A 57,671-nucleotide genomic window follows, 5' to 3' on the forward strand; every position below is an offset into this window, starting at 1 on the left:
CGGCTTCTCAGACTCCGCCAACGAGCTTCGGCTCGAAGAGCTCTCGCTGTAAGCGCGGAAAACGCGCTTATTGGCTCGGGCGCTCCTGAATAAGCGCGTTTTCCGCGCTTATTCAGAACGGACGCGCGGGATACTCTGGTGAGAAGTCGATTTTCGGCTTCACTCAGACTCTGGCAACGAGCTTCGGCTCGAAGAGCTATCGCTGTAAGCGCGGAAAACGCGCTTATTTGCCCATGCGCTCCTGAATAAGCGCGTTTTTCGCGCTCACCTAATGCACACCTCTAAAATCCCGTATATGTACATACAAGTTGAGCAAATGATATAATACGGTCAGAATCAATAACCTGAGGTGAATTATGAAAGAAAAGCAAATGCCGAAATACTTACAGTTGAAACAGGAAATCCTATCGTGGCTTCATACCGGGAAACTGAAACCGAATGATCAAATGCCATCAGAAAATGAAATAGCCGAGCAATTTCAGATGAGCCGTCAAACGGTTCGCCAAACGTTCGGTGAGTTAGAGCAAGAAGGTTGGCTGTATCGGATGCAAGGTAAAGGGACATTCGTATCCACGCCCCAAACGCAAAAAAGTCGAGATGTACAAACCATTGGCATTCTGACAACCTATATATCTGATTATATTTTTCCTCATATCGTAAGAGGAGCGGAGTCTGCCTTACGTGCGAGAGGATACAGACTGCTCTTGTCTTCCACAGACAATGATAAGGAGAAAGAGAAGGAAAGCCTCGACATGATGATGAGTCAGCCTTTAAGCGGACTTATTATTGAACCAACCAAAAGCGCGGAAGGCAACCCAAATTTAAGTTATTACCTATCCTTAGACTATCAACATATTCCTTATTTGATGATTAATGAGCGGTATCCGGAGATGAATTGTCCTTCTTTGGTTGTGGATGATGAAGAGGGCGGATTCAAGGCTGCTCAGCATTTAATTGAGCTTGGGCATCGCCGTATTGCTGGGTTCTTCAAGACCGATGACTTGCAAGGGGTTAATCGGCTGAAAGGGTTTATTCGTGCTCATCATCACTATCAAATCCCGTTGTTACCGGAATTCGTCATTCATTATTCGACGGAGGAGAAGAGACAAAAACCTTACGAAAGCGCAATAGCGATGCTAGGTCAGGAGGATGAGCGGCCAACGGCTTTCGTTTGCTACAATGATGAGATAGCTATTCATCTACTTGAAGCTGTACGTACAACAGGTCTTCAAGTGCCGCAGGATATCTCGCTTGTCGGTTTTGATGACTCTTCTTTAGCAACCGCAACAGAGGTCAAGCTGACGACACTTTCGCATCCAAAAACGGAAATGGGCGCTGATGCAGCTGAGATATTGATCGATATGATACAGAATAAACGAGCAAATGGAAGTAAAACGGGGAAAGTCTATAAGCCGGAATTAATCGTCAGGGAGTCAACCATCCGAGTTTCACTGTCGTAAAAATTCATCTAGCCAACTTGTACGTACAAGTGATATACTGAATGTAGAAACAGTTGAAATTTGAAGGAGGCTATCCATGTCTAAAAGATATGCGATTGGTGTTGACTATGGAACGGAATCTGGCCGTGCCGTATTGGTCGACTTGAGCGATGGAACTGAGGTTGCCGATCATGTAACGCCATACCCGCACAACGTTATTGATGAGAAGTTGCCCTTATCTGGGATCAAGCTTGCGTATGATTGGGCTTTGCAGCATCCCAAAGACTATATCGATGTATTGACCCAGTCTGTTCCAGCCGTTGTGCAGGCATCCGGAGTGGATCCAGCCGATATTATCGGACTTGGTATTGATTTCACGGCATGTACGATGCTCCCGATTGATAAAGAGGGCCAGCCGCTTTGTTTCAATCCGGCACTAACGAATAATCCACACAGCTGGGTGAAGCTATGGAAGCATCATGCGGCTCAAGACGAGGCGAATCTTATTAACGAGATCGCGGAAAGCAGAGGAGAATCGTTCCTTGCTCGTTACGGTGGCAAAATATCTTCCGAATGGATGATTGCGAAGGTTTGGCAAATCTTAAACGAAGCTCCTGATATTTATGAACAAACCGATCGATTCTTGGAAGCAACAGATTGGGTCGTCTCGCAAATGACGGGTCAATCGGACATTGTCCGTAACAGCTGTACCACAGGCTATAAGTCCATTTGGCATAAAAAAGATGGCTATCCGAGTAAAGCTTTCTTTAAGGCTCTCGATCCTCGTCTTGAAAATTTAACAGAAACCAAGCTTCGCGGTGATGTTGTTCCACTCGGCACCAAAGCTGGTGAGCTAACAGAAGCAATGGCTAAAATGATGGGTCTGAAGGCTGGAACTGCCATTGCCGTCGGTAACGTAGATGCACACGCAGCTGTTCCAGGTGTCGGTGTAGTAACGCCAGGTAAACTGGTCATGGCGATGGGGACTTCCATTTGTCATATGCTGCTGGGGACAGAAGAGAGAGAAGTTGAAGGGATGTGCGGCGTCGTAGAAGACGGCATTATTCCTGGATATTTGGGCTATGAAGCTGGCCAGTCGGCGGTTGGGGATATTTTCGCTTGGTATGTGGAGCAGGGTGTACCTGCATATGTGCAAGCTGCGGCTGAGCAAGAAGGAACGAATGTGCATGAATGGCTGGAACGTCATGCATCCGCTTACAAACCGGGAGAAACCGGTTTACTTGCCCTGGACTGGTGGAATGGAAATCGTTCCGTACTCGTGGACACCGAATTAAACGGTCTTATTTTAGGTTATTCGCTCTTAACGAAGCCAGAGGAAATTTACCGCACATTACTGGAAGCAACTGCATTCGGAACACGTAAAATTGTCGATGCATTCCACGATAATGGTGTAGAAGTGCAAGAATTATACGCTTGTGGCGGGTTACCGCAAAAAAATCGCCTACTCATGCAAATTTATGCCGATGTAACGAATCGGGAGATCAAAATCGCGGATTCCAAACAAACGCCAGCTCTAGGAGCAGCGATGTTCGGGGCTGTCGCTGCAGGTGCTGCCAATGGCGGTTATGACAATATCGTTGACGCAGCGCACAAAATGGCCCGTGTTCGTAAAGAAACGTTCAAGCCAATCGCAGAGAATGTAGCTGTCTATGAGCAGCTTTATCAGGAGTACAGCAAACTGCATGATTATTTCGGACGCGGAGAGAATGATGTGATGAAGAGACTTCGTTCTATTCGTAAGGAAGCTCGTCATTAGTTCGGATTCTTACATTCCCAACCAACCAAGGAGGCTATTAGCCATGAACCCTTTTTCAGAAAAAGTATTTTGGTTCGTTACCGGAAGTCAGCATTTGTATGGACCTGAGACACTGCTGCAAGTGGATGAGCATTCCAAGCAAATCACAGAAGGGATTGACCGTGACTTGTCAATTCCGAGTAAACTAATTTTCAAGCCTGTACTGACAACACCAGATGCCATCCGCAGACTTTGTCTGGATGCCAATGCGGATGACAATTGCGCAGGAATCATTACATGGATGCATACGTTTTCTCCAGCAAAAATGTGGATTGCCGGTCTCGCTGAGTATCGCAAACCGCTGCTTCACTTACATACCCAATTCAATCGTGATATCCCGTGGGAAACGATCGATATGGATTTCATGAACTTGAATCAAGCGGCGCATGGCGACCGCGAGTATGGCTTTATCGGTGCGCGTATGGGTATTTCCCGTAAAGTAGTTGTTGGCTATTGGGAAGATCCAGCTGTACTTAGCCGTATTGCAGGATGGATGCGTACAGCGGTTGCTTTCGTAGAAGGACGTAGTCTGAAAGTGGCTCGTTTTGGCGATAACATGCGTCAAGTGGCTGTTACAGAAGGCGATAAAGTGGAAGCGCAGATTAAATTTGGTTGGTCCATCAATGGCTACGGGGTTGGCGATCTTGTACAGCGTGTAGGAGACATCTCTGAAGCTGAGGTCGATCATTTAATGGACGAGTACAATGAAGTTTATGATATTACGGCTGAAGGCCGCTCGGCAGGTCCAGTGCGTGAAGCGATTCGTGAGCAAGCTCGCATCGAGCTTGGAATGAAAAGTTTCTTGCAAGAAGGCGGCTTCGGCGCATTCACGACAACATTCGAGGATTTGCATGGGCTGAAGCAGCTGCCAGGACTTGCCGTTCAGCGTTTGATGGGGCAAGGATACGGCTTTGGCGGTGAAGGCGATTGGAAAACGGCGGCGTTGACACGCGTGATGAAGATCATCGCTGACAACAAAGGTACGTCCTTCATGGAGGATTACACCTATCATATGGAGCCAGGTCAAGAGCTCGTGCTTGGCGCACATATGTTAGAAATTTGTCCGACAATTGCAGCTACGCGTCCCAAAATCGAGGTTCATCCGTTAGGTATCGGCGGTAAAGCGGATCCAGCGCGCCTCGTTTTCGACGGTGCTTCAGGGAGAGCTCTGAATGCATCTCTGATCGATATGGGCAACCGATTCCGTTTGCTGATTAACGAAGTTGACGCTGTTCAACCACTCAAAGCTATGCCTAAATTGCCCGTAGCACGTGTGCTTTGGAAGCCGCAACCATCGCTGCGAGATTCTGCAGAAGCTTGGATTTATGCAGGAGGCGCGCATCACACGGTATTTTCATACAACGTAAGTACGGAGCAATTAGTGGACTGGGCAGAATTAGCTGGAGTCGAAGTTGTGATTATCAATAAGAACACCTCAGTGCTGCAGTTCCGTAATGAGCTTCGCTGGAGTGAGGTTGCTTGGAAACACTAAACAGAAGTAAACAGCTATAATAAAGATATCTTATATAAAAAGTGAGGACCGTTCATCCTTTTTTAGGAGGACGGTTTTCTCATTCGTACTTTATCGAAAGTCACATTTATCATTGTTCGCGTTATTTTCATCCATTGACTTCTTTGTTTCACATGATTTAGAGTAAATTCATATAAGCCTGTCCAAATTTAAAGGCACAGCTATGTAGGAGGTTAACACGAAATGACGACGAAAGCGTTTGAAGGAACTTACCAAGGAGAGAAAGCCATTTGGTTACAAGCTGGCCGTTATGAAGCAGCTGTTTTACCGGAAGTTGGCGCTAATCTAATTGCTTTTAGAGATACTGAAAAAGAATATCGCTTTTTGCGTGAGCCTGCAATGGAAGAGATGGAAGCTTTTAAAGCACGTCCAATCGTGCACGGGATTCCGGTATTATTTCCACCCAATCGGTATGAGGACGGGAAGTTTCCTTGGAAAGGCAAAGTTTATGAATTTCCGATCAATGAAGCGAAAACAGGAAATCACCTACACGGTTTTGTGCACAATATTCCATGGGCTGTTGAGAAATTTAGTGCGGATGAATCTGAGAGTCGTGTTACCTTAGCATTACGCGTAAGAGAAGGTCATTCGGTTTATACATATTTACCGCATGAGTTCACGATTCGCTTGACTTACACATTGAATGCACATGGTTTGCATCAACATGTATCCGTGCATAATGAAGGCAAAGAAGCTATGCCTTGCTTGTTAGCGTATCACACGACGATCAATGCACCTTTTGCGCCGAACAGTCAGGCTTCTGATTATGGGTTCAAAATGACGATCGGCAACCGCTGGGAAATGAGTGAAAGAATGCTGCCAACTGGGGAGTATCAGCCATTGTCAGCTGACGAAGAGAAGATGAAAGTAGGCGGCTTGTCGCCGTTCTTTGAATCTATGGATAATCATTACACAACCTCGCCGCAAAATGGCCGTAACTATATGGAGTTGACAGATTCACGTGAAGGTATCAAACTGGTTTATGATGTAGGGACTTCCTACAAACAGTGGATGATCTGGAATAATGGCGCTTCTGAAGGGTTTTTCTGCCCTGAACCGCAAATGAATCTGGTAAATGCACCAAACGTAGATCTCCCGGCTGATCAAATTGGACTTGTTTCCTTGGAGCCAGGTGAAATTTGGGAAGAGACAGGACGTCTTTATACGATTGAATTGAACAAATAATAGGAGAGACTTTGATCTACGACCAAAGATCCCGATATTAACCCCCTTGACGAATGGAGAGAATCCAAGGTGATGATCTGCCAACGGCGAAGGGGTATTTTTATCCAGAAGAAAAGGGGCGGGATACCGTTGGAAAATAAAGAAGGCTCAGAAAAGGAACAGCTCCTAGCTCAGATCAAAAAATTGACATTAGAAAACGAGAGATTGAAACAAGAAATCGCGAAACTACGTGGAGTTAAGCGTTCATCTACGGGCTCCATGGATAGCATGTCTACGAAATTGAAAGAAGCGTTGAGAGAGTAATCATACAGCACTAAAATAAGAAGAAGTCTCTTGGTGAGGGTTTAATTCGCCAGGAGACTTTTTTTTCATGTCAAAATACCAAAGAAAGTATCCATTATCCCCTATCAGGTCCTCCATAAATATGATAATTTCTATACCAAACACACTATGAAGGGATAATTTGCTATGGCTGAGCAAGAAATTAACTTGTGTTTGGAACAGGCGGAAAAGCTGATTGCAAATGCGCAGCGGACAATTAAGGAGAATTGGGACGCATGTGTGAATGCTCCATTTGACTTGGCAAGAGAGCATGTGGGAAGGGCGGTTCACCTGCTGGCGGAAGCGCGGGTACTTCAGCTCACAGACTCAGATGCGTGTATGAGTCTCGTTAAGCAAGCGTCAGCGGAGGCGATAGACGGTTACATTCTAGCTCTGCCGAGCAGAGTAGCGGAAGCCCGAGGAGTCTGGTACCGCCCGACGGAGCAAAGCCGTGAGGAGGTGTGCCGTACCTTGGACCGTGTGCAGGCTGCTGGCTTCAATGAGTTGTATCTGGAGACTTGGTTTTGGGGGTATACGATTTATCCGAGCCGTGTAGCCGCTGCCAGGCGAGTGGAGGAGCAGCACCCTGCTTTTCGGGGATGGGATCCTCTTGAGGCTTTCGTTAAGGAGGCCGGGGAGCGGGGCATCGCCGTGCACGCTTGGCTGGACGGGTTCATGGTTGGAGTCGACCCATCAGGAGGTCCGGTGCTTCGGACACATCCAGAATGGTCCGCGCTTTCGAGACGCCAAACCGGGTCCGAAAAGCCCCTGCCTCAGCAGGTGACCGGTTACTTTTGGCTCGATATCACGAATCCGGAGGTACGGCGATATCTGCTCGACATTATGAAAGAGATGATTATGACATATGGGGTTGCCGGAATCAACCTGGATTTTATGCGGTTTCCGCATTCCGCTGATTGGAAGGAAAGCTACTGCTTCAGTGAGTATGCACGTGAGGCATTTCGGCGTGAGCATGGCGTTGATCCTCTTCGGATTGATGCAGAGCTGCAGAAGGAGCTTTGGAAAACGTGGACGGACTGGCTGGAGCAGATTGAGGATGATTTTGTAGCGGACTTATACAAGGAAATTAAAAGCATCAATCCGCAGGTCATCGTGTCAGCTGCACCAGAGCCGGGGGCGGAATCTGAGAAAATCGGGAATTGGTCGCAGCATGTCGATGTCGTTATTCCACAAGCGTATTATTCTAGTTCCATTGCGGTACGGGAGTCTGTTCAACTGCACAAAAACGAGCTGCAGCCAGGAAATCTGGTTTACAGCGGCATATACCCAATGTACATCCGGTTGGGAGCACACGACACAGTTGATCAGGTACTTGCAGCGCGGGATCTGGATATGGGAACGGTGATATTTGCATTCGGTCAAGCGAGTGATGAAACGATAAGGTCTCTGCAGATGGGCCCGTGGAGAACCAAGGCGATATCCACGGGGATGTTTCCACTGCGTGCTATACAAGGAATACTTGAAGCGGCAGTAGTAGATGTGGAGCAGGTGTACATTCCGCGCGGGGTAGTCAGTGAAGAGGCAGCGATAGAGATTGTAAACAGAGTGGAATTCGTTCTTGGCTTGCTTCGAAAGGATGGTTTAATCACATTGGAAACTGAGGTATTAGCGTTCAAGCAATGGTTAAAGGAAAAGATGGAAGCGGGGATTGTTCATCCAGCCGTCGAGCTTCAGCTGACTAAAACTTTAAAGGAAATTCAAGAGCTTCTGCTATACTCACGAATCAAGCAAGTGAGGTAAGACCAAGGCAGGAAAGTAACGTGCCATGAGCGAATGGGTTCTGAATACATCTTATCCATCAAGGAGATTCCAGCTATGAATTTATTAATTGTGGAAGATGAAGTCCGCCTCAGAAACGCACTAGCCAACAACATTCCCTGGGACAAGCACGGAATAGAAGTTGTCGGGCAAGCTGGAAACGGAATGGAAGCGCTGCGGCTGATCGATCGCAAGAAGCCTGAGATTATCTTACTGGACCTGCAGATGCCGGAGATGGACGGACTGACTTTAGCAAGACAACTTCGCCAAGCTGACCCTTTGTTGAAAATCATTGTTCTCAGCGGACATGACGATTTCGCATACGCTCAAGAGGCACTAGGGCTTGGTGTTATGAAATATTTGTTAAAACCAGCAGGGGACGAGGAGATATTGGAGACGGTGCTCGAAGCGGCAGACCGGTTGAAGTGTGAGCTTGAGCAGCGCCATAACGAGGATGAGCTAAAGCAAAAATGGAAGCTGCATCTTCCACACCTAATCAATGAATTTTTCCAAGGGTGGCTGAACGGAAAGTACGAACCTTGGGAGCTTGAACAGAAAAGCAAGGATCTTCAACTGGATTTACAAAAAGATGCCGAATATGCGGTTGCCGTAGTTGATATGGATCCGCTGTCGGAGGATGAAACCCGATTCAGCAAGAAAGATATTTCGCTGCTCCAATTTTCGCTGAGCAGTATCGTGAAGGAAACGTTGTTGGCCACTCCTTGTTGGGTATCTACCGATTATGCGGGCTGCACGGTCGTTGTGTTCCAGCTTGATGGAAATGAAGAGCCTGGAGTAGCCCTCCAGAAAATCAATGCAGTGACCGAAAAGCTACTTTTAACTGTACGAAGCTGCCTTAGGCTAAGTGCAAGTGCGGGGATTAGTGGGATAACAGGCGGCCAAGAGGATATGAACAAACTGTACGTACAGGCGGTTCGTGCGTTACAGAATCGGATCGTACTGGGCTATGATTTAGCGATCCCGTACCGTGAAGAGCAGGGGAGAGAACCGGAACTATCATTTCAACCAAACCTGGAGAAAGCGCTGGAAATCGCACTCGAAACAGGGGAAGGCGACAAAGCGATCGAAACGTTAACTGCCCTCTGGGACGGCGGCATGGCCAAAGCGGAAACGGTTGAAGACATGCATGAGCACATCCTTTATTTCACAAGCCTCTTTATTTGCATGATCCAGAAACAGGGATGGCCAGTGCGGGAAGTGGCCGGCGAGGATTACGTTTATTTCCAAAATCATTTGGAGCTAGCCGCGAAGGAACAAATTCTATTTTGGCTGCAGCGAATGATTAGGGCGTATTTAACCTATGCCAGCCAAAGGCGGAAATCGACGAGTCATGGCATGATCAAGACTATATTAAGTCTCGTCGAAAATGAAATCGATCAGGAAATGACGCTGCATGCTGTTGCCGACCGGCTGTATGTTAACTCATCCTACCTTAGCCGTCTCTTCAAACAAGAAACAGGAAAAGCCTTTTCCACCTACGTACTGGAACGTAAAATGGAGCGAGCCAAGGCGATCCTGCAAGAGGGAGCACGGGTATACGATGCCGCAGCTGGTGTAGGGTATAGGGATGTGAGCTATTTTACAAGAGTATTCCGTAAATATTGGGGCGTGACGCCCGGGGAAGTTCGTCATTGAATTCCTTGAAAGCCGTTTGGCAGCCTTCTCAGTTCATCTGGGAAGGTTTTTTTTATGTAAGACGCGAGAAGTTATGAAAGTACCAAAACAAGTAATATTCCTCTAATTCGCAAAAAAACGGTGGGTGATAAACTAAATCTAAGAAAGACAGGTAAGAAGGAGGAGACACCTTGCGAGAAACGACCACTACAACGGAAACTGTCATATTAACAAAAAAAAATAGTAAAAAGAGCTATAGACGACAATTGTGGATCGATATCAGGAAAGATTGGGATTTGTATCTCGCACTCATTCCCGGTATCGCATTTCTGCTGCTGTTTAAGTACACGCCGATGTACGGGATTATCATTGCTTTCAAGGATTTCAATATTTTCGATGGTATGGCCGCAAGTCCATGGGTCGGGTGGAAGCATTTCGATAAATTGATTTCTTCCGCTAGCTTTTTGCAGGTGTTCCAGAACACCTTGATCATTTCTGTTTACAAAATCGTATTTCTTTTTCCGCTCCCAATTGTGGTCGCCATTTTGCTTAACGAATTGAAGAACATGGCGTTCAAAAAAAGCGTACAAACCGTGGTTTATCTGCCTCACTTCCTGTCTTGGGTTATCGTCAGTGGCTTGTTCATCGATCTGCTTTCCACGAACGGCGGTATCGTCAACAAAATAATCGTTGCCATGGGCGGCGAACCGATCCGCTTTTTCCTGGACAGCCATATTTTCCGCTCGGTTCTCATCAGTACGGCAGGCTGGAAGGAGACCGGCTGGAACACTATCATTTACTTGGCGGCTTTGGCAGGTATCGATCCCGGCTTGTACGAAGCGGCTAAAATAGATGGCGCTAATAAATGGAAGCAAATCATACATATTACGCTGCCCGGTCTGGTTCCGATCATCCTGCTCATGTTCATCCTTCGTCTCGGCTATGTGCTCGAAGCGGGAACTGAACAAATTCTCGTTATGTACAACCCAAGCGTATACAACGTCGCAGACGTTATTGGCACCTTTGTGTATCGCATAGGTCTCGGTGAACAAGATTACAGCTTCTCAACTGCCGTAGGAGTATTCGAATCCGTGGTTGCGTTTATTTTGATCTTAACGGGTAACGGAATGGCCCGTAAGTTTTTCGGACGAGGTATCTGGTAAACGGCGAATAAAGCTTATGCTTACGATGTTAGTTTTGCTAAAGCAAAACTTTTAGGAGGATCAGCTATGCATACAAAAGGCACCTTACAATCACCTGCCGTTAGAAGGAATGGAGCCATCCGAACACCCCGTGGCGAGAAAATCTTCGCAGTGGTCAATCATATTTTCTTTATTCTGATGGGACTTTCCACCATCTTTCCGTTCATCAATCTCGTCGCCAAATCGCTTAGCAGCGAGGCGGCGGTCGTTTCGGGAATGGTTACCTTATACCCGATCGATTTTCAAATAGGGACTTACAAGTATGTGGCGAGTAATTCCTTATTCCTGAATGCGTTTATGGTTTCCATTACGGTGACGCTGGTTGGTTCGCTGCTCGCGTTATTCATGACGACGTTAGCCGCTTATCCGCTTTCCAAGCCGAGGCTGCGGGGACGCAAGTTTTTTATCATCATGTACCTGTTTACTATGCTGTTCAGCGGTGGATTGATCCCGACTTACCTGCTAATGCACAAGCTTAATCTTATCGATAAACTGCCGGTGCTCTTCCTGCCATTAATGATTAACGTGTACAACATGCTCATTGTCAAAAGCTATTTTGAAAGCCTGCCTGACAGTCTCGAAGAATCGGCGAAAATGGATGGGGCCAGCAATATGACGATCCTTGTGCGTATCATCTTGCCACTATCGATGCCTGTGTTGGCAACCATCGCATTGTTCTACGCGGTTACTTTCTGGAACGATTACTTTACGTCTCTTATCTATATCAACTCAGTAGAAATGAAGCCGCTGCAGCTTTATTTAAAGGAATTGTTCGTCTCTTCGACGGATGCCTTCATGCGGACCAATGTTGACGCATCGCTGAACGTTTCACCGCAGTCGATCCAAGCGGCTTCCATCATTCTGGCGACGCTGCCGATCATATTCGTGTATCCGTTCCTGCAAAAATATTTCGTTAAGGGTGTTCTAGTCGGCTCCGTAAAAGGCTGAATCTCACAAACAAAACTTGAAGGGTGGTGGTGGGCAGGCTCAAAGATGGTTCCATGAAATTTGGTTTTACGCACTTCTCCATACTCAAAGAATGAAAAAGGGAGGCTCTTTCATGGTAAAAAAATTTTTAGCTCTGATGTCCATCACGACTTTGGCAGCGTCTATCACCGCTTGTGGCGGAAACGGCCAAACGGCAGGGACTACCACAGCACCGTCTGTATCAACAGCTCCAATCGCAACTGTAGATACCAATAAGCCGAAGCCAGAATTCAAGGCGCTACTGCAATATGCGCGTTTTGATCCCAATGCTGAAGTCGTGGCGAAGTTCCTGAACGAAAAAACCGGTTACAAAGTTACCTACGACATGCTGCCGGTCGAGAACCCAGACGACAAGCTTAACCTGCTCATGGCCAACAAGGAAAAATATGGATTCATGCTGCTCAGTGGCCCTCAGTATTCCAGACTCTCAACATCTGGCGCCCTGGAGCCGATCGATGAGTTGGTAAACAAATATGGCACGAACATGAAAAACGTTATTTCCCAAAACTCCTGGAACGGGGCCAAGCTGAACGGAAAAATTTACGGTATTCCACAGACTGGTTCGGGTACGATCGTCAACACAGCGCTTATCGTGCGCCAGGATTGGATGGATGAACTCGGACTTAAAGCCCCGACAACACGCGACGAGCTATACAACGTTATGAAGACGATTAAAGAGAAGAAAAATGTCATGGCGTTGTCCGGCGGTAAAACCCCGCTCGTTCCTGAAATCATGCCGACGTTTGGCCTCACGCTGGTTCAGTCGACCGCAACGACCGGTTGGCAGGATGTTAACGGCAAACTGGTCAATGTGGTAGAAAACCCGAACATGAAAAAATACTTAGAGTTCATGAAGAAGCTTTATACGGAGAAATTGATTGATCAAGAATGGTCTCTCAATCAGGCGAACAAAGTCATCGAGAACTTCACGAGCGGCAAAGCGGCTATGATCTCAAACGGCTATTTCAACGCGCCTACCGTACAAAATGCACTTCTGAAAAACACACCAAACGCCAAAATCGCAAGCCTACCTTACCTGAAAGGCGATGATGGCAAAGTACAAGTTATGGGTTCAGCAGGCATCAGCTATTACGTGGGTATACCGAAATGGGCTGAAAACAAGGAAGAGATTATCAAATACCTGGATTTGAAGCTCGATAAAGATATTCACAAGGAAGCGACAATCGGTAAAGAAGGCGTTCACCACAAGGTGGAAAACGGCAACTACTTCCCGATTCTGCCGATTTTCAACGACCAGTATAACAACGCTTCTTCGTTTCTCACAGGAGTGGATGAGAAAAACTACCCGATCTACTGGCAGGCGCGTGTTCGTAAAGATCCTATCCTGACCGATGCATTTAATAAAAATCAGGAAGCTGCCAAAGGTAACATCGTTGTAGATCCGCTCTCTTTTGCACCTCCGCTTGAAGCAATCGGTAAGTACAACTTAAAGCTGCAAAAGTTGATGGAAGATACCTTCTTGAAATACATCACAGGTGCAGAGCAGCTCGAAAATTATGATAAATTCGTGACTCAGTGGAAAGCAGATGGCGGAGACGAAATGACGAAAGCTGTCAACGAATGGTATGCAGCGAATAAGAAGTAAGCTTATTTTATGGCGCAATAATCCCCTGCGGTTCACTCCGTGGGGGTTTTATTTCTCTGAGGGAGTGAGATAAGGATGAAAAAGATCGGGTTTATTGACTATTTTCTGGACGAGTGGCATGCGGAGAAATATCCGGGTTGGATTGAAAGGGCATCGAGAGGCAGCATGAAGGTCGCATACGCTTATGGCAAGTCGAATATGGAAGGAAAGCTTAGTAATGCGGACTGGAGCGAGAAGAAGGGAATCCAGCTTCTTGACTCGATCGAGGCGGTTGTGGAACAGAGTGACTACTTGGTTGTTCTGTCGCCGGATCATCCCGAGTACCATGAGGAACTGTCGCTGATTCCACTTGGTTCCGGCAAGCCTACTTATATCGATAAAACGTTTGCACGTAACCGGGCAGCGGCCTTACGGATGTTCGAACTCGCAGACAAACATGGGACCCCCATGTACTCGACTTCGGCTTTACGGTTCGCTTCAGAGTATATAGGACTAGAAAAGCAGGGGATAGAGTCCATTTGCAGCCTAGGACCGGGACAATTTGAGAACTATTCGATCCACCAGGTGGAGCCGATCGTCTCGCTGATGGGGACGGATGTCAAACGAGTGATGTGGACGGGAACGGCAAACACGCCAGCGCTGCTAATCGGGTATGCGGACGGCCGCCAAGCAACGATAAACCAATATGGGTGGGAATGTCCGTTCAGCATGGCGCTCAGTTATGAAGCGGGGTCATCGAAGTTTCTAAAGATCGAGTCGGATTTCTTTGGGTCGTTTATTGAGAATCTTATCGGTTTTTTCGAGACGAGTAAGACGCCTGTTCCACAGGCAGAAACGATTGCGATTGCAACGATTCTGGAATTTGGTATGAAGGCCGCAAAGACGCCTTATCAGTGGTTGGAACTGCCATAAACTGAGAAGCAGGAAAATCAAACTGCTAGGCTAACCAATCGGCTCATTTGCTGAATCTGCCCCCAAAAAAGCACCCGGACCTTCTCTCTGAGAAGGAACCGGATGCTTTTTTTTGATCATGTGATGCTATCCGTTGTCAAACCTTAACCCATATCTCCAACTTCATTCTCTCTATTATCGTTCGCTGCATCGTCGTACACGCCATCACCATTCTCTTTATCTTCGATCTTCTCTTTGTGAGTATTGAATACCTTGATCTTAATCTCCGATTGCTTGCCACGATAAGAGGCAGTAATGGTTGCGGATCCAGGCTTCACAGCTGTGATAGTGCCGTCTGCAGCAATGGATGCAACTTTATCGAGCGAAGAGATGAATGTCGCGCCTTGGGTGATGTACGCCATTGTGCCATCTGAGTAAGTTGCTTTGAGCGGTGCTTTGAAGGTCTCACCTTTCACAAGACTGTGTTTATTCTCTTCATAAGAGATACTTGCCAGCTCTACGACAGTAACGATTGATTTGGCAGTTTTTCCTTCATAGACAGCGGTGATCACCGTAGTTCCAGCCTTCAGCGCGGTAACCGTTCCGTCTGCGGCAACGGTTGCTGCCTGAGGATCGCTGGAGCTGAACACGGCACCGGTTACTACGGCTCTCGTTTCGTCCGAGTAAACGGCAGTCGTAACGGATGCGTGCGTGTCGCCCGAAACTAGACGGTAGGCGGCAGAATCAAGCTCAATGCCTGTGATGACGGGAGCCGTACGCGTTATGGTTACGGTTTTTTCGTTCGTTTTGCGGCCGTCTACGTAAACGGAGATTTTTATGGGATTGGCGCCTACTTCCAGCGAGACATTTCCGCTGAAGTCTCCGTTGCTAGCCAGCGCAGCCGGAACACCGTTCAAACGAACATCAGCCATACCCGGCCCAAGCACTTCGATATTGCCTTTGATCTCGAGATTCTTCAGCGGTGTGCTAGTGTTTGCATAGGCAAGGTGACCGCGCAGCACGGCCGATCTGACAGCATCGCCGACCTTGTACGTTCTGGCGACCAGTTGCCGTCTCGTCCGAACGCCTGAAGCATCCAGAGCAGAAATGACGAAGCCGCCTTGCGGAATGACGCTGTTATTAGGTGACATGTTCGTCCAGTTCCAGCTAAGCGCCTGTTGTTGGTTAACGACTTTTGTAACTTTACCGGTGCTGTCCACGATCGCTTCGACACCGAACGTGCTTGTAGCTGTCGTTAGACCGAACGTATCCGTATAGACGTTGAGATTATTCTCGTTACGGCTCACATTGTACAAATCGCCTTCAAGGAACGATTCCTCATTGCCAGGAACACTTGAGCCTACTTGATAATCCTTGACGTACTCTACGTTCTGGAGCGACGCTTTCACAACCGACCAATTAACCTGCGAATAGTCGAAGAGCATCAGACCATTCGATTGCGACAAGCCAGCCTGGAACACCGACCGCTGCAGCGGGGGATCCTGAATGTTCGCCAGCGCGATACTAGCGTACATCGGAACTTCACCGTTTGTTACAATATTACCTAGCGTAATGTGATGCTCGATTTCTTTCTGCGTCGTTTGATAGGTGCCAATCATAAGAAAATCAATGTTGCCCGTATAGCCGGTTTGCGCGTAAGAGTCTGTGTAAAGGCTGTCGGCCGGGAATTGCAAACGACTATCATATTTAAAGTTCGGGCTGCCCCAGTGAACACCGTTCAGGTAGTAAGAATCAAACCAGGAGCCGACATAGGCGGAAGAGTAGATTTTATGACCTTTGAGTGCTGTGTAGCGATCAGTGAGCGAACGGACTTCATCCGTAAATGTCTTGATCGTCTGCGAGCGGAACTCCCACCAATCATTGATAAGCGGTCCGAATTGCCGGACATTGTTCACATAAGTGAAAACGTCCGCCGGCCAATTTGTCAGCTGTTTACCGCGAACGGCGAGAAATGCCTCGAACTTCGAGCGAGTTAATGGGCTGAAGTCGGCAGTTTCATTGTCATAGCGGGTTCGGTCTAGCACGACGCCGTCAACATCGTAGTTTTTGATGACTTCTTCCATGTTTTTCAACTCGAAGGCTCTAACGTCATCATTAGCCGGGTTAACGAAAGCAACGAGGGATTTGCCCGTTTTGTAATAGTTGCTCTCACGCAGCCGTAGAATCTGGCCGCCATCCTCGGGACGGTACACATGTTCTTCCCAGTCGAGGTGCTGATTCAGCAGCCCATACTCGTTGTGCGCAGGTGAGCCTTCAGCAAATACATTGAAAGCTGCATGGATTTTGATGCCTAGCTGATGCCCGTACCTGATGAACTCCTCCAGCATGTCAAGGTTCGGATTCGCTCCCGCACGAGTCGGCGCGGTCATCTGGGAGATATGAGGACGACCGGTCAGGTCGTTCTTCTTGTAGTTGGCGAAGCCTTCTACACCTTTAACATCTAATGCTATGGCCGTGACCCCGGCGTCTTTTGCCTTGGTCAGCATATCGTGAACATTTTCAGGCGTTTGCAGCTTGAAAATATTCGTTCCTTGGTCGACCCAGAGGACGACTTCCTTTGCAGTACCGTTTTGTTTTTTATAAAACACGACAAGCGTCTTGCGGTCATTTTCCGTCCCGTTTTTGATGGCGATGACGTCAAGATAATTGACACCCTCCGTGAGACCAACCTCGATCTGAAAGCTGCCGTTCGCTTGCAAAGCAACCGAGGATTGGTTCACACGAATCGAATAGGGAATACCTTGCTCTAGGTTTTCCAGCTTGCCGGAGACCACTGTTTTCGGCTCGGTTACCGTAAACCATTCGTCGTTGTTCAGCTTAAGCCGAGCTTTGAGGCCTTGTCCTGTCATTAAGTCAGAGACAGGGATGACTTCACCGTTTTTGCGCAGCTTGATTTTGTCACCGACCTTGAAATTTTTCGCGAGATATTGCTTGTAAGTTTTGTTCGCCCAACTGTCGTCATTCGATACTAGGATGTAACCGCCTTGAGGGATGACTAGGTCAGTAGGTCCTGTCCAGACTGGCACTCCGCCGTTCACGGAAGGGTTTACTACCCGAGTGACCTGATTAGCTCCATCGACGACAACACCGACGGAAGTTTTTCCAACCGTAATCTGAGGTGCATACTCCGTTGTGTATAAAGCTACATAATCGGTGATGCCGCTAACATCCTTATCAACAGCATTAATTTGCTTGCGAGGACCTTCAATATCAATAGTAATGTCGACCGGAGCGGCTTCTACTTCAATGTAATCGGCGGCGGTCGGAGCAGCGGCTGTGGTAACGGAGCCAGAGACGGTCTCCGCAGCAACCGCGGTCGTGGACCAAAGGGAAACGATCATTGTGAGCAATAGGGTCATAGACAACCATTTCGACTTATTCAACGGGTTTCACTATCCTTCCATTTCATTTGATAGGGCTAGTTGTGAACCGATGCGATTTGAGTTTTGTCGTAAGCTGCTTATTTAGAAGTGTATTTCTTCGCCTTTTTCGCTAGATTCATAGATACCGCAAAGGATTTTCATCATTTCAACACCGTCTTGAACAGGAGAGATGGTTTCTTTTTTTCCTTGGCATACTTCAATGAAATAATTGATTTCATCCTGAAACCCAGCAACAAAATCAAAAGACAGGTTGTTGATTTGCGGCGTGATGTTCAAGATGGTATCGTGCTTCTCCGTAATGATGGATAGCTGAGGCTCCAGTTCGGCGCCGCCTTTGTCGCCATACAGCTTCACGGTAAGCTCGTCTTCCTTCGCATGAAGCGTGAAGCTTACGTCTACAAGGATGGAGGCGCCATTCTCGAAACGAATCAGCGCATTCGCCATATCCTCTACGGTATTGCGGGAAGCGTCGTAGTCAGCTGCCTTGTAAAAGGCAAGGTTTTTTACGTTGGCGCGATTGCCAAGTCTTTTGTAGGTATTGCCGGAGACTGACTTCACCTTCGGTCGGCCCATCAGGTACCAGCAAAGGTCGATAACGTGGACACCTACATCAATCAGCGGACCGCCGCCTGAACGCTCAACATCTGAAAACCAGCCGCCTGGATTACCAAGACGACGAATGCACGAAGCTTTAGCGTAGTAAATTTCACCGAGTTCATCGTTTTCTAGAAACGATTTGATGATACGTGTATTAGAAGCATATCTGCGGACGAAGCCGACCTGAAGCGTTTTGCCGGAGCGGTGGACTGCTTCCTCCACGGCCATCGCTTCGCCCACCGTCTTGCAGAGCGGTTTTTCGGTAAGCACGTTTTTGCCGGCATCCAAAGCAGCGATGGAGATCGGCGCATGGCTATTGTTCCACGTACAGATGCTGACGGCATCGACTTCTGGATCGGCAAGTAATTCCTTGTAGTCCGTGTAAATACGTGTTATGCCGTATTTCTCGGCTTTCGCTTTAGCGCGTTCTTCATTCAGGTCGCAAATAGCGTAAAGCTCAGCGCCTGGATTATTTTGGTATGATTTTAAATGCATTTCGGAAATGGATCCGGCTCCGATGACCGCTATACGTACTTTGCTCATTTGAAAATCTCCTCGTCTCTAGAATGGTTATTGTTATACCGAATGAATGGTTGGCCAAGCCAGTTCAATCCCATAGCTTACAAGCATATTCTGGAAGTCTCGAAGTTCAGACTCCATGCTGCGCACCTCGCGGGGCAGGAGTTCACGGTCGATACAGCGGCTTGCCAGAAATCCAGCAGCCTCGCCGATGTTCCATTCGACCGGATGGAGCCGGTAGCAGCCGTTTGTGATGTGCGTGACGCCAAGATTTTTACATGCTGGCAGCAGGTTGTTCATGCGGACAGGAATCAGACTGCCCAGCGGAATTTGGAACGGCAGGGAGGAGACATCGATATAATGGCGATTTCCCGTGCTCGGATGCAGGTCAATTCGGTAACAGCCGATGCCGACAGAATCGGCGAATTGCTCTGCTTTACCATCGGGGCGGCAGGCTGTGCTCACATGCTGCTCCAGTACGGTAAACTCGGCTTTGATCCTGCGTGACTCCCGCATGTACGGAGACATGGCCAGTCCGTCATCGGTGCCGACGATGTCTTTGCGCAGACGAAGTCCCGGGTAGCCGAACCCCCCGTCCGGCCGAGGCGCTTCCGTTTGCAGCCAGTAAAGCAAAGAGAGGCTAAGCTGCTTCGCATCCCACAGATTCCGTTCTCTTTCCTCGTCGCTCACGTCGATGACGGAGCCAAGCCAGTAGTCATTTTGCGGCCAGTTGACCAGTGTAATACTCCCTGGATAAAAGCCTTGCTCGAAGTTTCTGCTGTCGATGATGCGCCGATAGTAGAATAGAGAGTACTTTTCTGTCCCTTCAAAAAGTTCATAAGTGACATGTTCTAGCGTATGAGGGCGGACGCCGGACCAGCTTAGCAGCCGATCTGGCCAAAAATCGGCTTTATACTGCCGCCAGAAATCATAGCGCTCTGGACGTTCGATGGTGTAGTCTTCGCCTTCGATGTAGTCCATAGCAAAGCAGTATGTAAATCCCTGCATGTCCTGCGGAAGAGCTTCACCTTCTACGGAATGTGGTTCCCCGGTTTGGCTCTTGGACTCCGCCCCAGTTACATATTCCGCCCCGGCAAGCGGCAGAACATCTCCACATTCCGTTGCGTCAAGGAAGTAGGCGGCGGATAGCTCCACGAGTTCCCCGGTCAGCAAATTCCGTACCGTTACCGTGCGTACGTCATCTCCGTCCACGGAAGCCGATTCAGCTCGATGACGGGTAAGAATTTGCAGCCTCCCGCTGTGAATATAAGGAGCCAGCATTTCCTGCAGAACTGCCAATGCTGCGCGTGGCTCATGGCACAATCGCGAAACGCCACCGTTCCCGGGATTAAGATGAATGCGTGACCGTGCCTCTTCGGTAAGGGGGAAATGGCGCTGGTAATAATCACGCACCCCATCCCGGAACTGCCGGTACGTGCGGGTACAGCCGAATTGTTCAATCCATGGGTGCTCGTCTGGCGGAACAGCCTGACTCGTTAATTGTCCACCAATCCAGTCGGTTTCCTCAGTCATGATCACCGTCTTGCCTGATTTGGCAGCGGCAAGCGCGGCTGCGCAACCGCCGGTTCCCCCGCCAATCACGACGATATCGGCATGAAATTCTTGAATGTTATGGTTGCTGTTCTTGTGTGGCAACGGAAATATTCCCTCCTTTTTCCTCCTCGCCTGCAGGATTTCACAGGCTATCCTCATTGTATTACAGCGGGAACGAGGCCACAGCGGAGGACCATGACTTCTTTTGGTACTTTAATAACCATTGGCAATGAAAAAAAGGGATTGCTGGATCGGAGTCGAAAATGGATAACAAAGCCCTACAATGTGAGTGGATTTTAAGGAGTAAGTAGAGGAGGAATTTATGATGCCAAATCAACAACGACCTGTTAACGCCGTGCAGTTGGATGCAAACATGAGAATTCAGCAATCCGGCGACAATCATCTTAATTGGTATTCACCGTTAGAGAAGCCATTTCATATTGCCGGGTTCGGCTGGCTGCACGAAGAAAGGCTTTACCGCCGGCTGCCGACAAAACCAGATTGGAAACTCCCAGTGGCGGTAGACCAATTGGCTAACTGCACCGCCGGCGGTCAAATCCGTTTCGAGACAAATGCAACTTCCTTGACCGTTAAAGTAAAACTGACAGGGACTGCCAATATGTATCATATGCCCGCGACGGGGCAGTGTGGATTTGACTGCTACATTGGAGGTCAAGGAGAGCAGTTTTATTACGGCACAACCGTTTATGATCACACGCTGGCTGAATATGAAGCCGTTATTTTTAAGGATATGGCGAGGGAGAGCCGGATTATTACGCTTAATTTTCCGCTCTACCAAGGCGTAGAAGAAGTATGGATCGGTTTGGATCAGGAAGCGCAGATCGATTCGCCACCGTCATACGACAGCAGTAAAAAGATCATCGTCTACGGCACCTCAATCACGCAAGGCGGCTGCGCAGCCCGTCCGGGTATGGCTTATACGAATATCATGTCGCGCCGCATCAACAGGGAGTTTCTCAACCTGGGCTTTTCCGGTAACGGTAAAGGAGAACCTGAGCTCGCTCATATCATTTCGGACATCCCGAATCCTGCATGCCTTATACTTGATTATGAGGCGAACTGCGTTTCTACTGAACTGTTTCAGAAAACTCTTCCCGAGTTCATATTGATCTACCGAGATAAACACCCGCTGACTCCAATCCTAGTAATCTCGCGTATCACCTATGCCAAGGAAAAATTTCATGATCAAATGGTTAAAGAGCGGGCGGAACGCAAACAAGTCCAGCTCCGAACCGTAGAGCAGCAGCGCGAACTGGGCGATGCCAACATCTATTTTTACGACGGATCTAACCTGCTGGGTGAGGAAGCGCACGAATGTACCGTTGACGGAGTCCATCCGACCGACCTTGGCTTTTTGCGTATGGCAGATGGACTGACGCCAGTCCTGCAGAAGATTTTGGCCGATTGAATGCCGGTTTCATTATGCCTGAAGGGGTGGTTGAGTAATGAAAAGAAATAGAGCGGCCATTCTAGCCTTACTCACGTGCTTCGCTACCGCCGGATGCAGCTTTCCGGAATGGTTAATGAACCAAGATAAAGTTTCGGAAGCTGTACAGGAACCGATCATACGAATCGTCGTGAACAGCCTAGGCATGAACTTTCCAGAAGGTATGGATGAGAATAACAACCCCTACCTGAACTATATCGAGAAAAACATCGGCGTACAGGTGAATGTGACGCTACCGCCGCTGAATGGATATGATGAAAAGCTAAACGTGATTATGACGTCTGGGAAGCCTCCAGATCTGCTGAACACGAGCAATCCCTCTTGGTTTATCAATTTCGTTAATCAAAAGGCGCTCACGCCTTTAAATGACTATATTGAAAAGTATGGGGCGAACCTGAAAGCCAAAATCCCTAAAGAAGCTTGGGACAACGTAACCGTCAATGGCCAAATATATGCAATACCCAGTCTAAATGAAGTGAAGGGAACTGAAATTGTTTACGCCCGAAAAGACTGGCTGGACAAGCTCGGCCTGCAGCCTCCGCGAACAATCGAAGAGTTTACAGCGGTGATGAAGGCTTTCGCCGAAGGAGACCCGGACGGAAACGGAAGGAAGGACACCTTTGGCCTCTCGATCCTGGAACGTCTCAGGAGAACGTCGCCATTTCTCGGCGCCTTCGGTGTACAAATGAACGCCTGGTATGAGCGGGACGGTAAGTTGGTTTACTCCGGTATCCTCCCAGAAATGAAAGAAGCGCTCATTTACCTTCGCAGCCTGTATGATCAAAATATTCTGGACCCGGAATTCCCGCTCAATAAAATCGATGTACTTGGCGAAAAAATTGCGACCGGCAGGGTCGGCTTATATTCCGCGGCCTGGTCTGATACACGCACCCACATTGCGGCTAACCGCAAAAACGATCCGAAAGCGGTATGGATCCCGCTTGAATTCCCGGTCGGACCGAACGGTAAACATGGTGTCTACAGTACCTCAAACGTCCGTTCTTACAATGTTGTGCCCGTCAAGAGTCAAAACGCTGAAGCGGTTGTCAAATTTCTCGATTTTATCGCTGGCCCCGGTCAAACAAGCCTGAAGCTCGGTTTTGAAAATGAAATTTGGACCCGAGTGAACGGAAAGCTTGCTATCCGGTTTGATGAGCACACGAAGCATGGCTATCGGGGTATCTATGGATCGTTGGTCGATACGGCAGAGCGGGACATAACGCGGGAACGGCTGGAGGGACTCGGCGAGCAATTCCATCTTTACGAAAACCTGCAGCGAATCGAAAGCAATCTGATGGAAGATCGGTTTAATGGACCACCAACTCCCGCAATGGGCAAGCATAACGTCAAGCTATCCAAGCTGCAAGAAGAGACTTTTACGCGAATCATCGCGGGGTTGAGTCCCATCGAGGAATTCGATGCCTTTGTGAAGAAATGGAAGGATGCTGGCGGTGATGAAATAACCGGAGAAGTGAACGAGTGGTGGCGAGAAACCGGCAAGTAGCCGGAAAGTGACAGGGCACGAATGGAGGGACCACCAATATGTTAAAAGAAATCCTGCCCAAAGTGCGCAAAATACTGGTCGGTTATATTCAGATTCGGCTAACATGGTACTTTTTACTGATTCTGCTTCCGCTCGCCGGCTTCAGTCTTTTTGCCATCTCAAAATCACAGACGATCTTAGAAGTACAAACGGGTGAGAGGACACAAGGGGCTCTGCATACGATGACGGATTACATCGACCTGACACTGCAGAACCTCGAACAGCTCTCATCGCTGATCGCATTCGATATGAACATGAACACAACACTGCAGTCCGTCGGGCAGGAGCCGGAAAAGCAGTCGTTCGTTCATTTTGCACAAGTGATGGACCAGATAACGAACATGACGACGGTCAATTTGATCGTGGACCAAATCTCCATCATCCATATGCCGTCACGTACCGTCATTTCCACGAAACTTGGGGGGCGCAAGCTGCCCGAAGGAGCAGAGAAGCAGGAATGGTACCAGCGTTTAATGGAATCCAGTGGGGGCACGGTTTTTTTTACGCCGAAGGAGGGTGAATCTTACTTTGATGCAGACAGTGTTCATCTGATCCGGACGATGGATCCTTATAACAGGACACTCATTAATCCGAATCTGCTCGTGGTTTCCGTCAAAAAAAGCGCCCTAATCGAGTTGGCGAAACCGCTTCTTCCTTCTAAAAATGCGAACATCTATCTGTTCGGCAGCGACGGGAGCTCGATAACTGGCACGGGCGCGAGTGTACATCCCCAAGTTTGGGACACCGTAAATGAAGTTAGGACCATCCGTAAGTCGCAGCAAACCGGTACGGAAATGGTTACAATTAGCGTGAAGTCGAAGTTTTCCGGATGGTCGCTCATGATGGAGCAGCCCTTGGAGGAGCTTCGCAGCCATACCGACTCTCTAAAGGTTTTTAGTTATGGGATTTTAGCCGTCAGTCTGGTGCTAGCTGTTTGGATTTCCTGGATCATCTATAGGGGGATTTCCGCCCCGCTGCGGAAGCTAGCTTATGGGATGAAACAGCTCCGTACAGGTAATTTCACGATCCAACTGGAAGATACGCGCGTGGACGAACTGGGATATGTTATTGAATCGTTCAATCGGATGGCTGAGAACCAGAAGACACTTATTCGTGACCATTATGAGAAGCAGCTTTTACTTTCTAAAATGGAGCTTAAGTTTTTGCAATCGCAAATCAACCCTCATTTTCTTTATAACACATTAGACTCCATCTATTGGACGGCCAAAAACTATGAAGCGGATGAAATCAGCGAAATGGTGCTGAATCTATCGAAATTTTTCCGGCTAAGCCTAAATAAGGGAAACGAAACGTTTGCGGTCGGGGAGACCATCGAGCATTTGAAATATTACATTAAAGTCCAACAACTGAGGTTCTTGGATCATTTTACGGTTCGGTACGACATCGCCGAGGGAAGCGCGCATTACCATGTATTGAAACTCCTTTTACAGCCGCTTGTGGAAAATGCTGTGCTGCACGGTCTGGAGAAACAGAGTGGGGGCGGGGAACTCTTCATTTCCTCGTATTTGGAAGGTAATCGGCTTGTGCTTGAAGTGTGCGACAACGGGGTAGGGGTCAATAACGAAAGGCTCGCCTATATTTGCAGCAAATTAGAGGAAGCATCTAAGCTAGCGGCAGAAGGGATTTCGACAGACCTCAAGAAGGAAAAGGACCTGTTCGGACTGCGAAATGTGGTCACACGGATGATCATGTACTACGGCAAGGAATCGCAATTTTTCTTCGAGAGCGACGCTAAAAAGGGGACCCGAATCACGCTCCGCTTACCGCTGGAAAAATGTGTGTCACCTTTAGAAGAGCAGGCGGGCTGAGGATTTTAAAGATTAGTTCAATTGTATTCATTAAAATGAAAACGGCCCATTCGCATATGTGAACTGTGACCCGAAAGATGGACACTTTGAAAAAAGTGGCCTCTCTCGGGTCTTTTACTTGAATAATCAATAAATTAAGAACGGTTGGGGATTACACGTGAGAAATAGTTTGAATATATTCACATTCTAGGTCGCATGATGTTGTAAAAAGTGCAACAATTCAGCCTAGATCCCACCTCTACTCCTTCGATGTTGCATAATGTACAACAATTTAGCCATTTACAGGCCATTTCGCGACAAATGGGCTCGAATTGTTGCACAAACTACAACTTTTACTTTCAAAATAGCCTTTTGGCATGAGAATTGTTGTAGAAACTACAACATCAGTAATCACGGTTGCCCATCGAAGTTGCTGAACGACAATAAAATCGAAATTTGGAGCGCTTACCAAGAGGGCAGGACACTCTCAGAGTGCTTTCAACTTAGCGTTGACGCGCAGTGAAAATTTGAAAAATTACACCGAACTTGTCTATTACCATCCCGTAAGCAGGGCTAAAATGAGTTTCTTGCAGGGGCAAGCTCACTTGTCCGTCTTGTCGTAACGATTCATATAGATGCTCAGCTTGTTCCTTCTCAGAAGTTGTTATACAGATAGTAACTTGATTGCCGATGGGGTGGGGTTGACCTGGGAAAATATCGGAAACCATAAGCTCCGTTTGGCCGACTTTTAAGACCGAATGAGCTATTCGATCTCTTGCATTTTCCGGTATTGATGATTCGGTGGAATCCGGACTCTCTCCAAATGTTTGGATAAAGACAACTTTAGCATCTAATGATTGTACATAAAAATCGATTGCTTCTCTGGCATTTCCGTCCAACATAATAAAAGGTGTTAATTGTAAAATCATGATCAAACAGCTCCCTTAGTTCAATTTTTTATTCTTTCGTTTGATGTCCAGAAATTCTTGTGGGCTCAATGTCAATAATAACTTATAATAGTGACAGTTCTTGTCATAAATATAAAAAACGGAGAATTGCTATGCCCAAATCAAAACGACTCCTAGCATTGATGATGACGGTTAACCGAAAAAGGAAGTTTACTGTCAAGGAACTTGCCCAAGAGTTTGAGGTGTCATCGAGAACGATTTTAAGAGATTTACAGGAATTAAGTGAATTAGGGGTTCCCTTGTATTCGGAAGTGGGACCTCACGGCGGTTATCAGGTGTTGAATGAAAGAATCCTGCCACCCATCGCCTTTAGTGAGGAAGAGGCCATAGCCTTATTTTTTGCTTGTCATGCCCTGCGGCATTACGTAAACCTTCCTTTTAAAACGGAAGCTTCTTCGGCATTGAGCAAATTTTATAACTACATGTCTGGCGACGTCCGGGATCGTATTGATCAAATGAAAAACCGAGTTGACATTATAACGCCGTCAAGACATTCGGAATCCCCTTATTTATCCATCTTGCTGGAAGGGGCTATCGATCAAAAAGTCCTTCTCATCGATTATGAATCGCGAGAAGGAATCTCTAGTAGGGAAATACAGCCGATTGGCATCTATGCAAGCAATGGCTTATGGTACTGTCCAGCTTATTGCTTTCTTCGCGGCGATATTCGCGTATTCCGATGTGACAGAATGCATTCAGCGGTTACTTCTTCTGCTTCCAAACCGATGGATCTTCGGCATGTTCATCTTGGGAACAGGGAATCACTTATCAAGGCGGAAGAGGAGGAAGTTATTTTATATGTGGAATTAAGCAAAGAAGGTGTCCAGAAGTGCGAGTCTGAATTATGGACGGTATCTAAATTGCATATCAGAAATGATGGCACAGGTTGGCTAGATGGTAATATTGTGAAGAGTGACTTCCCGTTTTTCGCTAAGTTTATTCTTGGTTTGGGAAATGAGGCGACAGTAAAAAGTCCACCGGAATTGGTGGATGCGATGAAAGAGATGATCACCGAGATCATGGCAAAATATGAGTAAGAATAGATGACTATTAGATGAAAGATTGCCGCGCGGTTCGACAAAGCTTGTGACATTCGTTATAATGAGAACTGCCAAAAGGAGGGAACTAATATGAACGAAACATTGCCACCAAAAACGTGTTCGATCGATCGACTCGTTACGAAAGAAGCTGAAGTTAGCAAAGTACTTGCTGGTGAGAAAACAGCTTGCAGACGTAACGGACGCTATGCAGATATCGGTGAAACGATGGAATTGCAAGGCACTGCGTTTACAGTAACCAACGTTTACCAACAAGCTTTGGGTGAATTGACTGTGGAGCATGCAAAAGCAGAAGGTCATACATCCGTTGATGAGTACCGTGATAGTATTCTAGCTATGCATCCAGGAATGCCATGGCTGCCGCATATGAAAGTATGGGTACATGAATTTCAAAAGGCTGAATAAGTAGGAACAAAAAACAGTGTGGATCTATGGATCTGCACTGTTTTGTTCAATTTTCATATAGAACGGATGATGGTGTTGTCTTGGTACGTACTGCTTTTATATATCCATATATTTAGTGTTGTTTTAAGTATTGGTCCTTATTTTATCCTGTTTCCTTTACTAGCTAGAATTCGTCATGCGCCATTCGAGCAATTGCCAGACTACCTTGAGCCATTTCGCATTACGGTTCGGCTTACCAAGCATGCCGGTCACGTGCTTGTTACGACAGGGATTTTACTCACGTGGTTAACGGCGTGGACGTGGAAAACATCATGGATTATCGTCACGGTCCTCATTATGGTTGCTTCACTGTACTTTATTGCCCGCGCATTCTCGCCCCTGCTCCGTCAGCTCAAGGCACCACACGAGAATCGAGATTTCTTAGTCAACAAGCTGCGTAAGGCATTAATCTGGTATGTCATTATTACTTTGTCGATGATGTGGTTTATGGTTGCTAAACCGACCCTTTGGTAAAAAGGTTAAACAGCTTGCTTTCTAGCGTACATCACGACGAAATTGAAATATTTGTAGACACAGTCAACGTCAATGAAGCCACAAGTCCGAAGCCAGTTCAGCTGTTGATCGAGGGGAGCCATTTTATCCAGCTTCGTCCTTTCGTAGGCAGCTTGCAGAGCTTCTTGAGTGAGATCAGTGGCTTCTACTTTAGCTACCCAATCAGAGCGGTACAATTGATCGAGGAAAGGGCTGCTGCCTTGGATTTGATCTGCATTAACGAAGACCCCGCCTGGTTTAAGCAGCTTAAAAATTCTTTTATACAGATCTTGCTTAGCCTGGTCCTCGAGATGGTGAATGGAGAGCGATGAGATGACGCAATCAAATGGTTCTGAAGACTCGAATATACTATAATCCGCAGCCATGTAGGTCATAGTGGCTAGGGTTTCTCCAAATCGCCGTTTAGCGATATCGAGCATGCTTTGTGAGAGATCAATTAACGTTATTTGCGCATTTGGGTATTTGCTAAGTGCATAAGAAGAGAAGAGACCGGTACCTGCACCTAGGTCAAGAATACGTGGAGATGCATGATCGACGTGTACAAGTGAAGTTGCTGTTTGGTAAAAATCATCAAAACAAGGAATCAGTTTTCTCCGCTGGCTATCATATTTCTCAGCAATTTCGTTGAACTTTGTTGTGATTTGCTGGTTTGCTTGCTCGCTCATAGGCTGATCAACTCCGTTACATAGATTGATGTGCTGCTTCCTGGTCTTATTTTAAAGGGAAAAGCAGGAAAAATCTAAGATATAAAACCGATCATCTTTATAGGTATAAACTATTAAGCGGGCATGAACTATTACAAATAGTTCAATAGGGTCAATGTTTTGTTCGTCGCAACAGTTGATTAAGAACCTCGGAGAAGACTAGTCCGATCGCGATAGCACCAGATAACAGGAAGGCTTTGGCTGCTAGCTGTACGGCCAGATCATAGTGATTGAGAACGACATTGCGCATCGCATCATAGGCTAAGCCTCCTGGAACTAACGGGATGATACCCGATACACTGAATACAATAACAGGTGTTTTGTATATTTTCGCAAAAAATTGACTGATAACGGTTACGAAAAAAGAGGCAATCAACGTGGCCAGGATTGGGTCTAAAGGAATCATTTGAATGGAAACATATAACATCCACCCGCACATCCCCACGAAGCCGCACTGCAAAAGTGTGCCCTTAGGAACATTGAAAAGAATAGCGAATGCCGCAGTCGCAATGAAACTCGTTAAGAGCTGTTCAATTATCATCATCCTAAATGCCCTCCCCGTTATAAAATGAAAGTACAAAGGCAATGCCGGCTCCAATGGCAAAAGCCGTTAAGAAGGCTTCAGCGCCTTTGGAAACCCCAGAAACGAAATGGCCTGCCATTAAGTCGCGTACGGCATTCGTAATAAGAAGCCCCGGAACAAGCGGCATCACAGAGCCAATTATAATGGTATCAAGTGCATGACCAAACCCCACTTTGACAAACAAGAAAGCCATAGTTCCAATGAGTAAGGAAGCCAGAAATTCAGCAAAGAACTTAATCGGCACTAGCCGATTGAAATAGTTAAGGAAGGCTAAGCCAGCCCCGCCAGCAACGAATGCAGGAAGGAAATCATGCCATTCTCCTTGGAACATGATTAAGAAACAACCGCTTGCTATAGCAGCGGATAGTATTTGGAACCAAGCGGGGTAACCCGTCCGGGCCACATCAATTTCCTCAAGCAGCCGATAAGCTTCTTTGGGTGTTAGTTCCCCTTGGCTGATTCGTCTAGAAACAGCATTCACAACCGTGACTTTGCGAAGATCGGTCGATCGAGCGGATATACGAATTAGTCGTGTGGTCTGCTCAGGTCCATCTATGGAGAAAATGATGCCAGTCGGCGTTACAAAGCTATGGGAGTTCGGCACACCAAAGGCTTCCGCGACGTGAGTCATGGTGTCTTCGACACGATAGGTTTCACCACCGTTTTCCAGCATAATTTTACCAGCTAGTAAACAAACTTGTGCAATTTCGTAGTTCGTAGCAGCAGGATATGCCATGGTTTGTTCTCTCCTGAAATAGTATTTGCCAAAAGTATAATATATCACGGATTCCTTTGAAAATCCTATGCCGAGTACATTTGGTATACGTACAACTACAATAGGTCATTTCACCGTATGTTCTTAACAACAAAAGGAAATCGTAAAAGGTAAGTTACCATAAGGAGGAAAATCATGAGAGCTTTTAGAAATACCATTCTTGCCATATTGGCTGTAGTACTCATCATAATGAATAGTACGACTATTTATGCAAAAAAGCCCGCTGAACTGTTGAAAGCAGCATTCGTTCGAAATGGCGATCTGTGGATTAAAGCCGGTAACAACGAAAGACAACAAACCCGAGGAGCATATATATTAAACCCGAAATGGTCTTATGACGGCCAGTGGATAGCTTACACAAAGGGCGAAAATGAGCAGGAACTGTGGCTATTACATGTTCAAACCGGACAAAGTCATCTCGTTGCACATGAAGGAGGAAGGAACTTTCAATGGCAACCTAACCGGAATTCTCTCGCATTTCTAACAGTGAACCAGCTTAATTGGATAGACTCCGATGAACTTGCAAAACCGGTGAAGGTTGCAGACGGCATCGGGAATTATTCCTGGTATCCGGATGGAAGCGGATTCTTAGTTTCAACAGCTGCTAAGCTTTTACATGATGGATGGACACCGATACGAATAATGAAAATTCCATTAACCGCAAATGCCGATCCTAACCTCATTAAGACGTTGCATGTCCTGCCCAAGCAATCTGATGATTTTTTTGCTGTGGACACCAGCATCTTCAAATGGTCTGCAAACGAACGTTGGATTGCTTTCTTTGCTAAGCCTACCGCATCGCTGTCTGCCGATAAAAATACACTGTGTGTGTTATCCGCAGACGGTTCAGTTTTCAAAACAATTGATCAAATGGTTAGCAACGAGATGTGGTTTGAGTGGGCGAGCAAAGATGAGAAACTTGCTTATATTGAAGGTGTTGGAAGAGAAGCTACAACGAATAAACATTTGAAAGTTTTGCGGCTTCCTGTAGGGAAATCTGTTTCCTACACACCCAGGGGATATGTCGAGCATAGCTTCACTTGGTATGGTCTCCGAAATATCATTACTTCAAGATCCAAAGAAGCGGAATGGTCGATCGACCCAGCCAAACGGCAGTTTCCCTATTTGGTTAATGTGAAGCTGAAGAGTCAACATCAGAAACTATTAACGCAGCCTTCGGAAACTTACGGTGATTTTAATCCCATTTCTCTACCATCACACCAGTTGGCATGGATTAGATCCAATCGCGGCATATCCAATGTCATGGTCGCCAGTCCTCATGGCACAAATGCTGAAATTTGGATCGAAAACATAGACCTTGGGACCAACTACTACGAACAGCGGAACTGGAATACGGTACTGAGTTTTTTTATTCGAAAATAAACAAAAATGAGGAATCCCTGAAGTAAATTACTCATTTACCAGTATCGATCAGCTGATCTTCAGTTAGAAGCAGGGCGCCCAAACCCAAAGGCGGCCTGCTTCTTTGCCCTGCTAAGGTTGATGGACGAATATATGGAAACCGGACCGTAAATAACGATAGACATTATAATACCCCATGGGGTATTATATATACCCATAGGGGTATAATACAACATCAGGAGTGAACGCAAATGAAAAGAACAATTGTTATTATCGGTGGAGTTGCAGGGGGAGCGTCCGCTGCTGCACGTCTTCGCAGACTGAATGAAAACGATGAAATCGTCATGTATGAGCGGGGAGAACATATCTCCTTCGCGAATTGTGGCTTGCCTTATTATATTGGTGAAACAATAACGAAGCGCGATAAACTACTAATCCAGTCACCAAAAGCAATGAAGGACCGTTTCGGCATTGATGTCAGGATTCAAACCGAAGTGACGGCCATTGATCGTCAAGCCAAAAAGGTTATTGCCCGTAATCTGTTTACAGGGGTAGTTCAAGAGCAACCTTACGATATTTTGATCATGTCACCCGGAGCTAAGCCTATCGTCCCTGACATTCAAGGTTTAGCGGCAGCAGATATCGTATTTACTCTTCGGAATATACCGGATACGGATCGTATTAAATCATACGTGGATTCGACAAAACCGAAGCATGTCACCATTATCGGCGGGGGATTCATTGGGATTGAGATGGCTGAAAATCTTCGTCACCGGGGTCTTGAAGTGTCGGTTATCGAACGTAATCCACAGGTGTTAGGGCCACTTGATCCAGAGATGGCGAAACTAATTGAAAGACATTTGTTGCTAAAGGGTGTTGACTTGATTTTCAATGATGGCGTAGTGGCTTTGGAGGATAGTGGGAAAACCGTGAAGTTAGCATCCGGTAAAGCGTTGGCCACAGATATGATCATCCTGTCGGTTGGTGTTAAACCTGAAAGCCAATTGGCCCGTGAAGCAGGGCTTGAATTAGGGGTTAAGGAATCAATACGAGTAAACGAGCATTTGCAGTCAAATGATCCGTCTATCTATGCGATTGGGGATGCTATTGAGGTTAAAGACCGGGTTCAAGGCTTTGAAACGGTTGTCCCCCTTGCATGGGGGGCTAATCGTCAAGGACGTCTGGTTGCTGATCATATTAACGGACTTCAAGCCTCTTATCATGGAGCATATGGAACAGCTATTGTGAAGGTTTTTGATCTCACTGCTGCCGTTACAGGCAATAACGAGAAGACACTGCGACGATTGGGAGTTCCCTATGAAGTCATTCATATACACCCGAGCTCTCATGCTAGCTATTATCCGGGGGCGGCTTCTATTTCGCTCAAGCTTATTTTTGACAAAGAAAACGGAAAAATCTTCGGTGCCCAAATCGTTGGAGCAGATGGCGTGGATAAGCGATTGGATGTAATTGCCGCAGCGATGCGCGGTGGTTTGAAAGCTTACGAGCTTGCTGACTTAGAACTGTCCTATGCTCCGCCTTATTCATCAGCGAAGGATCCCGTTAATATGGCCGGTTATGTGGCGTCCAACATTATGGAAGGTCTAGTAGATACCCTTCAGTGGCATGAGGTTGATCGTTACGTGGAAAATGGTGGACTTCTAATCGATGTGAGAGACGAAATTGAAAGAGAGCTTGGCTATATTCCAGGTTCCATTAATATCCCACTTAACTCTTTACGTGATCGTCTACATGACATACCCGTTGACTCAGAAGTCACTGTTTCCTGTCAGGTCGGATTACGAGGGTATTTAGCAGCTCGCATTCTTAAACAGAACGGTTACAAAGTTAGGAATGTGGATGGCGGCTACAAGACGTATAGCGTGATGATGGATGGAGTTCAACCACAATCGATAAAAGCAGTGACAACAACGGAGGTCAGTAAGTCTACGGAAGCACAATCAAATACGAATCAGCCACCTATCTTTGTTGATGCTTGCGGCTTACAATGCCCAGGCCCGATCATGAGGGTTTATGAGACCATGCGAGGATTGCAGGACGGGGAACGGTTAGAGGTTCACGCTACAGATTTCGGATTCGCTTCCGATATTCAGAATTGGTCGGAGAAAACCGGGCATACGATGGAATCGGTGGATACTTCTTCAGGTATTGTCAAAGCTGTTGTGCGCAAAGGACTGGGGGAAACGTCAGACCTTTCATCGAGTGCCTCACAGGTTAGCACTAATGGGACAACGATGGTCGTATTCAGCGGGGACTTGGATAAGACGATTGCTGCATTTATCATTGCCTCGGGTGCGGCAGCGATGGGTAAGAAAGTAACGATGTTCTTCACGTTCTGGGGTTTGAATGTACTTCGTAAAGAGGATGCACCTTACGTAGCGAAAGATGGTCTAGAATCTATGTTCAGCTTGATGATGCCCAAAGGAACCAGAAAATTGCCTTTATCCAAAATGAATATGGGAGGCATGGGCGCTAAGATGATTAGACATGTTATGAAGCAGAAAAATGTCGATTCACTAGAGTCGCTCATGCAAGGTGCCATCCAAGCCGGCGTGAAATTAATTGCTTGTACGATGAGTATGGATATAATGGGTATTAAACGGGAAGAGTTGATCGATGGCATTGATTATGCCGGTGTAGCCAGCTACTTAGGCGATGCGGAGGATGCCGGACTCAATCTCTTTATCTAAGGAGAGTAGAGAATGGAATACGATAAGGCTTTAAAAAATAGATTAAAACGGATTGAAGGACAAATCCGCGGAGTCCTTGGAATGCTGGAGGCAGGGGAGGATTGCCGTGAGATTGTGACACAATTATCAGCTGTTCGTACGGCTGTGGATAGAACGATCGGTGTTGTCATCGGCTCAAATCTAAAGCACTGTATCCATGAAGAGCTTGAGAAGGGGAATTCGCCAGACAAGGTGATCCAAGAAGCCGTCGAACTTCTCGTCAAGAGTAGATAAAAAAGGATACTCCATCGTATTGTGAAGTTGAGTGTCAAGGCTTATAACGGAAGAGGGAGTAAATACATGAGTAAAGGCTATTATTTAACAGATTTAGATGGTACCTTACTTCGATCTAATGCTACTCCTTCGGAGTACACTGTACGAGTGATAAGTCGAGCAATTACGGAAGGTGCCGTCATTAGTTATGCCACTGCCCGAAGCTATCAAAGTTCAAACGACGTCGTTTCACAAATTCCATGGTCCCATCCACTTGTGCTCTATAATGGGGCATTACTATTCGAACCTGTCGAGAAATGTGTGCTGGACGGATTTTGGCTTGATCCAAAGACGACGGATACCCTTTTACTGATTGGGAAATCAATCGGCCTAGTCCCTCTTCTGTTTGCATTAGATCACGAGGATAAGGAGCGAGTACTACATGAGAAGCTTGGTAGGACAGGGGATCTGCAGTTTGCAGCCAGCCGACCTAACGATCCAAGATTCCGTGAAGTTGAGGAGTTGGCATGTCCTGATACTTTACGTCCTCTAATTCTAACCTACATTGGTTTGTTTGATGAGCTTGCACCCTTGAAAGAAGCGGTAATCGCAGCACTCGGGTCACAGGTTCACATTCATTTTATGAAAGATAACTATATCGACAATCATTATTTTCTCGAATTCAGCCATCCACAAGCGAATAAGCAGAATGGATTGCTTTTGTGGGCAAAGCATGTGGGATGCAGCACTGAGGATGTTACCGTTTTTGGAGACAATCTGAATGATGTCGGCATGTTTCTAGCGGCAGGTCGCAAGGTTGCCGTTGCCAATGCGCATCCTGAAATTTTGGGCATGGCGGATGATATTGTTCAAAGTAATGAAGAAGACGGTGTTGCTGCCTTTATCGAGGCTAGTATGAAAGCAAATAAGCCATAATTGGTGTATAATGGAATTAAAAAATGTTGTGAGGTTATGCGATGCCGAGGTATATTGCGCTTTTGCGCGGAATTAATGTCAGTGGTCAGAAGATTATTAAAATGGAAAAGCTGCGAAGCATTTTTGAATCCATGGATTATAAAAATGTGATTACGTATATACAAAGCGGTAACGTCATTTTTGATTGTGAGGAAGATGACCCTGCGTTCGTACGTGATCGAATTGTGAGTGAGCTCAAGGTTCAACTTACTTTCGATATTCCTGTCGTCATCCGAACATTAGAGGAATTGCACGAGGTTGTAGAGAACACCCCTTACCAAATAGTCAATGCAGAAGCGAATGAACAACGATATGTTACCTTATTATCTCATTCAGCAACCGAGGCGGCTATCGCAAAATTAGAAGCCTTTCAAAATGAAGTGGACGAGTTCCGCGTCAAAGGGCTCACCGTATATTTACTCATTCGTAAAAACTACGGAGAATCAAAGTTCAGCAACAATTTTATCGAGAAGAAGCTAGGTGTATCCGCGACAACAAGGAACTGGGAGACCGTAAATAAATTGATTCAACTTGCAGAAGGAAGGAGCTAAACCAAGATGGCCTATGATGATGCACATATGAGTTATAAGGATACATTTATACAGGTTTCTGCTGACTGTCCAGTTGAAGTAGGAATCGTTCCTTCCATGAAAAAGGATAGTAAAACCGCTCACTTGATCCAATACGAGCTGCTTTCTCAGAACCCTTACAAATATACCCAAGGCGACCTTATTTATGAAGTCTATTTGCAACATAAGCAAATCCCTCAGAGTGAAATCGAAACTCGCAGTGATGAAATTCGTGAGGAGCTTTTTTCTAAAAACCATCCTTGTTTAAGAGCATCCATGCTTCCCAAAAAGCACGGTTGGGGTGTACATTACAATGAGGAAGGCAAAATAGCGATTTACCCCATGGAATCTGAAGCTTACCAGCAATTTGTTGAAGCAGGTACGGGACGTGAAGATGGTCCAAAGTTATTATTTGCGATGAGAAATTCTCGCGGGTGAAAGAAATAGGAAGAGGAAATAAGGAATCCTTTTAACTGAAAGGGATTCTTTTTTTGTTTCACGGTTTGACATTTGAATAAACAAAATAATATAATGTCTAGTATATAACAAACTTTATTAGGAAGTGTTTGCTTTGGAGATGTCTGAAATGTTCTGGAAAGCCTCACTCGATGAGTGGAAACGCGGCTATGTACAGGAAGATCATAATTACATTTGTTTACTTTGCGGCAAGAGAACGGAAGCGGGAATTATTTATCCCCAGGATGGTGTCTTGTATGAGGCAGAGCGTTATCTGAAATGGCATATTGGGCATGCGCATGGATCTGTCTTTCAATATTTTGTCGGATTGGATAAAAAGCTTACCGGTCTGACTGATCATCAGAATAGTTTGCTTCAGCTTTTCTATGAAGGAAAGAGCGATAGTGAAATCCAAAAGGAATTGGGCATTGGCAGTGCCTCAACGATTCGGAATCATCGATTTGGATTAAAGGAAAAAGAGCGCCAAGCCAAGATTTTTGTGACGATGATGGAGCTGTTGAAAGAGAAAGATCAGCATGCGCCAGCTTTTGTAGAGATTCATAAATCGGCCAAGATGGTGGATGAACGATACAATATTACGGAAGATGAGTACGAGAAGATCATTAAGAAGTATTTCCCTGATGGTACGTCAGGTGAACTAGTCTCATTTTCACAGCAAGAAAAGCATAAAGTCATCGTGCTGCGTGAAATTGCTAAACGATTCGAACGGGATCGCTTTTATGGTGAAAAGGAAGTAAACGAGATGATCAAGCCAGTCTTTCACGACTATGCCAATATACGCAGATATTTGATTGAATATGGCTTTCTCGATCGACAACCAGACGGAAGTCAATATTGGCTGAAAGGATGAATATGAACAACATGAATAAAAAGGAGACCAACGAGATGAATCGTAGACAAGAGCTGCAGCAGCAATATAAAGAAACGAAGAAGGAAGCCGGTGTATTTCAAGTCCGTAATACGATTAATGGAAAGTTGTGGGTTATAAGCACGAAGAATTTAAAATCTATGAATGGGAAATTAATGGAATTACAAATGGGCACGCATCGGAACCAGTTACTTCAGAAAGATTGGAACGAGTTTGGTGGCGATGCCTTCGTGCTTGAGGTTTTAGAAGTGCTCAAAGTGAAGGAGACCGGTTACTTCGACGAAAACGATGCGCTGAAAAAGCTGGAAGAGAAGTGGCTTGAGGAGCTGCAGCCATATGAGGATCGCGGTTATAATAAGCGGAAGGCTTAAGGATTTGATGTAAGTAATGTGAGAGGTTTAGCAGGGATTCTGCTGAACCTCTTTTTGGGATGTTACTTGCGATGTATGCATACTAGCCATAGGGGACGGAGAAGCTGAGTAGACATGTGCTGGTGTTAAGCGATTCCAGCGAAGTGTAGGAGAATACTTGAATGAGATGTGTGGAGTATGAATGATATGAAGACTAATAAATATTTGCGAATTGTGCGAATGCTCGCGATTTCGTGGCTCTTTCTGGCATACTTTGTGCCAGCAGCAACCCGAGCATCCGCGTCCCAAGTCGCAGCGGATGAGCAGCAGCACGGGATCGCGGTTCCCGTGCTGAACTACCACAGCATCGGGGTGGAGCCAGGGAACACGTACGTGCTCCACCCCGATATGTTCGCGCGCCAAATGGACTATTTGGCTGCGCATCACTATACTCCGTTGACGCTGGGCGACTTCGCGCGCATCATCGAGAAAAAACAACCGTCACCGGAGAGGCCCGTGCTGCTCACGTTCGATGACGGCTACGCGAACAACGCTGAGGTGGCGATGCCGATCCTCCAGCGGCACGGCTTTCCGGCGACGCTGTTCCTGTCGCCAGGATTCATTGGCCAGCCAGGCTACTTGAGCTGGCCACAAGTGCAAGAGCTGAGCGCGGCGGGGTGGGACATTGCGCCGCATAGCATGACACATCCGCATCTCCCACAGCTCAGCATTGAACAGCAGCGCGAGGAGATCACGGAATCGCGCCGGCGTATTGAGCATGCGCTTGGGAAGAGCGCAGATGTTTTTGCTTATCCGTTTGGCGAGTACAACGAGGATACGTTGAAGATCTTAAAAGAGGAGGCATTCCGCTATGCCTTCACAACGAAGGAAGGATATGCTACGCCAAACCAGTCGCCATATGAACTAAGTCGAATTGTCGTTCGTAGCGAAGATGATTTTGCTACATGGGTTCAGAAGCTTTCAAATTCGGCAAGAAGGAACTAAAGGTACCCACGTAGAGTCAGTAAGTCTAGTCGGCGTATCTTGTTTCAAATCTAACTAGACTGTATTGGTGTAATGTATAGCTGAAGGCGTTTGTTTTAGATTGTGAAAGCGAATTTGTAGAATGTGGTTTTGTTTCCGGTTAGAAGGAGAAGGAGAAGTAAAAAGAGAATTAGGAAGTCAGTTTGACAGCCTATTCTTGAATTATTTGAGGTGATGTTGTACATCGTACAACAATTCTCGTGGGTTTCTCCTCACCTAGCTGTCAATGTTGTATGCAGTACAACAATTAAGCCTTATTTCCTTCTATGGAGCTACTTTTGGGAGAAAAAGTTGTAATTTATGCAACAATCGCGTGGTATTCGCGGAATTACTTGCATATTCTTGTACAAAATACAACAACTTGGACCAAACATTATTTTGAACTAAACATTGCTTGAGCCAACCATTATTTGAATCAATTTAAGCCGTTTATTCTGGGGATCAACAGCTCTTACCAGACCCAATTCAGCCCATTTTTTAATTCACACTAAAGCTTTTGGTTTAGTAATGGATTTAACGAGATTTTTTAGTATAATCGTAAATAGAGATTATAAGCTCTAACTACACTATTTCGGTTAAGGAGTCGTACAATGTCAAAAACACTAATTTTCGGACATAAAAATCCGGACACTGATTCAATCACATCAGCAATTGCTTATGCTGCACTGAAAACGAAATTAGGCCAAGAGGTTGAGGCTGTTCGTCTTGGCAGCGTGAATGGTGAAACTCAATATGCTTTGGATACTTTTAAAGTTGCAGCGCCTCGTCAAGTTGAGACTGTAGCGAATGAAGCAGCTAATGTCATCTTGGTAGACCATGTTGAACGTCAACAAAGTGCTTCAGACATCGATCAAGTACGTGTTGTGGAAGTCATTGACCACCACCGTATTGCTAACTTCGAGACTAGCCACCCGCTTTACTACCGCGCAGAGCCAGTTGGTTGCACAGCGACCATCCTAAATAAATTGTACAAAGAAAACGGAGTTTCCATCGACAAAGACATCGCAGGTTTGATGCTTTCAGCTATCATTTCAGATTCCTTGTTGTTCAAATCCCCGACTTGCACGGAGCAAGATGTTGCCGCTGCTCGTGAACTTGCTGCAATTGCTGGCGTTGACGCTGAGACGTATGGTCTGGAAATGTTGAAAGCCGGAGCAGATCTAAGTGATAAAACAGTTGCACAATTGATTTCTTTGGACGCAAAAGAATTCCAAATGGGCAGCTACAAAGCTGAAATCGCACAAGTGAATGCGGTTGATGTTAATGATGTTCTTTCCCAGCAAGCTGAAATTGAATCCGCGCTTAATGCCATCATCGCTGAGAAAAACCTGGACTTGTTCTTGTTTGTTGTTACAGACATTCTTAACAATGATTCCGTTGGTCTTGCCCTTGGGCGCAAAGCTGATGCTGTAGAGAAAGCTTACAACGTTACACTTGTAGATAACAAAGCGCTGCTCAAAGGCGTAGTTTCACGTAAATCTCAAATCGTTCCTGTTATTACGGATATCTTCAACAACCTGTAGGAATCAGCTTTATTACGAAGACACCGTTCTGGATGAACGGTGTCTTTTGGTTGTTCGCTCATTTTTTGGTATGATAGAGGGGATTCGAAAGGAAGAGGTGATGCAGAAATGGTTGATAACGTTCAACAAGGCAATTATGAAAAGGCGACTTTTGCTGGTGGATGTTTCTGGTGTATGGTTACACCATTTGAGGAACTGCCAGGTATTATATCCGTTGTGTCAGGTTATATTGGCGGTCACACAAGCAATCCGACTTACAAGGAAGTATGCTCGGAGACAACAGGACATGCAGAAGCGGTTCAAATTACATTTGACCCCGAACTATATCCTTATGATAAATTACTTGATACATTTTGGCGTCAGATTGATCCCACGGATGCAGGAGGTCAGTTCCATGACCGCGGATCGTCTTACCGGACTGGGATTTTCGCCCATAGTGACGAGCAGAAAGAGAAAGCGGAAGCTTCCAAGCAAGCACTTCAGGATAGCGGTCGATTCGATCGGCCCATCGTGACGGAGATTGTTCGGATTGATGCTGAAGCCTTTTATCCAGGGGAAGATTATCATCAGGACTACCATCACAAAAATCCGCAGCATTACAAGGCCTACCGCAAAGGATCAGGACGTGATTCCTATATTGAGAAGCATTGGAACACAGCCAAGGATAAAGCGGAACGTAAGCAAAAATTAACACCGATTCAATTTGAAGTAACGCAAAATAATGGGACAGAGCGGCCATTTGAGAATGAGTTCTGGGACTCTCATGAGAAGGGCTTGTATGTGGACATCGTTTCGGGCGAGCCATTATTCAGCTCCTTTGACAAATTTGATTCCGGCTGTGGCTGGCCTAGCTTCACGAAACCCGTCTTTGAAGGAAGTGTAAAAGAGAAAACAGACACTAGTCATTTCATGGTGCGTACAGAGGTGCGAAGTCATGAAGCTGATTCCCACCTAGGTCACGTATTTAATGATGGTCCAGGGCCTAATGGTCTCAGATACTGCATTAATTCAGCTGCACTTCGGTTTATTCCGTTATCAGATCTGGATAAGGAAGGCTATGGCGCTTATCTTCGTTTTTTTGAAGAGAAGTAAGGCCTTCAGGTGAGAATTACAAAAAAGACGCTAATCAGGATGAAGATCCTGACTAGCGTCTTTTTCATTTACGAGGATGTACGGTTAACTACATAGAGAATCAGCGCAAGCACTCCAAGGGCAATCGCAACAACATAGAATAACGTCAGTCGAGACCAATTTCCTTTGGTTTTGTTGTCATATTCGGGATTGCCTTCTTTATTTGTTCGGGAGTGACCAATGATCACTGTAAATAAAACTGCCGCTATTAAAATGACAGAAAAGATTAAATAATAAGCATTGCTTGACATCTCAGCACCGCTTTCTGTTATTTTCATGTTATTGAGCCATTATAAACTTATTTTAATAAAATGAAAAATGGACAGTCATTCTTTATACCAAGGGTTCAAATGGATAAGGACTTCATCTACGTCACCATGCTGTTCCATAATGGATTTCTTGATAGCACGGGAGATATCATGACCTTGTTGGATCGTGAGCTCACCAGGAATCGCAACTCTGGCATCCACTAAAATGTAATGACCGTGTTCCCTTGCGCGAATACGATCAATTCGTTTTACCTGTGGAACCGCTTGGATTAACTGCGTATACTGGTGCAGCTTTTGTTGATCCACCGTTTTCTCCATCAGGACATCAAAGGCTTCCTTGCCCATTTCCACAGCTAATCTCAAAACTAATAATGAAACGATAATTCCCGCCGCTGCATCTCCGTAAGATAACCAGTGAATGTTATAAGTTTTACCAACAAAGGCCAATCCAATTCCAATAACTGCCGCCAGTGAGGCGTAAACATCGGCCAAGTGATCCTTGGCTGTAGCAATCAGCCCCTTACTGTTCGTTTTGCTGCCAATTTGCATCGTATACGCATAGAGGACATATTTCCAAGCCATAGAAACAGCTGCAGCAATAAAAGCAACTAAGCTTGGCGCTAAAGGTTCGTGGAAAAATGCGGATGTCGAATGATAGGCAATATAAATGGCTGCTAGCGCAAGGATAAAAGCTACAAATCCAGAACCTAACACCTCTGCTTTGCCATGGCCATAGGGGTGGTCTTCATCGGCCGGAAGCTTGGAAATTTGCATCGCGCTGAGTGCTGCGATTGTGGCAATAATATCACCTGCGTTATGAACCCCGTCTGCTAACAAAACCTCACTGTGAAACAGTAAACCTATCACGATTTTCATTGCGGTGAGAATAATATTGCTGATGAGGGATAGCCATATTGCCCAGAAAGATGATTTGTTGTTGTCGTACATCAATGATGACCTCCTCCAGAAGTGTTTCCCCAAGGAAAAAAAATCCCTTGACCAAGGGTCAAGGGATTAGCTTCATTTTTATATGGGAATCTAGCAAATTATAATAATAGGGCATATTCAACACTTCACTTTACACAAATATCTTTGTATAATACCACACATAGCAGCAATTAACAAACCATGATTCCGTAACCTGCACATAGGATGAGAATATGGGAGGGGAGCAGAAATAGAAGTATGTTAAAGCCTTGGCTGATTGAAATTGAACATCAATTGCTTCCGAATTTGGAGCTTTACAGTGAACAACCTTATGATCCTATTGTCGTACACTATAAACCTAAGCCATGGAAGGTAGTTGGTTCAGGTAATTATGCAGCTGTACTCTCACATCCGAATTATCCCGAGGTTGTGGTTAAAGTATATGCGCCAGGCAGACCGGGAATCCAAGAGGAAACAGAAGTTTATCGACGTCTAGGTAAACATCCCGCATTTTCAGAATGCATGCATGCAGGGGACAATTATTTGGTACTGCGACGTTTGACCGGAGTTACTTTATACAAATGCTTACATCGAGGGCTTCCGATTCCACGACAGGTCATTACAGACATAGATGAAGCACTTGCTTACGCAGTAAGTAGAGGTCTAAACCCACATGACGTACATGGGAAAAATGTGATGATGAATGATGGCAGAGGATTAGTAGTCGACGTGTCTGACTTTATGAAAAGCGAATATTGTCCGATGTGGGACGATTTAAAAAGTGCCTATGACCGTTTCTATTATCCTTGGGTGCGTAAAATGCCTATTCCCGACTTTGCTTTGAATGTAGTTAGGAGAAGCTATCGCAAATGGAAGAAATATCGCAGGAAGAGCAACTGAACCGAAATTTATTTATAAGGAAGGTTCATATATGAGAGTACATGAATTTGAGATCCATTCAGATTTACAACGAGGCGATTTATCGGCCATATCTGTTAAATCTTCTCATTTTATTTCGGACATTACAATAGACTTCGATCTTGATCATAAGCACCATATTGTGGATGTAAAAAGTCTTTTGGGCATGCTTCTAGTCCCGATCAAAGCTGGAACAACACTTCGTTTGCTCACAAAAGGCAAAGATGAGGAAGAGGCCATGCACTTTATGTTTGATTTGTTTGAGCCATACCGAGGGGATTAATTACTGGGCACAATATTTGACCCTATTCTCACAAGATTGGATAGAGAATATCCCTAGGAAAAGGGATAAAATAAAGCGTAATAAGGCAGCTATACGCAATTTAGGGATGATATTGGAGGAATGTACGAGATGAGTAAGTATCACATCGTGGTCGTTGGTTGCGGCAGCATGGCGAATGTATGGGTCGAGTATATGTTAAAACGTGAGGATAGCGACATTGTCGCGCTTGTTGATATTAAGACGGAATTCGCACAAGCCATGGCTGACCGCCATGGTCTTACCTGCGGCGTCTATACCAATCTGGAGCAAGCTATTCAGGAAAGCGGTGCTAATCTGGTACTGGACATCACGATTCCGTCCAGCCATTTCCAAGTGTGCGGTACAGCACTCCGGCAGGGATGTGACGTCTTCGGCGAGAAGCCGATGGCCGCCACGATGGCGGAAGCGCGGGAGCTAGTGCAGCTGGCGGAGCGGACGGAAAGATCCTTCTCCGTCATGCAGAACCGTCGCTACGACGCGAACATCCGTTCACTGCGGGAGATCATCAACGCGGGCACGATTGGCCGCGTTGGTTATGTCGGCGCCGATTTCTTCTTGGGGCCGCATTTTGGGGGCTTTCGCGAGGCGATGGAAAGCCCGCTTATTCTAGACATGGCGATCCATACGTTCGATCAGGCTCGGTTTATTACTGGGGCAGACCCCGTCTCGGTGTACTGCCAGGAATTCAACCCGCCCGGCTCGTGGTACGCCGGGAATGCCTCTGCCATCTGCATCTATGAGATGTCAGACGGCACTGTGTTCTGTTACCGCGGCTCCTGGTGCGCGGAAGGGGCGCCGACCTCATGGGAGGCGGCTTGGCGTGTGACCGGCGAGCAGGGCACCGCTCTGTGGGACGGAAGCGGCGCACCGTACGCCGAGATCGTCGCCGCCGGCGACCAAGCCGGCAAGTTCATCCGCGACTACACGAGAGTGGACGCGGATGTGAACTGGCCCGGCCGCAGCGGCCACGCCGGCTGTCTTGACGAGATGTTCGCGGCGCTGGAAGAGGGCCGCCGCGCGGAGACGGACTGCCGCGACAACATCAAGAGCATGGCGATGGTCCTTGGCGCACTCGAAAGTGCCAAGCTTAGCCAGAAGGTTGATCTAAGGAACTACTGGAACTAGGGCGCTTGTGTGCTGATTCTTTAAGGTGGCAGGGGGAATTTGTTGATGTCTATGTTTCCACTGGCTATGGTAGCAAGTTACTTCGGCGATAATAGGATGCTCACTCTTCGCTCAACTCATAGAATACAAACAGAGCTAGCTAGAGATGAATTGAGAAAGTAAGAGTTGTAAATGGTCCATCACTTCCTCTCATACGTATCTTCATTCCAGTCCTTATTTGCATATTCGTACCTCACTTCCTCATACATATCTTCATCCCAGACATCTTTTCCATTGGATTTAATACAGTGTTTTTCCAAAACTGAGAGCGGGATGGGGTACTGCATTGGATATTTCCAATGGAGACGTCTGAATTTGACTCAAACCCTCGATTTCTGAACATTTGATTGGATTTTGTCCAATCAAATGACTAATTCCGTGTTGAGATCAGATATCTGTTGTATATCATCCAATGGCGGAAGTGGCTGAGCGAAAGGATGAAGATGTGGGAGATGAATTGAGATAGTAAGAGTTGTCAGCAAAACGGTTCGATTCTCTCTTTTGCAGTCTGTAAAGCTGATTTATACCGCTAAGGTTAGGTTGTGCGCGCAAAGTGGCACCTTAGCGATGAAAATCAATCTTAAATAAGCCAAATCCGGCTGTATCCTCTTTAAGGCCACGGCCCAATCGTGCAAAAAATAAAAGAGGTTAAACAGTAAGCTCTGTTTAACCTCTTCTTTGTCATTTCCCTTTAATGAATATCTTTCTTCTTAAATCTGCCGCCTTTTACATCATGGATATTGCCGATGGCGAGGAAAGCTTTGGGATCCAATTCGTCCAAGATTGACTTGAGCTTGGCTTCTTCTAGTCGGGTGATGACGCTGAAGATCACTTTCTTGTCATCTCCTGTAAATGCGCCTTCGCCCTTAAGATAGGTTACGCCGCGGCCAAGTCGAAACGTTATGGTTTCCCCAATCTTGTCGGATTCATCGCTGATAATCCATACGGCTTTGGATTGATCCAGGCCTTCGATGGTGATATCAATCATTTTGAAAGCAATGTAATACGCAATGAGCGAGTACATCGCATGATCCCAACCAAAGACAAAGCCTGCGCTGGCGAGAATAAAGAAGTTGAAAAACATCACGATTTCACCGACCGAGAATGGCGATTTTTTACTAAATACAATGGCGACAATTTCTGTTCCATCAAGCGAACCGCCTGAGCGAATGACTAATCCTACACCGATACCAAGTATGATTCCACCGAAAACTGCGGCTAGCAAAGGATCAATCGTAATCGCTTGTACCGGATGCAGTAGGGAGGTTCCTATGGACATAAGGACAACAGAGAACAAGGTAGAAATGGCAAATGTTTTGCCGATTTGTTTGTAACCTAAAAGTAAGAAGGGTAAATTCAAAATAACGAGAAATACGCCTAATGGGATTTTTGTCAAATGAGAGAGGATGATTGAAATCCCTACAACGCCGCCATCAATAATATTGTTGGGGACTAAGAAAATTTCTAAACCAATAGAAAATAAGGCAGATCCGACGAGCATGAAAAAAATTCTACGTATAAATTTAATGCGGGTTATTTTTTGATGTTGGGAGCGTGCTTGTTCAGCTCCAGCTGATAAGTTTGACATGATGGGTTCCTCTTTTCCAAATTTCATTCCGTTGGGTTCTAATGAAAAATGAAGGAATGAGGCCCGTGTAACCCGATATGAATTTAAGAAAAGCTAATAAGATACCTTTTAATCGCTCCCATATTTTGGATAATATAAAAACAATAAAAACGACAAATACGGTCATCTCATATTGTTTGTCATAATCTTCGTGTCTCTGAATCTGGTCTTCGTGAGCTCGTATGGTTTCTCTGGTAGGCGGTTGATCTTGAACGGTTAAGACATGGGTCGTATTGGATAGAACGAGTATATCGGTATCGGTAGAATAGTGATGTGAAATTGGCGGTGTCAAAGGAAACACGAACAGCCCAAGAATGATCCAGACCAAAATCGTCCACTGCCATTTATGTTTTAAATGATGCAGGAGCATTCCCTCCAATCATGATTTGCAACCAAATTTGCTTGAATTGTAGCATTTCAGTCCCACTGAGTCAAACCTGAAAGCGGTATCCTTTTTTATTTTCAAATCATGAACAGCGTGATAAGATTGGAGTGTATTTGTGATGTCTAATTTGTAAGCGCATTCAAGTCTATCTCTTCTCAAAACTCCTTCTAGCGCTTGACCTTAACCTGAGGTTAAGGTTTATTCTTAGAAAAACTTGAAGGAGGAATCAGTATGTCTCGAGATCATAACATTTATCAAGATAACGCAGAAACATACGACCAATTAATTAGTAAGCAACCCAATTTAGCAAAGGTGATTCATGAGATAAGGCCTTATGAGCAATTGGATGTGGTGGACTTAGGGGCAGGGACAGGAAGGCTTTCTATGTTTCTGGCCGCAGAAGCCAATTCGCTTTGGTGTCTGGACAGTTCCAAGGCCATGCTGAAAGTGTTAGAGAAAAAGTTAACTACATTATCTTCTAATAGTAACTGGCGAACGATTGTTTCTGACCATAGAGCATTGCCAATTGATGATGCTAGCAAGGATCTCGTTGTAGCAGGGTGGAGCTTATGTTATCTGGCTAGTTCGAATAATGTGGATTGGGAGAATAATTTGATACAAATGATGTCTGAAATTAGACGCATTCTTAGACCAGACGGTACGGTGATTATTCTGGAAACTTTGGGAACGGGGTTTGCGGAACCGACGAGATATGATTATTTGGCACCCTATTATCATTTGTTAGAAACCGAATATGGGTTTGAGCACTCCTCGTTAGCTACTGATTATAAGTTCAAAGATGTGAATGAGGCTGTACAGTTAACCTCGTATTTCTTTGGAGAAGATTTTGGAAATCAAGTAAGGGAAAATAATTGGCATGTGGTACCTGAGTATGCAGGCATTTGGTATAAGCACTTCAATTAATAATACCAAAAATTATCGTAATAACTTATAATAGACAATTTTTCATGGATATAGTCCAATAAACCTAAAGTGTTTGTGAATCGCTTGGTTTAGAAAAATGATCCAGCATCCTTGGGGGGAGTTTGCATGTTGAGGATCTTATTACAGAAAAACAATTGGATGCGGTATGTGATAGCAGGCATCGTTTCGTTAAGCTTATACATCGGTTTATATCACATCATTACCGTTGAAGGAGCCGACAATAATCCGCGATTCATGATGCTTCGGTTAGAGGACATAGGTCCTGGTGGCTATTATAGTACACCTGAAGGGCTCGGAAAGCTGAGAGCCGTCTTTGATTATCTACATCAGCAGCATGTTCACTTCAGTATGGCGGTCGTCCCGCGTTGGATCAATATAAGTCAAGATGGTACACGTTATGATCGTGCTATCGATCAATTAGATAATGACTATATTCAAGCTTTTGATCGAGTCCTAAGAGACGCTGTTGATCACGGCGGATCTATCGGCATGCATGGTTATACCCATCAGGTAGGAAATGTTTATCGTGAGGATGGACATCAAGCCTCAGGTCAAGGCAACGAATTTAATGTGATCGATATGCCTGAAACAGCGACTACTGCTTTTGCGGAACAGCGTGTGCAGGAAGGTTATCGCCGTTTTCGCCTTGCGAATTTATCGCCTCATTTCTGGGAAGCGCCGCATTATCATACAACGCCAGAACAGGATAAGGTGTTTCGTTCTTATTTCGGCCTCTTATATCAACCAGATGTTACGATCGATTCCAACCCACCTGCAGCTCAATACAAGAATGCTCAAAATAAGGGCTTTGGAAATACGTCGTTTGGCAATGTATTCGTACCGACAACTCTTTCATATATACCAAGTGGAAAAGATGAGAAGTTTATTCTTAATCAAATGGGGAAAACAGGGCGAATTAACTCCTTTTTCTATCATCCTTTTTTGGAGTTCAGTCATCTCGTGCCGGTTGTGGATGGTTGGGGTGAACAGATATGGAAGGACGGTATACCGCAATATCAATACGCTGGTGAGAATAAAAGTGTGTTACAAAGGCTAATCACACAAATTCATATGAAGGGTTATCCGTTCTATTCCATTCATGATTACGTACCCTTTGCACCATCTGTGAGTCTGAAGGTAGGCAGCACGAAATCTACGCTCGTACAAATTGGTAACGTTACAGGCAGGAATCAAGATGACATTGTGACATGGGATAAAAAGACCTCTAATCTGTCGGTCATTCAAGCTCAGTACACAGGATTACGCAATGAAAACCAACCTGTGCCTCAGGTTTGGATGTCCTTGCCGTATGCAGATGGCTCATCTTTTACACTTAATGGGATGAATGATCGGAATAAAAAAGGGCTTTGGGTCGTTCGACCTTCCGGCAAGCTTGAGAGTTATTCTTCAAATGGGACTTCGTTCGTACGACAACAAAGTTGGACGATTCCGGCTAAACGTTGGTACGATTTGTATGAATTGCGTCAGCCTAATGGGGACTGTATCCTTGCCGGTCAATCGAAAGATCGAAGTCAACTTCTAGGTGTTTATATGCATGATGGGAAGGTTAAAGAAATTAAGCCATATACATTCAGGTCCAATTCTTCAAGGGATTTACTTGTGAGAAATTTACGAAATGAGGATAATCAACGCTTGTTTTTGTTTAAAGAGAATACCTCCCAAGGTGTGGAGTTTGAATTGGATACAGCGAACATGCAATGGAAGCTGAATAAGGTTTCACTGAACATTCCTGATGAGCTTGGCGGCGTCCAGTTCGGTGATTTTAACGGAGATGGCAAAGAAGATATTTTACGCACCGACACCAAAAATTTAACGAACCGTGTATATCTACAGACAACGGAGAATGAATACAAGCTGCTTTCGGTTTTTGGACCATGGGGCCTAATGAATGGACGTTTAACAGTTGCTGATTTCGATGGAAACGGGAAAGTTGATATCGCGATGTTACCAAACGATGATGGCCAATTGGATGTTGCTTTGTCCTATCAGAGTCTGAATGTTAATGAATAAGAAGCAATTGAGGGGGCCGTTTGGCTCCCTTTTTTGAAATATAAGATTTTATATGTTTCACACAATAAGCTGGCTATATTTCTAGATAAACGCTTCCGTCCTAAGAGGACGGCGTAGCCGTTTATTTTGCTTAACAATTTACAATACAAAGTGCAATTTGTTAAAATTAGTTATTCGTTAGTGGGATTTAAAGGAAACATGATAAGGAAATGCAAATCAAGGAGGATCATTTTGAGAACACCTATTTTATATGGCTCCGTGCACGTATTGTTTTATAGAAACGAAGAAGTTTTATTATTGAAGAGACAAAATACCGGGTTTCAAGACGGAAATTGGAGCGTTGTTGCAGGCAGGATGGATGGCGGTGAAGAGGTCATCGCAGCTGCAATAAGAGAAGCGGAAGAAGAAGCTGGGGTTGTCATCAAGCCTACAGATATTGAAATCATCGGTGTTATGCATCGCAAAAATACGACGTCGGAATGGGTGGACTTCTTTCTAAACGTACATAGCTGGCAGGGTGAGATTACGAATAAAGAGCCAGAGAAGTGCGAGCAATTGAAGTGGTTCCATTTGAAGGAGCTTCCAGACAATATGGTTACCTATATACGGCTTGCTTTAGAGAAGAAACAACAGGGACTCTGGTTTGAAAGTATAGGATGGTGAATATATGAGTAGTGTTAAAATCGACATCAGAAATATCCGAGTAGAAGAAGCCAAGGGCTATTGGGAGCTGCGGCTTGAGGCACTGCAAAAACACCCTACTGCATTCGGCGCTGCTTATGAAGAATCGGTCTTACTGCCAATGGAAGAAGTGGAGAAACGAATTGGTCAAGACAGCAGCAATTATATATTGGGTGCTTTTACAGCAGAAGGTCAGCTTATCGGGACAGTAGGATTTAAACGAGAGCAAAGTCTAAAACTGAAACATAAAGCCTTTATTTGGGGTGTATACGTATCGGAGAACTACCGCGGGGAAGGGATTGCGAAACAATTAATGGTAGAAGTGATCCATAGAGGGAAACAACTAAAAGGTTTGAAGCAAGTGACCCTTAGTGTTGTAACCACGAACGGAGCAGCTCTTGACCTCTACCGCAAATTAGGCTTTGAGTCGTATGGTGTTGAACCTAATGCTTTGGAATATGAGGGTCAGGGCTATGATGAGGAAATGATGGTTTACATGTATTAGGAGCTATAGTTAAAAACGGAGAGCTGCCATGTGCGGCTCTTTTTTGCAGCTATTTGGACCAGGTGGACTCTGACTGCATACAGTGTAAAAGATGATCCTATTAGACGGAAGGTGATAACGTGCGCAGTGTGGTTGGAATTCTTCTAGACCGAAGAACTTATTTAGGCATTCACAGGCAGCAGACTGGATATGAGCGAATCGATCTTTACAATAAAGCCGCAGAAAATCTCGGAATGACGCCTTTCTACATGTGCCTCCAGCATATTAGTGAGAAGTCAGCTCTAGGTTTATGCTATGAAAATAAAAAGTATCGACTTATTAGGCTCCCTATTCCTAAAGTCACTCATAACCGTGCAATGACGCTTACACCGTATTTACAAAAGCAATTAGCGCTTCTTTCCAATTCAAGTATTGTATTCAATGGGCAAAATCGCCATGATAAACTTCGTATTCACAAGTTACTAACGACAAACAAATCAATTCGAGAGTATCTTCCTGAATCTATGGCTTATTCACGTGAACAATTGGTAGACGCTATGGAAAGATTTTCGTCACTTTACATTAAACCAACGAATAGCAGCATTGGTAAAGGGGTGATTAAAATCACTCAGAAGGGAAACGAGGATTGGCAGCTTTGTTGGAGTAATAATGAACCGAAAATGCTAAGTGAAAAGAAATCACAAGCTGTTATCCATGAAAAGGTTGGAACACAAAGCTATCTCATCCAACAAGCGATATCTTTGGCAACGTATCATGGTCGACCGTATGATCTAAGGATTTCTGCCCAGCGCGGAGATAAAGGGAAGTGGCAGATAACAGGCATTGCAGGCAAAGTTGCTGCATCAGGTAGACATGTTACGAATCTGGCTAAAGGCGGAGAAGCTAAGCGATGTGAAGAGTTGTTTCGGGCTAGCGGCTTTGATCCTTACCGAATGAAGGCTGCTGTTGAGCAAGTTTCTTTGATGATAGTTGAAAATCTGAGTGAGCGAATTCCAGCCATAGCAGATGTCGGATTAGATGTTGGCGTTGACGATGATGGGAGAATTAAGCTTATTGAAGTGAATGGAAGAGATCAGAGGTATGAATTCAAGCAATTGAAAATGCATCAGACTTTTAAAAATACGTATGAGACACCATTACGATATGCTAAGTTTCTATTAAACCGTTGAAGTTTTTTTAATGAATCTAGCCCTATCTTCTGTGGGGCTATTACATAGGAAATAGAAGAAATGGGGATTAACACTACTATAATTGGCTTATTCAACTAGGACACAAACAGCGTGTTGCGAATAAACTTTAATATGGCGTTGTAAAGGTGGAATCCGAAGGTGAAAAAACGTGTGCTAGTTATTAAAATGAATTTATTACCCTGGTATAATGAACTTGATGATTATCTAGATATCCATCATTCAGACTTTCCAGGGCTTGTCCGTGATCAAATAGAAAAAATAGACGAGTATTCGATTGACTTCATAAGTCGATTTGAAACGAGATTGAGGCAAATTAGTAAGGATACTTAGCCAATTTACCTCCGCAGCTGATGTTGAACGGTTAGGAACTTTTTTGCTTTATTTTTTTATTGTAAGCTCGATACTCTTTATACCATTGAAAGAGCCATACTCCTAATGTGAAATAGACCCCGCTTGCCAAGTATCCGCCAATGACATCACTAGGGTAATGAACCCCAAGATAAATCCTACTCATACCGATTAGGATGATCATAAGGACACAGAGTATGATGATGATACTTCTCCCGATTCTCGTAGAGAGATGCCGCCAAAGTAGAAAGGCAAGTGACGCGTAAAGTGCGAATGCTTCCATGGAATGTCCACTAGGAAAGCTGTAGCCAGTTTCTTGTATAAGTCTATGTAAGTCGGGTCTTTGACGAACAAAATATAATTTGAGGAGAGTATTAATAATGGCTGTACCTGCCACTATGGAGATAAAGAAAATGAGCTCAAAGCGATGATGCAAAACAAAATAAAGAAAAAGCATGGCAGAGAGTGCAAGTATGACCACTATCGGGGTTGAACCAATAATAGTGAATACTTTCATGAATAAGGTGAGTCCAGGCGATTCCATTCCTTGAATGATAGAAATCATGTGGTGATCGAATTGCGCGAGCTGTTGGCCCTGAATGAGGGTAGCAACTAGAGAGAAGCATATAAGTGAGAGGATGCAAAGAATGAGGACAAACGTAATCTTAAGTTTTGGGATCATGGTAGGTTCTCCAAATTTACAATTTAGTGTTTACAAATATTTAGTATAGCATAAGGTTTATTTATGTATACGAGACTTAATGTTAGATAAAGGTATTTCATCATACTTCTAGAATTATGGATCATGAAGAGGTGATCCGATGGAATTATATCATTTTAGCCATGAACCCGATATTGAGGTATTCATCCCAAGAGTAAAGGCAAATCGTACGGACATGCCTCCGGTTGTATGGGCAATTGACCCTGAACATGCCTTTACTTTTTACGTCCCACGGAATTGTCCGCGCATTGTTTACAAGAGGTCAGCAATGATGAGTGAAGAGGATGAGCGAACGTTTTTTGGAGTAAGTTCCTCAGACACGGTCATGGTGATGGAGAACGATTGGTATTCACAGATCAGTCAGACAACCATGTATCGGTATACATTTGCAAGGGAAGGCTTTGAACGGTTTGACGAAACCGCAGGTTACTTCATTTCTCAGCAAACGGTCAGACCTCTAGACATGCAGCCCATTAGTCATTTATTAGGTCAATTAATGGCATTAAATATTGAAGTAAGATTTACACCGAGATTAACTAAACTCCGAGAAGCCATTCTTGCTTCAACGCTCACTGATTTTGGTATTCATCGATTTGAACATGCAAAGCGGTAATAACTAGTTTTACATTTTTTAGAGTTTGAATCTCTCGATCTGCTCCCATTTATTCTCGAGTTCTAATATTCGCTTTTGCATGGGGCCGAAGAGGTCGAAGTGCGGATAGGAAGGACTATAGTGAATATATTGCGGGTTCAGTCCATGGGATACACACCATTTGGATAACCGATCCAAATCAGAACACCCCACCTTCGTGACGGTTCGAATGCCAACAAAGCGTTTATCCAGCCAGAAATGAGTCAAAAAGGCAATCTCGCCGCGGCTAACGGCAGCCTTCCATTGTTGAAGTTCTTCTCTTTTTATGCCAAAGGCCATTGGGATTCCATCCTTTTTGCTTAGAATTCATAAAAGTGTGTTATAATTATACAATATAAGACAAGATGAGGCAGGGAATGACCTGCTTCTTTTTATTTTTAAAAATGAATTTGGCTTTTGTATTGCTTCATACCCATAAAAACAAGTAAAATAGAAGAGAAGCATTATTTGATCGATGTAAAGCCAACGATGCCAACAAGGGATTGGATCCTTTTCAATGAGGAAGAACCAGACGGTCAGCATGTTTTTACCCACAAGAAAATAAACGGTTTAAAGGAAAAGGGGACATTTAAAAGTGAACGTTCATTTAAATTTTACGAACAAGGGAAAACTGGTTATTGAAAATTTTAACAATGAGGAATTAATTGAAATTTTCAGCCGATACATCAACACGTTAACGAAGAAATACGCGGTAGATGTTAAGGTCCTTGCAGAAGCTAATCAGAACATTGTTGAAGACGGTTCATTCAAAGTTATCCTTTCCAATGTACAATGTGATGTTGAAACTTTTTTCAAAGAACTCGGAAGAGACATTAAAGTGCCTTTGAAAAAAAGATCCGATGGAAAATTGGAGAACGTATTTAAAATTCAGGTTATTGAGTAAATTACGGAGGCTTGTATGCTTAGTTTAGAAGAAAAATTAGCTATCGTGGAATCTTTTCCCGAGTTAGAGCGGAAAAATGTATCACTTGGACGGATCAATTTTCATTATGAAGATAGTGCTTATGATAAGAAGACCGTTGTTTATCACCTGCACCCAAACGGAAATGGATTTGTGTACGCTGAATATATCAAAGGATATGCGACGGACAACAAAGGGTTAATCAATATCCGCGATTTCAGCGAGGAAGAGCTGCGCGACATTATCGAGAAGTCGATTCATTCTTTAACGGGTAAGACATCCAAGAAGCTTCCAAAGATGGATACAGAACAACAAGAAGAGCACTGGATTGATGAAGACGGCCATCTCTTGGTCGTTACTTTCGTTGAAGATTTATGGTATATCTATGCAGGCAGCAATCTAGACTCCGCTTTTGAAACCTATGAAGAGGTCCAAGAGTATCTGGAAGAAGAAGGATTCACTAAAAAGTAAATCTTATAGATATAAATCAAGAAAACCTCATCTACGGATGGGGTTTTCTTTCATGAGGAATGCTGTCAAATAGGAAGCTGCTGCTAAAAGTGTTCCGAAAACAAGGTAGATCATCGGATGACAGTAGAAAGGAAGTTCTTCACAAGCTAAATTATATCCGCTCTGTAGTATCAAGTTATGACCGAGTGATGGAAGAGTTTCAAAAATTCCGAGTATATAGATGAAAACAACTTTTTCCATGAATAAAATGAAAAGTAGGGAGAACGAGGCAAAGATTTTGCCCGTGTAAGGCTGATTCCGAACCCAGTACCCTATTGAAAAATAAGGTACTATGGAAAAGAGAAGGCCATAATATAAGCCTGACTTCGTGATAGATCTGTCATAAGGAACACTTGAAAAAATAGGGTAGGATAGGGCTGCTAACGCAAAAGTTAACCCGTATAAGCTAATAAACAAGACAATTAGTTTGAAGGAGTGCGGGAGAAAATTCTTGTAGGTTCTATCGTTTAGGTTCATTTGATCAGCTCCAAGCGGAATTGGAAGTATTAACCATATAACGATAACATGGCAGTGACTTGTGAGCAACATTAGAGGGCTATTTGTGCTATAATTGATAGAAAATTGATCTTGCAGCAATTGATTCTCGTGGGGGTATTTTCGTGAAATTTAGACCTTGTATCGATTTACACAACGGTAAAGTTAAACAAATCGTAGGTGAGACATTAAGTACGGAAGGTAAGGAAATCATTGAAAATTTTGTTTCCTCTTATGACTCAACCTATTATGCCGCGATGTTCAAAAGGGATCATTTACTTGGAGGACATGTCATCATGCTCGGTGACGGGAATAAGGATGAAGCTGTGAACGCGCTACGTGAGTATCCCGGCGGTTTGCAAATTGGCGGTGGTATTCATGCGGAGAATGCTAGCTATTATCTTGAGCAAGGTGCCTCACACGTCGTTGTGACCTCCTATATTTTCCGCGACGGGCAGCTGAATATGGACAATTTGAAACAAATCGTAGCTGAGGTGGGAAAAAACAATTTGGTCATAGATCTCAGCTGCAAAGAGAAGGATGGCAAATGGTTCGTAGCTACCAACCAGTGGAAGCAATTGAGTAACTTTGAATTGAATAAAGAAAATATTCGGTTTCTAGAACAATATTGTGATGAGTTTTTGATCCACGCTGTTGATGTAGAGGGCAAACAAAGCGGGATTCAGCAAAGCCTGGTCAGTACGTTGGCAGATTGGGTTGTAATTCCTACTACCTACGCAGGAGGGGCAAGATCTTTCGCGGATATTGAGCTATTCAAAGAGTTGTCCAGCGGAAAGCTTGATATTACCATTGGGAGTGCCTTAGATATTTTCGGAGGTAAGCTCTCTTATGATGAAGTTGTGAAATATATGAACGAGTTAACTTAGTTAAAATCAGCAGATACCTTATGATTAGGGTGTCTGCTATTTTTTATTAGATGATCAACTCCAATTGTTGTTCTTAGGATTAAACGTTATTATTAAAGCTGGGTGTTAATGAATGGATACATTTACGATTCGGTGAAATAGGGGATGTTTGAGGGATGACACGCTGGCAAAGACTTTACTACTTGGGTATGGTTTTGGCTCTGATATTAGCTATAACAGGGGAATTAATTTGGCTGCCAGATCCCTTGCGATTTGGGATAAGGATTTATTGGATAGATGCGATTGATCTACTGATCTATGTGCTTGCCTTGATTCCTATTATTTGGATGGCTGGCGCACTATGGCATATGTTCTCGCAAGGAAATGCCTGGGGTCGTGTTCGAAGTGTCGCGGTAATCATTGCTTCCTTGGTGAGTGTAATCATCCTGCTCACAATTCCGAAAGAGATTGAAATTTCGGTGAGTACTTTTCTAATAACTTGGTTACTAGTGTTTATAGATTTATTTTTCCATGAACGGATGCGTCGCAAGATACCTGTTCAGAGTATAACTTTGTTTATATCCACTTTATTACTAATGCTTGTGATGTTCTGGCCGACGAA

The 57,671-nt window shown here is 45.0% G+C and carries 55 protein-coding genes (1 of these 55 running past the window's edge); 42 read left to right on the forward strand and 13 right to left on the reverse strand.

Annotated features, from left to right (window positions below; all coding sequences use genetic code 11):
* Window positions 1–356 precede the first annotated feature (356 nt).
* The 11 genes from GC102_RS16770 (at window position 357) to GC102_RS16820 (ending at window position 14,413) form a co-directional block, all read left to right on the forward strand.
* The gene (locus GC102_RS16770) at window positions 357–1,460 is read left to right on the forward strand and encodes a GntR family transcriptional regulator (RefSeq protein ID WP_171690565.1); all 1,104 of its coding nucleotides are present in this window, start codon (window positions 357–359) and stop codon (window positions 1,458–1,460) included.
* A gap of 76 nt (window positions 1,461–1,536) precedes the next feature.
* Window positions 1,537–3,216 (forward strand): ribulokinase, encoded by a 1,680-nt coding sequence (locus GC102_RS16775; RefSeq protein ID WP_171690566.1) that lies wholly within the window; start codon window positions 1,537–1,539, stop codon window positions 3,214–3,216.
* Window positions 3,217–3,259: 43 nt separating this feature from the next.
* Window positions 3,260–4,747, forward strand: a complete 1,488-nt coding sequence (gene araA, locus GC102_RS16780) for an L-arabinose isomerase (RefSeq protein WP_171690567.1) — start codon at window positions 3,260–3,262, stop codon at window positions 4,745–4,747.
* A gap of 222 nt (window positions 4,748–4,969) precedes the next feature.
* Entirely contained in the window at window positions 4,970–5,971 is a 1,002-nt protein-coding gene (locus GC102_RS16785) for an aldose 1-epimerase (protein WP_171690568.1), read from the forward strand.
* A gap of 129 nt (window positions 5,972–6,100) precedes the next feature.
* The gene (locus GC102_RS16790) at window positions 6,101–6,274 is read left to right on the forward strand and encodes a hypothetical protein (protein WP_171690569.1); all 174 of its coding nucleotides are present in this window, start codon (window positions 6,101–6,103) and stop codon (window positions 6,272–6,274) included.
* Window positions 6,275–6,439: 165 nt separating this feature from the next.
* Window positions 6,440–8,053 carry a glycoside hydrolase family 10-like protein gene (locus GC102_RS16795; RefSeq protein ID WP_171690570.1) on the forward strand — a complete coding sequence of 538 codons (1,614 nt, stop codon included), beginning with the start codon at window positions 6,440–6,442 and terminating at the stop codon, window positions 8,051–8,053.
* Between the two features lie 75 nt (window positions 8,054–8,128).
* Window positions 8,129–9,727, forward strand: coding sequence for a response regulator (locus GC102_RS16800; RefSeq protein WP_171690571.1), 1,599 nt, complete (start codon window positions 8,129–8,131; stop codon window positions 9,725–9,727).
* Between the two features lie 203 nt (window positions 9,728–9,930).
* Window positions 9,931–10,869 carry an ABC transporter permease gene (locus tag GC102_RS16805; RefSeq protein WP_171690663.1) on the forward strand — a complete coding sequence of 313 codons (939 nt, stop codon included), beginning with the start codon at window positions 9,931–9,933 and terminating at the stop codon, window positions 10,867–10,869.
* Window positions 10,870–10,935: 66 nt separating this feature from the next.
* Window positions 10,936–11,856, forward strand: a complete 921-nt coding sequence (locus GC102_RS16810) for a carbohydrate ABC transporter permease (RefSeq protein WP_171690572.1) — start codon at window positions 10,936–10,938, stop codon at window positions 11,854–11,856.
* Window positions 11,857–11,968: 112 nt separating this feature from the next.
* The gene (locus GC102_RS16815; protein WP_171690573.1) at window positions 11,969–13,501 is read left to right on the forward strand and encodes a type 2 periplasmic-binding domain-containing protein; all 1,533 of its coding nucleotides are present in this window, start codon (window positions 11,969–11,971) and stop codon (window positions 13,499–13,501) included.
* Window positions 13,502–13,576: 75 nt separating this feature from the next.
* A complete protein-coding gene (locus tag GC102_RS16820; RefSeq protein WP_171690574.1) occupies window positions 13,577–14,413 on the forward strand; it encodes a Gfo/Idh/MocA family oxidoreductase in 837 nt (278 codons plus the stop codon).
* Between the two features lie 143 nt (window positions 14,414–14,556).
* Here GC102_RS16820 and GC102_RS16825 read toward each other — a convergent pair whose 3' ends face one another.
* The 3 genes from GC102_RS16825 to GC102_RS16835 all read right to left on the reverse strand — a co-directional run bounded on the left by GC102_RS16825 (window position 14,557) and on the right by GC102_RS16835 (window position 20,541).
* Entirely contained in the window at window positions 14,557–17,796 is a 3,240-nt protein-coding gene (locus GC102_RS16825; RefSeq protein WP_171690575.1) for a family 10 glycosylhydrolase, read from the reverse strand.
* A gap of 81 nt (window positions 17,797–17,877) precedes the next feature.
* Complete coding sequence (locus GC102_RS16830; protein WP_171690576.1) at window positions 17,878–18,936, reverse strand: Gfo/Idh/MocA family protein; 1,059 nt, start codon at window positions 18,934–18,936, stop codon at window positions 17,878–17,880.
* Between the two features lie 33 nt (window positions 18,937–18,969).
* On the reverse strand, window positions 18,970–20,541 hold the full coding sequence (locus GC102_RS16835) for an FAD-dependent oxidoreductase (protein ID WP_312883305.1): 1,572 nt from the start codon (window positions 20,539–20,541) through the stop codon (window positions 18,970–18,972).
* 247 nt (window positions 20,542–20,788) lie between these two features.
* On the opposite strand from GC102_RS16835, the gene GC102_RS16840 reads away from it, so the two are divergent.
* Genes GC102_RS16840 through GC102_RS16850 form a run of 3 tightly spaced genes read left to right on the forward strand, consistent with a single transcriptional unit; the run spans window position 20,789 to window position 25,306 of the window.
* On the forward strand, window positions 20,789–21,895 hold the full coding sequence (locus tag GC102_RS16840; RefSeq protein ID WP_171690578.1) for an SGNH/GDSL hydrolase family protein: 1,107 nt from the start codon (window positions 20,789–20,791) through the stop codon (window positions 21,893–21,895).
* 37 nt (window positions 21,896–21,932) lie between these two features.
* Window positions 21,933–23,438 (forward strand): extracellular solute-binding protein, encoded by a 1,506-nt coding sequence (locus GC102_RS16845; protein WP_171690579.1) that lies wholly within the window; start codon window positions 21,933–21,935, stop codon window positions 23,436–23,438.
* Between the two features lie 38 nt (window positions 23,439–23,476).
* On the forward strand, window positions 23,477–25,306 hold the full coding sequence (locus GC102_RS16850) for a cache domain-containing sensor histidine kinase (RefSeq protein WP_171690580.1): 1,830 nt from the start codon (window positions 23,477–23,479) through the stop codon (window positions 25,304–25,306).
* A gap of 482 nt (window positions 25,307–25,788) precedes the next feature.
* On the opposite strand, the gene GC102_RS16855 is transcribed toward GC102_RS16850, so the two are convergent.
* The gene (locus GC102_RS16855; RefSeq protein ID WP_171690581.1) at window positions 25,789–26,214 is read right to left on the reverse strand and encodes a VOC family protein; all 426 of its coding nucleotides are present in this window, start codon (window positions 26,212–26,214) and stop codon (window positions 25,789–25,791) included.
* 131 nt (window positions 26,215–26,345) lie between these two features.
* On the opposite strand from GC102_RS16855, the gene GC102_RS16860 reads away from it, so the two are divergent.
* The 3 genes from GC102_RS16860 to GC102_RS16870 all read left to right on the forward strand — a co-directional run bounded on the left by GC102_RS16860 (window position 26,346) and on the right by GC102_RS16870 (window position 28,229).
* Entirely contained in the window at window positions 26,346–27,290 is a 945-nt protein-coding gene (locus GC102_RS16860; RefSeq protein WP_171690582.1) for a helix-turn-helix transcriptional regulator, read from the forward strand.
* Between the two features lie 93 nt (window positions 27,291–27,383).
* Window positions 27,384–27,716, forward strand: a complete 333-nt coding sequence (locus GC102_RS16865; RefSeq protein ID WP_171645507.1) for an ASCH domain-containing protein — start codon at window positions 27,384–27,386, stop codon at window positions 27,714–27,716.
* A gap of 42 nt (window positions 27,717–27,758) precedes the next feature.
* On the forward strand, window positions 27,759–28,229 hold the full coding sequence (locus tag GC102_RS16870; protein ID WP_246320959.1) for a DUF2269 family protein: 471 nt from the start codon (window positions 27,759–27,761) through the stop codon (window positions 28,227–28,229).
* Window positions 28,230–28,234: 5 nt separating this feature from the next.
* On the opposite strand, the gene GC102_RS16875 is transcribed toward GC102_RS16870, so the two are convergent.
* The 3 genes from GC102_RS16875 to GC102_RS16885 form a co-directional block, all read right to left on the reverse strand.
* A complete protein-coding gene (locus GC102_RS16875; protein ID WP_171690583.1) occupies window positions 28,235–28,933 on the reverse strand; it encodes a class I SAM-dependent methyltransferase in 699 nt (232 codons plus the stop codon).
* Window positions 28,934–29,084: 151 nt separating this feature from the next.
* The gene (locus GC102_RS16880) at window positions 29,085–29,513 is read right to left on the reverse strand and encodes a threonine/serine exporter family protein (RefSeq protein ID WP_171690665.1); all 429 of its coding nucleotides are present in this window, start codon (window positions 29,511–29,513) and stop codon (window positions 29,085–29,087) included.
* A gap of 4 nt (window positions 29,514–29,517) precedes the next feature.
* Window positions 29,518–30,291, reverse strand: coding sequence for a threonine/serine exporter family protein (locus GC102_RS16885; protein ID WP_171690584.1), 774 nt, complete (start codon window positions 30,289–30,291; stop codon window positions 29,518–29,520).
* A 174-nt stretch (window positions 30,292–30,465) separates the two neighbouring features.
* Here GC102_RS16885 and GC102_RS16890 point away from each other — a divergent pair, with 174 nt between their 5' ends.
* From GC102_RS16890 to msrB, 11 genes are all read left to right on the forward strand, one after another.
* The gene (locus tag GC102_RS16890) at window positions 30,466–31,713 is read left to right on the forward strand and encodes a TolB family protein (protein WP_171690585.1); all 1,248 of its coding nucleotides are present in this window, start codon (window positions 30,466–30,468) and stop codon (window positions 31,711–31,713) included.
* 230 nt (window positions 31,714–31,943) lie between these two features.
* The gene (locus GC102_RS16895) at window positions 31,944–34,403 is read left to right on the forward strand and encodes a CoA-disulfide reductase (protein ID WP_171690586.1); all 2,460 of its coding nucleotides are present in this window, start codon (window positions 31,944–31,946) and stop codon (window positions 34,401–34,403) included.
* Window positions 34,404–34,415: 12 nt separating this feature from the next.
* Entirely contained in the window at window positions 34,416–34,676 is a 261-nt protein-coding gene (locus tag GC102_RS16900; protein ID WP_171690587.1) for a metal-sensitive transcriptional regulator, read from the forward strand.
* Between the two features lie 66 nt (window positions 34,677–34,742).
* Complete coding sequence (locus tag GC102_RS16905) at window positions 34,743–35,591, forward strand: HAD-IIB family hydrolase (RefSeq protein WP_171690588.1); 849 nt, start codon at window positions 34,743–34,745, stop codon at window positions 35,589–35,591.
* Between the two features lie 41 nt (window positions 35,592–35,632).
* The gene (locus GC102_RS16910) at window positions 35,633–36,181 is read left to right on the forward strand and encodes a DUF1697 domain-containing protein (protein ID WP_171690589.1); all 549 of its coding nucleotides are present in this window, start codon (window positions 35,633–35,635) and stop codon (window positions 36,179–36,181) included.
* A gap of 6 nt (window positions 36,182–36,187) precedes the next feature.
* On the forward strand, window positions 36,188–36,637 hold the full coding sequence (locus tag GC102_RS16915) for a DUF6157 family protein (RefSeq protein ID WP_246320960.1): 450 nt from the start codon (window positions 36,188–36,190) through the stop codon (window positions 36,635–36,637).
* Between the two features lie 133 nt (window positions 36,638–36,770).
* Window positions 36,771–37,526, forward strand: coding sequence for a DUF2087 domain-containing protein (locus tag GC102_RS16920; protein ID WP_171690590.1), 756 nt, complete (start codon window positions 36,771–36,773; stop codon window positions 37,524–37,526).
* Window positions 37,527–37,561: 35 nt separating this feature from the next.
* Window positions 37,562–37,915 (forward strand): GIY-YIG nuclease family protein, encoded by a 354-nt coding sequence (locus tag GC102_RS16925; protein ID WP_171690591.1) that lies wholly within the window; start codon window positions 37,562–37,564, stop codon window positions 37,913–37,915.
* A 186-nt stretch (window positions 37,916–38,101) separates the two neighbouring features.
* Window positions 38,102–38,899 (forward strand): polysaccharide deacetylase family protein, encoded by a 798-nt coding sequence (locus tag GC102_RS16930; protein ID WP_246320961.1) that lies wholly within the window; start codon window positions 38,102–38,104, stop codon window positions 38,897–38,899.
* Between the two features lie 629 nt (window positions 38,900–39,528).
* The gene (locus GC102_RS16935) at window positions 39,529–40,461 is read left to right on the forward strand and encodes a manganese-dependent inorganic pyrophosphatase (protein ID WP_171690592.1); all 933 of its coding nucleotides are present in this window, start codon (window positions 39,529–39,531) and stop codon (window positions 40,459–40,461) included.
* 108 nt (window positions 40,462–40,569) lie between these two features.
* Window positions 40,570–41,553, forward strand: a complete 984-nt coding sequence (msrB, locus tag GC102_RS16940; protein ID WP_171690593.1) for a peptide-methionine (R)-S-oxide reductase MsrB — start codon at window positions 40,570–40,572, stop codon at window positions 41,551–41,553.
* A 68-nt stretch (window positions 41,554–41,621) separates the two neighbouring features.
* Here msrB and GC102_RS16945 read toward each other — a convergent pair whose 3' ends face one another.
* Together GC102_RS16945 and GC102_RS16950 are read right to left on the reverse strand one after the other, a co-directional pair.
* Entirely contained in the window at window positions 41,622–41,870 is a 249-nt protein-coding gene (locus tag GC102_RS16945) for a hypothetical protein (protein ID WP_246320962.1), read from the reverse strand.
* 48 nt (window positions 41,871–41,918) lie between these two features.
* A complete protein-coding gene (locus GC102_RS16950; RefSeq protein WP_171690594.1) occupies window positions 41,919–42,809 on the reverse strand; it encodes a cation diffusion facilitator family transporter in 891 nt (296 codons plus the stop codon).
* Window positions 42,810–43,046: 237 nt separating this feature from the next.
* Between GC102_RS16950 and GC102_RS16955 the strand changes: the two genes are divergently transcribed.
* From GC102_RS16955 to GC102_RS16965, 3 genes are all read left to right on the forward strand, one after another.
* Window positions 43,047–43,688: a serine/threonine-protein kinase gene (locus GC102_RS16955; RefSeq protein WP_216628080.1), complete on the forward strand. Its 642-nt coding sequence runs from the start codon at window positions 43,047–43,049 to the stop codon at window positions 43,686–43,688.
* A gap of 31 nt (window positions 43,689–43,719) precedes the next feature.
* On the forward strand, window positions 43,720–43,989 hold the full coding sequence (locus tag GC102_RS16960; protein ID WP_171690596.1) for an HPr family phosphocarrier protein: 270 nt from the start codon (window positions 43,720–43,722) through the stop codon (window positions 43,987–43,989).
* A gap of 129 nt (window positions 43,990–44,118) precedes the next feature.
* The gene (locus GC102_RS16965; RefSeq protein ID WP_171690597.1) at window positions 44,119–45,153 is read left to right on the forward strand and encodes a Gfo/Idh/MocA family protein; all 1,035 of its coding nucleotides are present in this window, start codon (window positions 44,119–44,121) and stop codon (window positions 45,151–45,153) included.
* A 730-nt stretch (window positions 45,154–45,883) separates the two neighbouring features.
* Here GC102_RS16965 and GC102_RS16970 read toward each other — a convergent pair.
* A complete protein-coding gene (locus GC102_RS16970) occupies window positions 45,884–46,780 on the reverse strand; it encodes a YitT family protein (protein ID WP_171690598.1) in 897 nt (298 codons plus the stop codon).
* A complete protein-coding gene (locus GC102_RS16975) occupies window positions 46,755–47,189 on the reverse strand; it encodes a hypothetical protein (RefSeq protein ID WP_171690599.1) in 435 nt (144 codons plus the stop codon). The genes GC102_RS16970 and GC102_RS16975 overlap by 26 nt, the downstream gene beginning before the upstream one ends.
* A 246-nt stretch (window positions 47,190–47,435) precedes the next feature.
* Here GC102_RS16975 and GC102_RS16980 point away from each other — a divergent pair, with 246 nt between their 5' ends.
* From GC102_RS16980 to GC102_RS17005, 6 genes are all read left to right on the forward strand, one after another.
* Window positions 47,436–48,128 carry a class I SAM-dependent methyltransferase gene (locus GC102_RS16980; RefSeq protein WP_171690600.1) on the forward strand — a complete coding sequence of 231 codons (693 nt, stop codon included), beginning with the start codon at window positions 47,436–47,438 and terminating at the stop codon, window positions 48,126–48,128.
* 126 nt (window positions 48,129–48,254) lie between these two features.
* Window positions 48,255–50,180, forward strand: coding sequence for a DUF2334 domain-containing protein (locus GC102_RS16985; protein WP_171690601.1), 1,926 nt, complete (start codon window positions 48,255–48,257; stop codon window positions 50,178–50,180).
* Between the two features lie 231 nt (window positions 50,181–50,411).
* Complete coding sequence (locus GC102_RS16990; protein ID WP_171690602.1) at window positions 50,412–50,843, forward strand: NUDIX domain-containing protein; 432 nt, start codon at window positions 50,412–50,414, stop codon at window positions 50,841–50,843.
* Window positions 50,844–50,847: 4 nt separating this feature from the next.
* Window positions 50,848–51,366 carry a GNAT family N-acetyltransferase gene (locus GC102_RS16995; RefSeq protein WP_171690603.1) on the forward strand — a complete coding sequence of 173 codons (519 nt, stop codon included), beginning with the start codon at window positions 50,848–50,850 and terminating at the stop codon, window positions 51,364–51,366.
* 119 nt (window positions 51,367–51,485) lie between these two features.
* Window positions 51,486–52,535, forward strand: coding sequence for a YheC/YheD family endospore coat-associated protein (locus tag GC102_RS17000; RefSeq protein ID WP_171690604.1), 1,050 nt, complete (start codon window positions 51,486–51,488; stop codon window positions 52,533–52,535).
* Window positions 52,536–52,694: 159 nt separating this feature from the next.
* The gene (locus GC102_RS17005; RefSeq protein WP_171690605.1) at window positions 52,695–52,886 is read left to right on the forward strand and encodes a hypothetical protein; all 192 of its coding nucleotides are present in this window, start codon (window positions 52,695–52,697) and stop codon (window positions 52,884–52,886) included.
* Window positions 52,887–52,917: 31 nt separating this feature from the next.
* Here GC102_RS17005 and GC102_RS17010 read toward each other — a convergent pair whose 3' ends face one another.
* Window positions 52,918–53,586, reverse strand: coding sequence for a phosphatase PAP2 family protein (locus tag GC102_RS17010; protein ID WP_171690606.1), 669 nt, complete (start codon window positions 53,584–53,586; stop codon window positions 52,918–52,920).
* Between the two features lie 139 nt (window positions 53,587–53,725).
* Here GC102_RS17010 and GC102_RS17015 point away from each other — a divergent pair, with 139 nt between their 5' ends.
* The gene (locus GC102_RS17015) at window positions 53,726–54,238 is read left to right on the forward strand and encodes a DUF6886 family protein (RefSeq protein ID WP_171690607.1); all 513 of its coding nucleotides are present in this window, start codon (window positions 53,726–53,728) and stop codon (window positions 54,236–54,238) included.
* 18 nt (window positions 54,239–54,256) lie between these two features.
* Here GC102_RS17015 and GC102_RS17020 read toward each other — a convergent pair whose 3' ends face one another.
* On the reverse strand, window positions 54,257–54,556 hold the full coding sequence (locus GC102_RS17020) for a hypothetical protein (protein ID WP_171690608.1): 300 nt from the start codon (window positions 54,554–54,556) through the stop codon (window positions 54,257–54,259).
* A gap of 295 nt (window positions 54,557–54,851) precedes the next feature.
* Here GC102_RS17020 and GC102_RS17025 point away from each other — a divergent pair, with 295 nt between their 5' ends.
* The 4 genes from GC102_RS17025 to GC102_RS17040 form a co-directional block, all read left to right on the forward strand.
* Window positions 54,852–55,160, forward strand: coding sequence for a hypothetical protein (locus GC102_RS17025; RefSeq protein ID WP_029198301.1), 309 nt, complete (start codon window positions 54,852–54,854; stop codon window positions 55,158–55,160).
* Window positions 55,161–55,175: 15 nt separating this feature from the next.
* Window positions 55,176–55,649: a hypothetical protein gene (locus tag GC102_RS17030; RefSeq protein ID WP_171690609.1), complete on the forward strand. Its 474-nt coding sequence runs from the start codon at window positions 55,176–55,178 to the stop codon at window positions 55,647–55,649.
* Between the two features lie 659 nt (window positions 55,650–56,308).
* Entirely contained in the window at window positions 56,309–57,070 is a 762-nt protein-coding gene (hisA, locus tag GC102_RS17035) for a phosphoribosylformimino-5-aminoimidazole carboxamide ribotide isomerase (RefSeq protein WP_171690610.1), read from the forward strand.
* A gap of 155 nt (window positions 57,071–57,225) precedes the next feature.
* On the forward strand, window positions 57,226–57,671 hold the beginning of the coding sequence (locus GC102_RS17040; RefSeq protein WP_171690611.1) for a PDZ domain-containing protein. Its footprint extends 925 nt past the window's final position; only the first 446 of its 1,371 coding nucleotides appear in the window; its start codon is at window positions 57,226–57,228; its stop codon lies off the right edge, out of view.

The organism is Paenibacillus germinis (assembly GCF_013141785.1).
In the GTDB taxonomy this organism is placed as follows: domain Bacteria; phylum Bacillota; class Bacilli; order Paenibacillales; family NBRC-103111; genus Paenibacillus_E; species Paenibacillus_E phytorum.

Coding starts and splice junctions, on each gene's coding strand:
- GC102_RS16770 (WP_171690565.1), top strand. CDS start 357: ATGAAAGAAAAGCAAATGCCGAAATACTTACAGTTGAAACAGGAAATC.
- GC102_RS16775 (WP_171690566.1), top strand. CDS start 1,537: ATGTCTAAAAGATATGCGATTGGTGTTGACTATGGAACGGAATCTGGC.
- araA (WP_171690567.1), top strand. CDS start 3,260: ATGAACCCTTTTTCAGAAAAAGTATTTTGGTTCGTTACCGGAAGTCAG.
- GC102_RS16785 (WP_171690568.1), top strand. CDS start 4,970: ATGACGACGAAAGCGTTTGAAGGAACTTACCAAGGAGAGAAAGCCATT.
- GC102_RS16795 (WP_171690570.1), top strand. CDS start 6,440: ATGGCTGAGCAAGAAATTAACTTGTGTTTGGAACAGGCGGAAAAGCTG.
- GC102_RS16800 (WP_171690571.1), top strand. CDS start 8,129: ATGAATTTATTAATTGTGGAAGATGAAGTCCGCCTCAGAAACGCACTA.
- GC102_RS16810 (WP_171690572.1), top strand. CDS start 10,936: ATGCATACAAAAGGCACCTTACAATCACCTGCCGTTAGAAGGAATGGA.
- GC102_RS16815 (WP_171690573.1), top strand. CDS start 11,969: ATGGTAAAAAAATTTTTAGCTCTGATGTCCATCACGACTTTGGCAGCG.
- GC102_RS16820 (WP_171690574.1), top strand. CDS start 13,577: ATGAAAAAGATCGGGTTTATTGACTATTTTCTGGACGAGTGGCATGCG.
- GC102_RS16830 (WP_171690576.1), bottom strand. CDS start 18,936: ATGAGCAAAGTACGTATAGCGGTCATCGGAGCCGGATCCATTTCCGAA.
- GC102_RS16840 (WP_171690578.1), top strand. CDS start 20,789: ATGATGCCAAATCAACAACGACCTGTTAACGCCGTGCAGTTGGATGCA.
- GC102_RS16845 (WP_171690579.1), top strand. CDS start 21,933: ATGAAAAGAAATAGAGCGGCCATTCTAGCCTTACTCACGTGCTTCGCT.
- GC102_RS16850 (WP_171690580.1), top strand. CDS start 23,477: ATGTTAAAAGAAATCCTGCCCAAAGTGCGCAAAATACTGGTCGGTTAT.
- GC102_RS16855 (WP_171690581.1), bottom strand. CDS start 26,214: ATGATTTTACAATTAACACCTTTTATTATGTTGGACGGAAATGCCAGA.
- GC102_RS16860 (WP_171690582.1), top strand. CDS start 26,346: ATGCCCAAATCAAAACGACTCCTAGCATTGATGATGACGGTTAACCGA.
- GC102_RS16865 (WP_171645507.1), top strand. CDS start 27,384: ATGAACGAAACATTGCCACCAAAAACGTGTTCGATCGATCGACTCGTT.
- GC102_RS16875 (WP_171690583.1), bottom strand. CDS start 28,933: ATGAGCGAGCAAGCAAACCAGCAAATCACAACAAAGTTCAACGAAATT.
- GC102_RS16880 (WP_171690665.1), bottom strand. CDS start 29,513: ATGATAATTGAACAGCTCTTAACGAGTTTCATTGCGACTGCGGCATTC.
- GC102_RS16885 (WP_171690584.1), bottom strand. CDS start 30,291: ATGGCATATCCTGCTGCTACGAACTACGAAATTGCACAAGTTTGTTTA.
- GC102_RS16890 (WP_171690585.1), top strand. CDS start 30,466: ATGAGAGCTTTTAGAAATACCATTCTTGCCATATTGGCTGTAGTACTC.
- GC102_RS16895 (WP_171690586.1), top strand. CDS start 31,944: ATGAAAAGAACAATTGTTATTATCGGTGGAGTTGCAGGGGGAGCGTCC.
- GC102_RS16900 (WP_171690587.1), top strand. CDS start 34,416: ATGGAATACGATAAGGCTTTAAAAAATAGATTAAAACGGATTGAAGGA.
- GC102_RS16905 (WP_171690588.1), top strand. CDS start 34,743: ATGAGTAAAGGCTATTATTTAACAGATTTAGATGGTACCTTACTTCGA.
- GC102_RS16910 (WP_171690589.1), top strand. CDS start 35,633: ATGCCGAGGTATATTGCGCTTTTGCGCGGAATTAATGTCAGTGGTCAG.
- GC102_RS16915 (WP_246320960.1), top strand. CDS start 36,188: ATGGCCTATGATGATGCACATATGAGTTATAAGGATACATTTATACAG.
- GC102_RS16925 (WP_171690591.1), top strand. CDS start 37,562: ATGAATCGTAGACAAGAGCTGCAGCAGCAATATAAAGAAACGAAGAAG.
- GC102_RS16930 (WP_246320961.1), top strand. CDS start 38,102: ATGAAGACTAATAAATATTTGCGAATTGTGCGAATGCTCGCGATTTCG.
- GC102_RS16935 (WP_171690592.1), top strand. CDS start 39,529: ATGTCAAAAACACTAATTTTCGGACATAAAAATCCGGACACTGATTCA.
- msrB (WP_171690593.1), top strand. CDS start 40,570: ATGGTTGATAACGTTCAACAAGGCAATTATGAAAAGGCGACTTTTGCT.
- GC102_RS16945 (WP_246320962.1), bottom strand. CDS start 41,870: ATGAAAATAACAGAAAGCGGTGCTGAGATGTCAAGCAATGCTTATTAT.
- GC102_RS16950 (WP_171690594.1), bottom strand. CDS start 42,809: ATGTACGACAACAACAAATCATCTTTCTGGGCAATATGGCTATCCCTC.
- GC102_RS16955 (WP_216628080.1), top strand. CDS start 43,047: ATGTTAAAGCCTTGGCTGATTGAAATTGAACATCAATTGCTTCCGAAT.
- GC102_RS16960 (WP_171690596.1), top strand. CDS start 43,720: ATGAGAGTACATGAATTTGAGATCCATTCAGATTTACAACGAGGCGAT.
- GC102_RS16965 (WP_171690597.1), top strand. CDS start 44,119: ATGAGTAAGTATCACATCGTGGTCGTTGGTTGCGGCAGCATGGCGAAT.
- GC102_RS16970 (WP_171690598.1), bottom strand. CDS start 46,780: ATGTCAAACTTATCAGCTGGAGCTGAACAAGCACGCTCCCAACATCAA.
- GC102_RS16975 (WP_171690599.1), bottom strand. CDS start 47,189: ATGCTCCTGCATCATTTAAAACATAAATGGCAGTGGACGATTTTGGTC.
- GC102_RS16980 (WP_171690600.1), top strand. CDS start 47,436: ATGTCTCGAGATCATAACATTTATCAAGATAACGCAGAAACATACGAC.
- GC102_RS16985 (WP_171690601.1), top strand. CDS start 48,255: ATGTTGAGGATCTTATTACAGAAAAACAATTGGATGCGGTATGTGATA.
- GC102_RS16995 (WP_171690603.1), top strand. CDS start 50,848: ATGAGTAGTGTTAAAATCGACATCAGAAATATCCGAGTAGAAGAAGCC.
- GC102_RS17010 (WP_171690606.1), bottom strand. CDS start 53,586: ATGATCCCAAAACTTAAGATTACGTTTGTCCTCATTCTTTGCATCCTC.
- GC102_RS17015 (WP_171690607.1), top strand. CDS start 53,726: ATGGAATTATATCATTTTAGCCATGAACCCGATATTGAGGTATTCATC.
- GC102_RS17020 (WP_171690608.1), bottom strand. CDS start 54,556: ATGGCCTTTGGCATAAAAAGAGAAGAACTTCAACAATGGAAGGCTGCC.
- GC102_RS17030 (WP_171690609.1), top strand. CDS start 55,176: ATGCTTAGTTTAGAAGAAAAATTAGCTATCGTGGAATCTTTTCCCGAG.